Annotated in this window: 61 protein-coding genes and 1 tRNA gene (2 of these 62 running past the window's edge); 28 read left to right on the top strand and 34 right to left on the bottom strand. The window is 67.7% G+C overall.

Features of this window, described 5'->3' with window-relative positions; all coding sequences use genetic code 11:
* On the top strand, positions 1 to 154 hold the 3' portion of the coding sequence (locus BN4346_RS44410; protein ID WP_067976653.1) for a YbaB/EbfC family nucleoid-associated protein. The gene continues 182 nt to the left of window position 1, outside the view; only the last 154 of its 336 coding nucleotides appear in the window; its start codon lies beyond the left edge, outside the window; its stop codon occupies positions 152 to 154.
* A complete protein-coding gene (gene recR, locus BN4346_RS44405; RefSeq protein ID WP_067976651.1) occupies positions 155 to 766 on the top strand; it encodes a recombination mediator RecR in 612 nt (203 codons plus the stop codon).
* 85 nt (positions 767 to 851) lie between these two features.
* Here recR and BN4346_RS44400 read toward each other — a convergent pair whose 3' ends face one another.
* From BN4346_RS44400 to BN4346_RS44370, 7 genes are all read right to left on the bottom strand, one after another.
* Positions 852 to 2,024 (bottom strand): NAD(P)/FAD-dependent oxidoreductase, encoded by a 1,173-nt coding sequence (locus BN4346_RS44400; protein ID WP_078058840.1) that lies wholly within the window; start codon positions 2,022 to 2,024, stop codon positions 852 to 854.
* On the bottom strand, positions 2,021 to 2,203 hold the full coding sequence (locus tag BN4346_RS44395) for a rubredoxin (protein WP_067976648.1): 183 nt from the start codon (positions 2,201 to 2,203) through the stop codon (positions 2,021 to 2,023). Before BN4346_RS44395 ends, BN4346_RS44400 begins: the two co-directional genes overlap by 4 nt.
* Entirely contained in the window at positions 2,203 to 2,373 is a 171-nt protein-coding gene (locus tag BN4346_RS44390) for a rubredoxin (RefSeq protein WP_067976646.1), read from the bottom strand. The genes BN4346_RS44395 and BN4346_RS44390 overlap by 1 nt, the downstream gene beginning before the upstream one ends.
* Positions 2,373 to 3,608, bottom strand: coding sequence for an alkane 1-monooxygenase (locus BN4346_RS44385; RefSeq protein WP_067976644.1), 1,236 nt, complete (start codon positions 3,606 to 3,608; stop codon positions 2,373 to 2,375). Before BN4346_RS44385 ends, BN4346_RS44390 begins: the two co-directional genes overlap by 1 nt.
* 106 nt (positions 3,609 to 3,714) lie before the next feature.
* The gene (locus tag BN4346_RS44380; RefSeq protein WP_067976642.1) at positions 3,715 to 4,977 is read right to left on the bottom strand and encodes a PucR family transcriptional regulator; all 1,263 of its coding nucleotides are present in this window, start codon (positions 4,975 to 4,977) and stop codon (positions 3,715 to 3,717) included.
* Positions 4,978 to 4,991: 14 nt separating this feature from the next.
* Positions 4,992 to 5,699, bottom strand: coding sequence for a type 1 glutamine amidotransferase (locus tag BN4346_RS44375; protein WP_067976640.1), 708 nt, complete (start codon positions 5,697 to 5,699; stop codon positions 4,992 to 4,994).
* Positions 5,696 to 6,817: a Mur ligase family protein gene (locus BN4346_RS44370; protein WP_067976639.1), complete on the bottom strand. Its 1,122-nt coding sequence runs from the start codon at positions 6,815 to 6,817 to the stop codon at positions 5,696 to 5,698. Before BN4346_RS44370 ends, BN4346_RS44375 begins: the two co-directional genes overlap by 4 nt.
* A 73-nt stretch (positions 6,818 to 6,890) precedes the next feature.
* Between BN4346_RS44370 and BN4346_RS44365 the strand changes: the two genes are divergently transcribed.
* Both BN4346_RS44365 and BN4346_RS44360 read left to right on the top strand, forming a co-directional pair.
* Positions 6,891 to 7,889, top strand: coding sequence for a DEDDh family exonuclease (locus BN4346_RS44365; RefSeq protein WP_067976637.1), 999 nt, complete (start codon positions 6,891 to 6,893; stop codon positions 7,887 to 7,889).
* Positions 7,890 to 7,993: 104 nt separating this feature from the next.
* Positions 7,994 to 9,109, top strand: coding sequence for an alpha/beta hydrolase fold domain-containing protein (locus BN4346_RS44360; protein ID WP_067976636.1), 1,116 nt, complete (start codon positions 7,994 to 7,996; stop codon positions 9,107 to 9,109).
* Positions 9,110 to 9,122: 13 nt separating this feature from the next.
* Here the strand turns inward: BN4346_RS44360 and BN4346_RS44355 are convergent, their stop codons facing one another.
* Both BN4346_RS44355 and leuA read right to left on the bottom strand, forming a co-directional pair.
* On the bottom strand, positions 9,123 to 10,943 hold the full coding sequence (locus BN4346_RS44355) for a sigma-54-dependent Fis family transcriptional regulator (RefSeq protein ID WP_067976634.1): 1,821 nt from the start codon (positions 10,941 to 10,943) through the stop codon (positions 9,123 to 9,125).
* A 29-nt stretch (positions 10,944 to 10,972) separates the two neighbouring features.
* Positions 10,973 to 12,790 (bottom strand): 2-isopropylmalate synthase, encoded by a 1,818-nt coding sequence (gene leuA, locus BN4346_RS44350; protein WP_067976632.1) that lies wholly within the window; start codon positions 12,788 to 12,790, stop codon positions 10,973 to 10,975.
* Positions 12,791 to 13,071: 281 nt separating this feature from the next.
* Here leuA and BN4346_RS44345 point away from each other — a divergent pair, with 281 nt between their 5' ends.
* The 3 genes from BN4346_RS44345 to BN4346_RS44335 all read left to right on the top strand — a co-directional run bounded on the left by BN4346_RS44345 (position 13,072) and on the right by BN4346_RS44335 (position 16,582).
* Entirely contained in the window at positions 13,072 to 14,337 is a 1,266-nt protein-coding gene (locus BN4346_RS44345; protein ID WP_067976631.1) for an aspartate kinase, read from the top strand.
* Positions 14,338 to 15,384, top strand: coding sequence for an aspartate-semialdehyde dehydrogenase (locus BN4346_RS44340; protein WP_067976629.1), 1,047 nt, complete (start codon positions 14,338 to 14,340; stop codon positions 15,382 to 15,384). It begins immediately after the preceding gene.
* A 91-nt stretch (positions 15,385 to 15,475) separates the two neighbouring features.
* Positions 15,476 to 16,582 (top strand): DUF4185 domain-containing protein, encoded by a 1,107-nt coding sequence (locus BN4346_RS44335; protein ID WP_067976628.1) that lies wholly within the window; start codon positions 15,476 to 15,478, stop codon positions 16,580 to 16,582.
* Between the two features lie 2 nt (positions 16,583 to 16,584).
* Here BN4346_RS44335 and BN4346_RS48555 read toward each other — a convergent pair whose 3' ends face one another.
* Both BN4346_RS48555 and BN4346_RS49260 read right to left on the bottom strand, forming a co-directional pair.
* Positions 16,585 to 16,947, bottom strand: a complete 363-nt coding sequence (locus tag BN4346_RS48555) for a tyrosine-type recombinase/integrase (RefSeq protein WP_407695156.1) — start codon at positions 16,945 to 16,947, stop codon at positions 16,585 to 16,587.
* Positions 16,901 to 17,470: a tyrosine-type recombinase/integrase gene (locus BN4346_RS49260; RefSeq protein ID WP_235653825.1), complete on the bottom strand. Its 570-nt coding sequence runs from the start codon at positions 17,468 to 17,470 to the stop codon at positions 16,901 to 16,903. Before BN4346_RS49260 ends, BN4346_RS48555 begins: the two co-directional genes overlap by 47 nt.
* Before the next feature lie 513 nt (positions 17,471 to 17,983).
* Between BN4346_RS49260 and BN4346_RS47890 the strand changes: the two genes are divergently transcribed.
* Positions 17,984 to 18,133 (top strand): hypothetical protein, encoded by a 150-nt coding sequence (locus BN4346_RS47890; protein WP_154677674.1) that lies wholly within the window; start codon positions 17,984 to 17,986, stop codon positions 18,131 to 18,133.
* 1 nt (position 18,134) lies between these two features.
* On the opposite strand, the gene BN4346_RS49990 is transcribed toward BN4346_RS47890, so the two are convergent.
* The gene (locus BN4346_RS49990; protein WP_078058839.1) at positions 18,135 to 18,428 is read right to left on the bottom strand and encodes a DUF732 domain-containing protein; all 294 of its coding nucleotides are present in this window, start codon (positions 18,426 to 18,428) and stop codon (positions 18,135 to 18,137) included.
* On the bottom strand, positions 18,425 to 18,730 hold the full coding sequence (locus tag BN4346_RS44315) for a DUF732 domain-containing protein (protein ID WP_067976626.1): 306 nt from the start codon (positions 18,728 to 18,730) through the stop codon (positions 18,425 to 18,427). The genes BN4346_RS49990 and BN4346_RS44315 overlap by 4 nt, the downstream gene beginning before the upstream one ends.
* Before the next feature lie 309 nt (positions 18,731 to 19,039).
* On the opposite strand from BN4346_RS44315, the gene BN4346_RS44310 reads away from it, so the two are divergent.
* On the top strand, positions 19,040 to 19,540 hold the full coding sequence (locus tag BN4346_RS44310) for a hypothetical protein (RefSeq protein ID WP_067976625.1): 501 nt from the start codon (positions 19,040 to 19,042) through the stop codon (positions 19,538 to 19,540).
* Between the two features lie 270 nt (positions 19,541 to 19,810).
* Here the strand turns inward: BN4346_RS44310 and BN4346_RS44305 are convergent, their stop codons facing one another.
* The 4 genes from BN4346_RS44305 to BN4346_RS47885 form a co-directional block, all read right to left on the bottom strand.
* A complete protein-coding gene (locus BN4346_RS44305; RefSeq protein WP_235653790.1) occupies positions 19,811 to 21,304 on the bottom strand; it encodes an ATP-binding protein in 1,494 nt (497 codons plus the stop codon).
* Between the two features lie 170 nt (positions 21,305 to 21,474).
* Positions 21,475 to 21,732: a hypothetical protein gene (locus BN4346_RS44300; protein ID WP_154677673.1), complete on the bottom strand. Its 258-nt coding sequence runs from the start codon at positions 21,730 to 21,732 to the stop codon at positions 21,475 to 21,477.
* Positions 21,733 to 21,936: 204 nt separating this feature from the next.
* Positions 21,937 to 22,479 carry a hypothetical protein gene (locus BN4346_RS44295; protein WP_067976621.1) on the bottom strand — a complete coding sequence of 181 codons (543 nt, stop codon included), beginning with the start codon at positions 22,477 to 22,479 and terminating at the stop codon, positions 21,937 to 21,939.
* Positions 22,480 to 22,490: 11 nt separating this feature from the next.
* Positions 22,491 to 22,727, bottom strand: coding sequence for a hypothetical protein (locus BN4346_RS47885; protein ID WP_167666268.1), 237 nt, complete (start codon positions 22,725 to 22,727; stop codon positions 22,491 to 22,493).
* A 189-nt stretch (positions 22,728 to 22,916) separates the two neighbouring features.
* Between BN4346_RS47885 and BN4346_RS44290 the strand changes: the two genes are divergently transcribed.
* The 8 genes from BN4346_RS44290 to egtE all read left to right on the top strand — a co-directional run bounded on the left by BN4346_RS44290 (position 22,917) and on the right by egtE (position 31,296).
* Entirely contained in the window at positions 22,917 to 23,246 is a 330-nt protein-coding gene (locus BN4346_RS44290) for a hypothetical protein (RefSeq protein ID WP_067976619.1), read from the top strand.
* Positions 23,247 to 23,813: 567 nt separating this feature from the next.
* On the top strand, positions 23,814 to 25,262 hold the full coding sequence (locus BN4346_RS44280) for a catalase (RefSeq protein ID WP_067976617.1): 1,449 nt from the start codon (positions 23,814 to 23,816) through the stop codon (positions 25,260 to 25,262).
* A gap of 22 nt (positions 25,263 to 25,284) precedes the next feature.
* Positions 25,285 to 25,917 (top strand): sensor domain-containing protein, encoded by a 633-nt coding sequence (locus tag BN4346_RS44275; RefSeq protein ID WP_407695162.1) that lies wholly within the window; start codon positions 25,285 to 25,287, stop codon positions 25,915 to 25,917.
* A 64-nt stretch (positions 25,918 to 25,981) separates the two neighbouring features.
* Entirely contained in the window at positions 25,982 to 27,268 is a 1,287-nt protein-coding gene (gene egtA / locus BN4346_RS44270; RefSeq protein WP_067976613.1) for an ergothioneine biosynthesis glutamate--cysteine ligase EgtA, read from the top strand.
* The gene (gene egtB, locus BN4346_RS44265; RefSeq protein WP_067976611.1) at positions 27,265 to 28,554 is read left to right on the top strand and encodes an ergothioneine biosynthesis protein EgtB; all 1,290 of its coding nucleotides are present in this window, start codon (positions 27,265 to 27,267) and stop codon (positions 28,552 to 28,554) included. The genes egtA and egtB overlap by 4 nt, the downstream gene beginning before the upstream one ends.
* Entirely contained in the window at positions 28,554 to 29,255 is a 702-nt protein-coding gene (egtC, locus tag BN4346_RS44260) for an ergothioneine biosynthesis protein EgtC (protein WP_067976609.1), read from the top strand. The genes egtB and egtC overlap by 1 nt, the downstream gene beginning before the upstream one ends.
* Positions 29,252 to 30,217: an L-histidine N(alpha)-methyltransferase gene (egtD, locus tag BN4346_RS44255; protein WP_067976608.1), complete on the top strand. Its 966-nt coding sequence runs from the start codon at positions 29,252 to 29,254 to the stop codon at positions 30,215 to 30,217. Before egtC ends, egtD begins: the two co-directional genes overlap by 4 nt.
* The gene (egtE, locus tag BN4346_RS44250; RefSeq protein WP_067976606.1) at positions 30,214 to 31,296 is read left to right on the top strand and encodes an ergothioneine biosynthesis PLP-dependent enzyme EgtE; all 1,083 of its coding nucleotides are present in this window, start codon (positions 30,214 to 30,216) and stop codon (positions 31,294 to 31,296) included. Before egtD ends, egtE begins: the two co-directional genes overlap by 4 nt.
* 20 nt (positions 31,297 to 31,316) lie before the next feature.
* Here egtE and BN4346_RS47445 read toward each other — a convergent pair whose 3' ends face one another.
* Both BN4346_RS47445 and BN4346_RS44240 read right to left on the bottom strand, forming a co-directional pair.
* Positions 31,317 to 31,865 (bottom strand): hypothetical protein, encoded by a 549-nt coding sequence (locus BN4346_RS47445; protein ID WP_067976604.1) that lies wholly within the window; start codon positions 31,863 to 31,865, stop codon positions 31,317 to 31,319.
* Positions 31,831 to 33,156, bottom strand: a complete 1,326-nt coding sequence (locus BN4346_RS44240; protein WP_067976603.1) for a hypothetical protein — start codon at positions 33,154 to 33,156, stop codon at positions 31,831 to 31,833. The genes BN4346_RS47445 and BN4346_RS44240 overlap by 35 nt, the downstream gene beginning before the upstream one ends.
* Positions 33,157 to 33,450: 294 nt before the next feature.
* On the opposite strand from BN4346_RS44240, the gene glpK reads away from it, so the two are divergent.
* Genes glpK through BN4346_RS44230 form a run of 3 tightly spaced genes read left to right on the top strand, consistent with a single transcriptional unit; the run spans position 33,451 to position 35,685 of the window.
* A complete protein-coding gene (glpK, locus tag BN4346_RS44235) occupies positions 33,451 to 34,968 on the top strand; it encodes a glycerol kinase GlpK (protein WP_067976601.1) in 1,518 nt (505 codons plus the stop codon).
* A 2-nt stretch (positions 34,969 to 34,970) separates the two neighbouring features.
* Positions 34,971 to 35,126 (top strand): hypothetical protein, encoded by a 156-nt coding sequence (locus BN4346_RS49255; protein ID WP_235653789.1) that lies wholly within the window; start codon positions 34,971 to 34,973, stop codon positions 35,124 to 35,126.
* Entirely contained in the window at positions 35,104 to 35,685 is a 582-nt protein-coding gene (locus BN4346_RS44230; RefSeq protein ID WP_235653788.1) for an HNH endonuclease family protein, read from the top strand. The genes BN4346_RS49255 and BN4346_RS44230 overlap by 23 nt, the downstream gene beginning before the upstream one ends.
* Before the next feature lie 3 nt (positions 35,686 to 35,688).
* Here BN4346_RS44230 and BN4346_RS44225 read toward each other — a convergent pair whose 3' ends face one another.
* Complete coding sequence (locus tag BN4346_RS44225; RefSeq protein ID WP_067976599.1) at positions 35,689 to 36,495, bottom strand: PadR family transcriptional regulator; 807 nt, start codon at positions 36,493 to 36,495, stop codon at positions 35,689 to 35,691.
* 189 nt (positions 36,496 to 36,684) lie between these two features.
* Here BN4346_RS44225 and BN4346_RS49250 point away from each other — a divergent pair, with 189 nt between their 5' ends.
* A complete protein-coding gene (locus BN4346_RS49250; protein WP_235653787.1) occupies positions 36,685 to 36,900 on the top strand; it encodes a PIN domain-containing protein in 216 nt (71 codons plus the stop codon).
* Here BN4346_RS49250 and BN4346_RS44215 read toward each other — a convergent pair.
* Positions 36,897 to 37,718 (bottom strand): RDD family protein, encoded by an 822-nt coding sequence (locus BN4346_RS44215; RefSeq protein WP_067976597.1) that lies wholly within the window; start codon positions 37,716 to 37,718, stop codon positions 36,897 to 36,899. The genes BN4346_RS49250 and BN4346_RS44215 overlap by 4 nt on opposite strands.
* Before the next feature lie 57 nt (positions 37,719 to 37,775).
* Here BN4346_RS44215 and BN4346_RS44210 point away from each other — a divergent pair, with 57 nt between their 5' ends.
* The gene (locus BN4346_RS44210; RefSeq protein WP_067976596.1) at positions 37,776 to 38,768 is read left to right on the top strand and encodes a stage II sporulation protein M; all 993 of its coding nucleotides are present in this window, start codon (positions 37,776 to 37,778) and stop codon (positions 38,766 to 38,768) included.
* A gap of 15 nt (positions 38,769 to 38,783) precedes the next feature.
* Here the strand turns inward: BN4346_RS44210 and BN4346_RS44205 are convergent, their stop codons facing one another.
* Positions 38,784 to 39,470 (bottom strand): class I SAM-dependent methyltransferase, encoded by a 687-nt coding sequence (locus BN4346_RS44205; RefSeq protein WP_067976592.1) that lies wholly within the window; start codon positions 39,468 to 39,470, stop codon positions 38,784 to 38,786.
* Positions 39,471 to 39,515: 45 nt separating this feature from the next.
* Here BN4346_RS44205 and BN4346_RS44200 point away from each other — a divergent pair, with 45 nt between their 5' ends.
* Complete coding sequence (locus tag BN4346_RS44200) at positions 39,516 to 39,929, top strand: MarR family winged helix-turn-helix transcriptional regulator (RefSeq protein ID WP_067976590.1); 414 nt, start codon at positions 39,516 to 39,518, stop codon at positions 39,927 to 39,929.
* 24 nt (positions 39,930 to 39,953) lie between these two features.
* Here the strand turns inward: BN4346_RS44200 and BN4346_RS44195 are convergent, their stop codons facing one another.
* From BN4346_RS44195 to BN4346_RS44175, 5 genes are read right to left on the bottom strand one after another with little or no spacing between them, the layout of a single operon-like run.
* Positions 39,954 to 41,273: a DUF58 domain-containing protein gene (locus BN4346_RS44195; RefSeq protein WP_067976589.1), complete on the bottom strand. Its 1,320-nt coding sequence runs from the start codon at positions 41,271 to 41,273 to the stop codon at positions 39,954 to 39,956.
* Positions 41,270 to 42,247: an AAA family ATPase gene (locus BN4346_RS44190; RefSeq protein ID WP_067976587.1), complete on the bottom strand. Its 978-nt coding sequence runs from the start codon at positions 42,245 to 42,247 to the stop codon at positions 41,270 to 41,272. Before BN4346_RS44190 ends, BN4346_RS44195 begins: the two co-directional genes overlap by 4 nt.
* Positions 42,244 to 43,353, bottom strand: a complete 1,110-nt coding sequence (locus BN4346_RS44185) for a DUF4350 domain-containing protein (RefSeq protein ID WP_067976586.1) — start codon at positions 43,351 to 43,353, stop codon at positions 42,244 to 42,246. Before BN4346_RS44185 ends, BN4346_RS44190 begins: the two co-directional genes overlap by 4 nt.
* On the bottom strand, positions 43,350 to 43,958 hold the full coding sequence (locus BN4346_RS44180) for a DUF4129 domain-containing protein (protein WP_067976582.1): 609 nt from the start codon (positions 43,956 to 43,958) through the stop codon (positions 43,350 to 43,352). Before BN4346_RS44180 ends, BN4346_RS44185 begins: the two co-directional genes overlap by 4 nt.
* Before the next feature lie 11 nt (positions 43,959 to 43,969).
* Entirely contained in the window at positions 43,970 to 44,962 is a 993-nt protein-coding gene (locus BN4346_RS44175; RefSeq protein ID WP_235653786.1) for a hypothetical protein, read from the bottom strand.
* Between the two features lie 158 nt (positions 44,963 to 45,120).
* Between BN4346_RS44175 and BN4346_RS44170 the strand changes: the two genes are divergently transcribed.
* Positions 45,121 to 45,585, top strand: coding sequence for a GatB/YqeY domain-containing protein (locus BN4346_RS44170; RefSeq protein WP_067976580.1), 465 nt, complete (start codon positions 45,121 to 45,123; stop codon positions 45,583 to 45,585).
* Between the two features lie 5 nt (positions 45,586 to 45,590).
* Here BN4346_RS44170 and BN4346_RS44165 read toward each other — a convergent pair whose 3' ends face one another.
* The 5 genes from BN4346_RS44165 to ponA2 all read right to left on the bottom strand — a co-directional run bounded on the left by BN4346_RS44165 (position 45,591) and on the right by ponA2 (position 51,049).
* Complete coding sequence (locus tag BN4346_RS44165; RefSeq protein WP_067976579.1) at positions 45,591 to 45,992, bottom strand: hypothetical protein; 402 nt, start codon at positions 45,990 to 45,992, stop codon at positions 45,591 to 45,593.
* A gap of 161 nt (positions 45,993 to 46,153) precedes the next feature.
* Positions 46,154 to 46,227 (bottom strand) — tRNA-Pro (locus tag BN4346_RS44160).
* A 294-nt stretch (positions 46,228 to 46,521) separates the two neighbouring features.
* The gene (gene cds1, locus BN4346_RS44155; RefSeq protein WP_067976577.1) at positions 46,522 to 47,628 is read right to left on the bottom strand and encodes an L-cysteine desulfhydrase Cds1; all 1,107 of its coding nucleotides are present in this window, start codon (positions 47,626 to 47,628) and stop codon (positions 46,522 to 46,524) included.
* A complete protein-coding gene (locus BN4346_RS44150) occupies positions 47,625 to 48,590 on the bottom strand; it encodes a metallophosphoesterase (protein WP_067976575.1) in 966 nt (321 codons plus the stop codon). The genes cds1 and BN4346_RS44150 overlap by 4 nt, the downstream gene beginning before the upstream one ends.
* A gap of 38 nt (positions 48,591 to 48,628) precedes the next feature.
* On the bottom strand, positions 48,629 to 51,049 hold the full coding sequence (gene ponA2 / locus BN4346_RS44145) for a transglycosylase/D,D-transpeptidase PonA2 (protein WP_067976572.1): 2,421 nt from the start codon (positions 51,047 to 51,049) through the stop codon (positions 48,629 to 48,631).
* Between the two features lie 302 nt (positions 51,050 to 51,351).
* Between ponA2 and BN4346_RS44140 the strand changes: the two genes are divergently transcribed.
* Positions 51,352 to 51,678: a WhiB family transcriptional regulator gene (locus tag BN4346_RS44140; protein WP_067976571.1), complete on the top strand. Its 327-nt coding sequence runs from the start codon at positions 51,352 to 51,354 to the stop codon at positions 51,676 to 51,678.
* 31 nt (positions 51,679 to 51,709) lie between these two features.
* Here BN4346_RS44140 and BN4346_RS44135 read toward each other — a convergent pair whose 3' ends face one another.
* Positions 51,710 to 52,867, bottom strand: a complete 1,158-nt coding sequence (locus tag BN4346_RS44135; RefSeq protein WP_067976569.1) for an ArsA family ATPase — start codon at positions 52,865 to 52,867, stop codon at positions 51,710 to 51,712.
* The gene (locus BN4346_RS44130; protein ID WP_067976567.1) at positions 52,864 to 53,886 is read right to left on the bottom strand and encodes an ArsA-related P-loop ATPase; all 1,023 of its coding nucleotides are present in this window, start codon (positions 53,884 to 53,886) and stop codon (positions 52,864 to 52,866) included. The genes BN4346_RS44135 and BN4346_RS44130 overlap by 4 nt, the downstream gene beginning before the upstream one ends.
* A 47-nt stretch (positions 53,887 to 53,933) precedes the next feature.
* Between BN4346_RS44130 and BN4346_RS44125 the strand changes: the two genes are divergently transcribed.
* The 3 genes in view from BN4346_RS44125 to BN4346_RS44115 are tightly spaced (at most 6 nt apart) and all read left to right on the top strand, a layout consistent with a single transcriptional unit that may run on beyond the window.
* Positions 53,934 to 54,095, top strand: coding sequence for a DUF4177 domain-containing protein (locus tag BN4346_RS44125; RefSeq protein ID WP_096867737.1), 162 nt, complete (start codon positions 53,934 to 53,936; stop codon positions 54,093 to 54,095).
* Positions 54,092 to 54,559 (top strand): RidA family protein, encoded by a 468-nt coding sequence (locus BN4346_RS44120; RefSeq protein ID WP_067976565.1) that lies wholly within the window; start codon positions 54,092 to 54,094, stop codon positions 54,557 to 54,559. The genes BN4346_RS44125 and BN4346_RS44120 overlap by 4 nt, the downstream gene beginning before the upstream one ends.
* 6 nt (positions 54,560 to 54,565) lie before the next feature.
* A protein-coding gene (locus BN4346_RS44115) for an MBL fold metallo-hydrolase (RefSeq protein WP_067976564.1) crosses the window boundary here: on the top strand, positions 54,566 to 55,063 show its 5' portion. It continues 279 nt past the right edge of the window; only the first 498 of its 777 coding nucleotides appear in the window; its start codon is at positions 54,566 to 54,568; its stop codon lies beyond the right edge, outside the window.

The following is a 55,063-nucleotide window of genomic DNA, read 5'->3' as shown; positions in this document are numbered from 1 at the left end:
GAAGGTCGTCGACCCATCCGACATCGAGACCCTGCAGGACCTGCTCGTGGGAGCGCTCGCGGACGCCTCGAAGAAGGCGCACACGCTGGCCCAGCAGCGGCTGTCGCCGCTGGCCGGCGGCATGGGCGGCGCGCTCGGCATGCCGGGAGCCTAGGTGTTTGAGGGTCCGGTTCAGGACCTGATCGACGAGCTGGGCAAGCTGCCGGGTATCGGCCCCAAGAGCGCCCAGCGGATCGCGTTTCATTTGCTGTCGGTGGAGCCGCCGGAGATCGACCGGCTCACCGCGGTGCTCACCAAGGTCCGCGATGGGGTGCGGTTCTGCGAGGTGTGCGGCAACGTCTCCGACGCGCAGCGCTGCCGGATCTGCGGTGATGCGCGCCGCGACTTCGCCCAGATCTGTGTTGTCGAGGAGCCCAAGGACGTCGCGGCCATCGAGCGCACCCGGGAGTTCCACGGCCGCTACCACGTGCTCGGTGGCGCGCTGGATCCGCTGTCGGGGATCGGCCCCGAGCAACTGCGGGTGCGTGAGCTGCTGAATCGGGTCGGGGAGCGGATCGATGGGGTTGACGTCAGTGAGGTGATCATCGCCACCGACCCCAACACCGAGGGTGAGGCCACCGCCACCTACTTGGTGCGGGTGCTGCGCGACATTCCCGGGCTCAGCGTCACGCGCCTGGCGTCCGGTTTGCCGATGGGCGGTGACCTGGAATTCGCCGACGAGCTGACGTTAGGCCGGGCCTTTACCGGCCGCCGCGCCATGGCCTGATTTCTTTCCCCGCGAGATCGCACTCACGCAGGTGTCTTCTCGAACTTTTCCTGCGTGAATGCAATCTCGCGGCACACCGCTGCCCCTAGACCGGTTGCAGCACCTCGGCGATCGCCACCCCGGCGGCGATCCCGGCACGGGCCGTCCGCACCTTTTCCGGGATGCCCGCGCCCACCACGCCGACCAGGACCCCGTCACGCTCGTAGTAGGCCAGGAACCGGCGGCCGTCATCCTCGACCAGGTGCACGGTGTCGCCGGCCCGCGGCCGGCCTAGGCACTGAATCTTGACGTCGTACTGGTCGCTCCAGAAATAGGGCACGCCCGGGCTCGCCACCGCCTCCAGGTTCAGCATCGCCGCCACCAGGGTCTTCGCCTGATCGGCAACGTTGCTCCAGTGCTCGACCCGGATCTGGGCCCCGCCGCCGTCGCGCCAGGACGCCACATCGCCGATCGCCCACACATCGGGGGCGCTGGTACGTCCGACCGCGTCGCAGACGACGCCGTCTGCCACGTCGATGTCGCTGCCGGTCAGCCAGTCGCTGGCCGGGCGCGACCCGATCCCAACCACCACGAGGTCGGCCTCGATGACCGACCCGTCGGACAGCGTCACCGACTCGACGCATTCGCCGCCGGAGACCGAGTCCACCGTCACGCCGGTGCGCACGTCGACGTCCTCATCGCGGTGCAGCCGGGCGATCAAGACCCCGGCCTGCTCGCCCAGCACGCCGGCCAGGGGTGCGGTCTGCGGCTCCACCAGCACCACCTGCACGCCCATGCCGCGCAGACTGGCGGTGACCTCGCAGCCGATGAAACCGGCGCCGATCACCACCGCGCGGCGTGCGGTCGCCGCCCGATCGCGAAGGGCCACACAGTCGTCGAGCGAGCGCAGCACGCAGATGCCGTCCAGGTCACCGAACGCCGCGATGCGATTGGGCACCAGGCCGGTGGCGATCACCAGCTGGTCGTAGCCGAGCACCTGTCCGTCGGCCAACTCCACACGGTGGCCCGCCACATCGACGGTGCGGGCGGGGCAGCCGAGGCGCAAGATGATCTGGTTGTCCTCGTAGAACCCGGCCGGCTTGAGTGCCACGCTCTCGACCTCACCGCGCAGCATCTGCTTGGACAGCGGCGGGCGATCGTAGGGCGGGTGCGCTTCGGCGCCGACGACGGTGATCGGATCGGTGTAGCCGTTGCGGCGGAGCTGTTCGGCGGTGCGCACCGCGGCCAGGCCCGCCCCGACGATGAGCACTCCGCTCACGGCCGGACCACTTCCACCATCTCGAAGTCGGCTTTCGCGGCGCCGCAGTCCGGGCAGCTCCAGTCCTCACCGATGTCGGCCCAGCGGGTGCCGGGCTCGATGCCGTCCTCCGGCCAACCCAGCGCCTCGTCGTATTCGAAGCCGCACTGCAGGCACCGGAACAGTTTGTAGTCGTTCATCAGTTCGCTCCTGTCGGTTGAAAATCCAGCTTTTCGCGGACCGCACAGTCCGGGCAGGTCCAGTCGTCGGGGATCTGCTGCCAGAGGGTGCCGGCGCTGAACCCCTCTCGGGGCTCCCCGGTGGCCTCGTCGTAGACGTACCCGCAGCCCGGGCACCCGTACCCGGCCATCAGGCCGCCGCCTGGTAGCGGGCCAGGATCTTCTCCCGGCGGCGCGGCGAGATGTTGGCCCGGGTGATGTCACCGGCGTAGTGCTCGAGCACCCGGTGGTCCATCAGCTTGCGCCACACCGTCGGGAAGTAGGTCACCCCGATCAGGGCGCCGTAGCCGGCCGGCAGGTTCGGCGAGTCCTCGAAGCTGCGCAGCGTCTGGTAGCGCCGGGTGGGGTTGGCGTGGTGGTCGCTGTGCCGCTGCAGGTGGTAGAGGAACAGGTTGGTGACCATGTGGTCGGAGTTCCAGCTGTGCTGCGGTGTGCAGCGCTCGTAGCGGCCTTGCGAACCCTCACCGCCCTGCTTCTGGCGGACCAGCCCGTAGTGCTCCAGGTAGTTCACCGACTCCAGCAGCGACGATCCGTAGATGGCGTTGATCAACACGTAGGGCAGCAGCGCGACCCCGAACACCGCGATCATCACGCCCCAGAACAACACCGACATCGCCAACGCGTTGACCACGTCGTTGTCCGCCCACGTCCGCGGGTTCCACGGGCTCTTGCCGGTCCGGCGGACCCGCTGGGACTCCAGCTCCCACGCCGATCGGATACCGCCGAAAGTGCTGCGCGGCAGGAACTCCCAGAACGTCTCGCCGAAGCGGGCCGACGCCGGGTCCTCGGGGGTGGCCACCCGGACGTGGTGGCCGCGGTTGTGCTCGACGTAGAAGTGGCCGTAGCAGACCTGGGCCAGGGTGATCTTGGCCAGCCACCGCTCCAGCGACTCCCGCTTGTGGCCCAGCTCGTGGGCGGTGTTGATGCCGACCCCGGCCACGGTCGCGGTGGTCAGTGCCACCCCGATCTTGCCCAGCCAGCCCAGCGAACCGTCGAACCCGAGCCAGCCCAGGTCCGAGGCGGTGAACAGGTAGGCGCCGAAAATCGCGCTGGCGTACTGGAAGGGAATGTAGGCGTAGGTGGCGTAGCGGTAGTACTTGTCGTTCTCCAGTGCCGCCATCACCTCATCCGGCGGGTTCTGCCCGTCGGCGCCGATCCAGAGGTCCAGTGCCGGCAGCAGCACGTAGAGCAGGATCGGCCCGATGTACAGCGGCAGTTGCGCCGCGGTGTGCAGTTCGGCCTTGTTCAGTGCCCAGACCAGCGGCAGTACCAGGAACAGCATGGTGGGCACGATCAGGCCCAGCAGCCATAGGTGACGTTTCTTGTCCTGCCAGAGTTTCGGTTCGCTGGCCATCTCGGTGCTCATTGCATTTAACCCCTCGTCTTGGTCACACCATGTGTTTTCGGATGTGCCTGACGTTAGGGAGCGCCGCGGCCTCGCCGCTCGTCCCGCGCGGCCGGAATTCGGCCGGCTATTCGTCCTGCGAAGACAACACGGCAGCGCCGTACCACTGACACAGCAGCAGGGCGATCTCCACGTCCAGGCGATCGTCGGCGATCGGGCGGCCGCGGCGTTCGATCGCCCGCTGCACCCGGTACTTCATCGTGTTGACGTGAAAGTGCAGTTGCTCGCCGGCCGCCTTGAAGCTCGATCCGGTCCGCAGGAACACCCGCAGGGTGTCGCGCAGCCGGCCGTCGCTGTCGGTCGCGCAGGCCAGTGGGCCGAGCACCTCGGCGACCCAGGTCCGCGCGGCGGACAGGTTCTCGGCGCCGAGCAGTGCCGCCGCCGACAGGCCGGGGTCGCTGGCCGCGCTGACCCGCACCGAGCCGGAGGCGACCGCCAGGGTGTGCGCCGCCAGCGCCTGCTGATGCGATCGGCGGAAGCCCTCGACGCCGGGGAGCGGATCACCGATCGCCACCCACGGCTTGTCGTCCGCGGTGAGCGCGCAGGCTCGGATCTGTTCCACCACATCGTCCCCGGCGCCCGAGGGCAGCGGAAGCCACGCCCACCCGGTGGTGCTGTCGGCCGGGACGAACAGTGGCGCCCCGTGCACCGGCAGCGTCTCGGCGAGCTGCTTGACGAAACCTTCCGCGGCGGCCAGCCGGTCGCCGGCCGAATCGGGATACCACACCACGATCCCGGCGTGGGTTCGCCGCAGCGGGTAGCGGATCGCGGTCGTCATCGCGTCGACGTCCAGGCTCTCGTCGGCAAGGATGTCGCGGACCCGCAACGCGCGCACCGCATTTCGACTTTCCAGCCAGCGTTCCCGCTCGGCCTGGTAGACGGTCGACACCTGCTGCGACATCTCGTCGATATAGCCGAACATGAGTTCCGACATGGTGCCGAGCACGCGCAGGGCCAGGTCGGGTTCCAGCTGCGCCGAACGGATCTCCGCCAGCACCAGCTGCAGCGCCACCGAGTGGCCCAGCCGGTAGCCGCGCACCAATGCGTTGACCGGCACCCCGCGCTGCGCCAGCCGGCGGGCATGTTCCAGGGCGACCGGCGGTGCGGCGATGTCAGCCACCGGAATGTTGTGGCGGATCGCCGAGAAGTACGTCTCGACGTTCGCCGACACGGTCTCGTGCAGCAGCTGCAGCAGCGACGAATCGCTGGTCAGGTCCGGCGATTCCTTGGCGACCAGATCCTCGATGACCCCGATGGTCTCGGCCAGGCGATCGTAGAGCCGTTGCGAGATCCCGATCGCGGCTTGGGCAACGTCGCTCTGATCGGTCATGGTCGCAAACGTAGTCAGACTCGCCGGGGCGCAGCCAGTCTTTCGCGGCGCAACATATCCACTTCCGGCAACTCCAGGGGCGCCAGGTCGCCGACCACCTTCGACAGCAGCAGATCGGCCAGCTCCGGGTTGCGGGCCAGGCACGGCCCGTGCAGATAGGTGGCGACGACGCTGCCCTGCACCGCGCCGTCGAACCCGTCGCCGGCCTTGTTGCCGGCGCCCTGGGTGACCGCGCTCAGCGGCGCGGCATCCGGTCCCAGCACGGTGCCGCCGCGGTGGTTCTCGAAGCCCGTCAGCGGCGCCGACAGCCCCGCCAGCAGCGGCGTGGCGACCACCTCGCCGATGGTGCGCGACTCCTGCGGCGAGGTCGTCACGTCCAGCAACCCGACCCCCTCGACGCGCTCGCCGGCGGAGGTCTCATACCACTGCCCGAGCACCTGGATGGCCGCGCAGATCGCCAGCACGGGGGCTCCGCGCTCGGCCGCGCGCTGCAAACCCGGGTGGGTGATCAGGTGCCGGGTGGCCAGTCGCTGGGCGTAGTCCTCGGCGCCGCCCAGGGTGTAGAGGTCCAAGGACTCGGGCACCGGTTCGGCCAGGGTGATCTCGACGATCTCGGCGGCAATCCCGCGCAGCAGCAGTCGCTGCCGCAGCACCACCGCGTTGCCGCCGTCACCATAGGTGCCCATCACGTCGGGCAGCACCAGCCCGATCCGTACGGTCATGCCAACCTCCGCTGCAGCGCCAGGAACGCGGTGTAGTTGGCGACCACCTCGACCCGCCCGGGCGGGCAGGACCCGATCGCCTCCAGGGTGTCGTGCACCAGGGTGTGCTCGACGCCGGCGTAGCCCAGCCGCACCGCCAGGTCGGTGCCGCGCTCGCCGGCGGCCACCACGGCGGTGTCCTCGAAATGCTCGAAGCGCACGTCCCACAGCCAGGACAGGTCTTCGCCGTCGGGCACCTGCCCGTTGACGGCGATCACCACGCCTGCGGCGTGCTTGTCGACCATCGACAGTGCTTCCTGCCAGCCGGCCGGGTTCTTGGCCAGCAGCATCCGCACCGTGTGATCGCCCACCTGCACGCTGGTGCCGCGGTTGACGGTGCCGGGCAGTGCCAGCTGCATCGGCAGCACCAGACCGTCCGGCCCGTACAGCGCGTCGTCGTCGAACCACCACTGCGGGGCGGGCCGGCTGAACTCGCTACCGGTGGAGCGCCAGTGGCCCTCGTGGCGGTCGATCACCTCGCCGCTGCGCGGGCAACTGACCGAGTCGCCCGACCAGCCGCCGCCGGCGGCCACCCAGACCACGTTGGGACAGTCGTAGGCGGCCGAGGTCATCAGTACGTCGTCGCAGTTGGCGACCACCACGGTCTGCGGATGACGGGCCAGGCCGGTGCGCAGCGCGCGCTCCACGGCATTGATTTCGCCGACCCGGTCCAGCTGGTCCCGGGACAGGTTGAGCAGCACCACCACGGCCGGCGATACCGCATCGGCGACGTGCGGGACATGCATCTCGTCGACTTCCAGGGCCGCCAACCCGGCGGTCCGGTCGGCGGCCAGCGCCGCCACCAGCCCGGCGTCCATGTTGGCGCCCTCGGAGTTGGTGGCCACCGCGCCCAGGTCGTGCAGCGCGGCCGCGAGCATGCGGGTGGTGGTCGATTTGCCGTTGGTGCCCGTGACGATGGCGGTGCGCCGTCCCGCGCCGAGCTGACGCAGGATGGATCTGTCGAGGGTCATCGCGATCAGACCGCCGATCATCGCGCCGGCGCCGCGGCCGGTCACCCGCGAAGCCCACCGGGCACTGGCACCGGCGGCCAGCGCCAGGCGTCCACGGGCGGTGATCATGGCGTGAGTTTAAGTTGACGACACGGCTGGGCGGCGTCCGGAGTTCGTCGGCGGCGCGTGCCATCCTCGTCACATGAGTGCTCGGTGGGGCCGCCCGGCCCGCGAACCCGGCGACGGCTGGGTCGTGGTCGATGTGGAGACGTCGGGGTTTCGGCCCGGGCAGGCGCGGGTGCTCAGCGTCGCCGCGCTGGCACTCGACTCCGATGGTCGGGTAGAGCAGTCGGTGTCGCACCTGGTCAACCCGGGCACCGACCCGGGCCCCACTCATGTGCACGGGCTCACCGCCGAGATGCTGGCCGGACAACCGCAGTTCGCCGATGTCGTCGACGAGGTTGTCGCACTGTTGCCGGGGCGCACCCTGGTGGCCCACAACGTGGCGTTCGATTACACGTTCCTGGCCGCCGAAGCGGAGATGGCCGGTGCCGTGCTGCCCGTCGATTCGGTGATGTGCACCCTGGAACTTGCGCGACGGTTGGACCTGGGCCTGCCCAACCTGCGGTTGCAGACGCTGGCCGCGCATTGGGGCGTCGTTCAGACTCGGGCGCACGACGCACTCGATGACGCTCGGGTGCTGGCCGGGGTGCTGCAGCCTGCCCTGCAGCGGGCCCGGGAGCGTGACGTGTGGTTGCCGGTGCGGCCGGTGACCCGGCGCCGCTGGCCCAACGGCCGGATCACCCACGAGGAACTACGGCCGCTGAAGGCGCTGGCGTCGCGGATGCCGTGCGCCTACCTCAATCCGGGCCGCTACATGCGGGGACGTCCGTTGGTGCAGGGCATGCGGGTGGCGCTGTCGGCAGAGTGCACCCGCACCCATGAAGAGCTCGTCGAACGCATCCTGCACGCCGGACTGGCCTACAGTGACGTCGTCGACACCAACACCTCGCTGGTGATCTGCAATGCGGACCGCCCCGAGCAGGGCAAGGGCTACCTGGCTCGCGAGCTGGGTGTGCCGACGGTCTCCGACCATGACTTCATGGCGTGCGTTGACCGGGTGGGCGGGGTCGTCGGAGGCACCGACATCGAGGAGTTCGTCGACACCGCGTCGGCCGGCGAGCAGATCTCGCTGTTTTAACGCGTCGCCGCGACGCGGAATGTCCCAATTTGGGACACGGACAGGTGAACGGAAGCCGTCATGCTGTTAACCGTGACGAAACATTTGGGGTCGGCGGGACAGCGATGACCACCGCTGTGCGCGAAGACCGGACACCCGCCGAAGTGACCCCGCTGGCAGGGCGGGCTCGCCGGAGCGCGTCGAACCCCGCTCACCGGCGGGATTCCGCGATGCTTGACGAGGTTGTGGAGAACGGACCAAGCCTCGCCGGCCAACTTGCCGGGCTCGCTGCCCGGCTCAGCATTCGCCCCATCCTGGCGATCGGCAGTCAGCTGCCGAAGGCGCCGTGGCCATGGGGCCTGGTGGACCACGCTGCCCGGGTCGTCCCCTCCGCCCCGGGCAGCGTTCACCGCACGGTTCGGTTGCCGCGCTGCACGGCACGGTTGGTCCGCGCCGCCGGTGTGCTGCCCGCGGACGGCACCCGGCGCGTCGTGTTGTACCTGCACGGCGGCGCTTTCTTGATGGGTGGAGCCAACACCCATGACCGGCTGGTCACCACGCTGTCGAAGTACGCGGACAGCCCGGCATTGGTGGTCAATTACCGGACGATCCCGAAACACTCGGTCGGCGCCGCGATCGACGACTGCTACGACGGATACCAGTGGCTGCGTGGCCAGGGGTATGCGCCGGACCAGATCGTGCTGGCCGGTGACTCCGCCGGAGGTTACCTGGCGCTGGCGCTGGCGGTACGGCTCCTTGATGAAGCGGAACAGCCCGCGGCCCTGGTCTGCATGTCGCCGCTGACCCAGATCGCCAAGGCATCTCGGGGTACGCACTCCAACAGCGGCACTGATGCGATGTTCCCGGCCAAGGCCTTCGACGCGCTGGTCGAGCTGATCACTCACGCCGCCGAGCGCCGCAGCGCCGACGGCGTCCCGGAGGAGGTCTTCGAACCACTGGACCACATCGAATCCGGGATGTGTCCCACCCTGATCCACGTCTCCGGCGCCGAGGCCATGTTGCAGGACGCCAAGCTGGTTGCGCATAGCCTGGCCGGTGTCGGCGTTCCGGTCCAGCTGCGGGTGTGGCCAGGCCAGATGCACGTGTTCCAGATCGCCGGCCCGGTGGTGCCGGAGGCCACCCGCTCGCTGCGCCAGATCGGCGCGTACATCCGTGAAGTGACTGATTGGGTGACCGTCCCCGGCGCAGTCGAGAACCTCGTGGTGGAACTTCCGCTATGACCGTCTCGGAGAGTTAGGTGGTGATGCCGTAGGTCTTCAACTTCCGGTACAGGCTTGAACGCGACATACCAAGGTGCGCCGCGGCCGCTACCCGGCTGCCGTCCGCCTGGTTCAGTGCCGCGACAATGGCGTCGCGTTCGATGACTTCGAGCTGGGTCAGGGCGCGGCGGGCGACGCTTTGGCAGTACCCGGGCAGGTCGGTGTCGGTGATCTCACCGATCTGGCGTTGACGAAGGGCATGCACCAGGGCTTCCCGCAGTTGAGCGATGTTGCCCGGCCACGAATATCGGCCGATGAGCCGGTGCGCCGCCGGACTGAGCCGCACCTTGCGTTCGGGTGCGATCCCGCGCAGCAGTGCGGCGGTGATGCCCGGCAGATCATCGGTGCGATATCGCAGCGGCGGCACCGTGATCGCGGTATCAAAATGGCCCAGCAGCTCACCGAACTCCGGTGTCGAGCCGGACGGGTCCTGCGCCACCGTGGCGACCATCCATCCGGGCGAATCGAGTGATTCTGCCGCGGTGAAATATGCGTTCAGCGCTGCGATGCCGGCCGGGCCGGCCTGATCCAGGTCACGCGCGATATGCAGAGTGGGTTCGCCCGGACCGCTGGGCACCGGGCTCGCCGTGCCGAGCGCCGCGAGTTGTTCGGCGTCGACCGTGACGCTGCGAGCGCCGGGATAGGCCGACTGAAAAAGCTGCGTCGCGAGGGTGAACTTGCCCGCTCCGGGCTCGCCGGCCAGGAGCACCGGCGTGTTGTTCTCCAGCGCCTCCCGCAGTTCGTCGCATGCTCGCACCCACGCCGGCGCGCGCCCGCCGGCCAGCGATTCGTGCGAGCCAAAGACTGCGGTCACCCCGAGCGGCAGCAACCCCGGCTCGGCGGATTCCCCAGCGGATCCGGCGCTCCGAGATGTCGCCGGTTCGGCGATCACCAGCATGCCGGCGACCTCCGCGCCCGCGAAGACACGGGTTCCGCGGATCCGCACGAGGCGTTGGCTGCCCGGCAGTACGAGGGTGTCGCTGGCGCGTTCTTTACGGGCCAACAGGAAGGTCGCGTGGTCGCGGAGTACCTGTTGTTCCCCGGCGTCGAACAATTGCTGGGCGGCGGGGCTGGCGATCAACAGCGCGGCACCGAAGGCGAAGACCGCCGCCCGGGCCGACCGGGCGGTGACGCGTAGATAGGCGTCGAAGACGGCCTGTTGGGTCTGGCTGCGGTCGAGCAGCAGGTTGCGGCTGATCTCCTTCGCGGCGTTCTTGACCAGGACGTGCATGACCGGGTTCCACCCTTGGGCGAGTGAGGCGATTGCGACGACGCCCTCGACCCGCCCGGTCACCGAGTCGAGGATCGGAGCGCCGCTCGCGGCGAAGATCTCCAGGCTTTCGCTGAAATGCTCAGGCCCGACGATGCTGGCGGCTTGGCCCGACTCGAAGACGGTTCCGGCGCCGTTGGTGCCCACGGCCGCCTCCGAGAAGTCGAATCCGGGCGCGTACTGGACTCGGTCGAACAGTCGAGTGGCCGCGGATGAGGAGTCGATCCGTTGGACCACGCGCACCCGGCGGTCGGTCAATCCGATGGCCAGCGGCGGGTCGGCCATGGCGGTGTCGTTCCCCAACTGTTCCAGCACCGGCCGCGCGCAGCGCGCCAACAGCGAATCGGTGTCGATCTCATCGGTGAACGTGCTGATGGGTCGGACGAGATCGACGCCGGCATCCCGGCTGCGCTCCCACGAAGCGACAACCAGGTCGGACACCCCCGCGACGCTTGACCTGCCGTGTTCCAGGAATGCCATGCGGGCGGCGGCAGCCCTCAGCAGGGGGTTGTCATCCCCGGACATCGCCTCATACCTGCCCCCCTAGGTCGGGTCTAGCCGAGCCGGGCCGCCCGATTCGCCGCGGAGACCACGGCCCGCAACGACGCGGTGGTGATCGACGGCGCGATCCCGACGCCCCACACAGTCCGGTCGCCCACCTGTGCCTCCACGTACGCCGCCGCCTGAGCTTCCTCGCCCGCACTCATCGCGTGTTCGGAGTAGTCCAGCACATGGACCTGTACACCGACCTGGCTCAGTGCGTCGACGAACGCGGCCAGCGGGCCGTTGCCGGCCCCGGTGATCTCGGTCTCCACGCCGTCGACCTTGACGACGGCCTCGATGCGGTCGGTGCCGTCGTCGGTCTCGGCAGCCAGCAGCTTCTGATGCATCCGCTCCAGCGGACGGATCGGGTTCAGGTACTCCTCGGCGAAGGCGTCCCACATCTCCTTGGGGGTGACCTCGCCGCCCTCCCCGTCGGTCAGTTGCTGGATCACCCGCGAGAACTCGATCTGCAGCCGGCGCGGCAGCACCAGGCCGTGATCGGTCTTCATCACATACGCCACGCCGCCCTTGCCGGACTGCGAGTTGACCCGGATCACCGCCTCGTAGGTACGGCCCACATCGCGCGGGTCGATCGGCAGGTAGGGCACCTGCCACAGCATGTCGTCGACGTCGCAGTCGGCCGCGTCCGCGTCGATTTTCATCTGGTCCAGGCCCTTGTTGATGGCGTCTTGGTGACTGCCGGAGAACGCGGTGTAGACCAGGTCGCCGCCGTAGGGGTGACGCTCGGGAACGCCCAGTTGGTTGCAGTACTCGACGGTGCGGCGGATCTCATCGATGTTGGAAAAGTCGATCTGCGGGTCCACCCCGCGCGAGAACAGGTTCAGGCCCAGCGTCACCAGGCAGACGTTGCCGGTGCGCTCACCGTTGCCGAACAGGCAGCCTTCGATCCGGTCGGCCCCGGCCTGATAGCCCAGCTCCGCGGCGGCCACCGCGGAGCCGCGGTCGTTGTGCGGGTGCAGGCTCAGGATCACCGAGTCGCGGCGCTTGAGGTTGCGGCTCATCCACTCGATCGAGTCGGCGTAGACGTTCGGGGTCGCCATCTCCACGGTGGCCGGCAGGTTGAAGATGATCGGGTTGTCCGGCGTCGGCGCGATCACATCGCCGACCGCGTCGCAGACCGCCTTGGCGTAGTCCAGTTCGGTTCCGGTGTAGGACTCCGGCGAGTACTGGTAGCGCCACCGGGTGCCCGGGTACTTGGCCTGCTCTTCCAGGCACTTGCGCGCCCCGGCGACCGCGATGGCCTGCACCGCCGCCTGGTCGGCGCGGAACACCACCCGGCGCTGCAGGATCGACGTGGAGTTGTAGAAGTGCACGATCACGTTCTTGGCGCCCGCGCAGGCTTCGAAGGTGCGCTCGATCAGCTCGTCGCGGCATTGGGTCAGCACCTGCAGGGTGACGTCGTCGGGCACGGCGCCGTCGGTGATGATCTCGCGAACGAAGTCGAAGTCGGTCTGGCTGGCCGACGGGAAGCCGACCTCGATCTCCTTGTAGCCCATCGCCACCAGCAGGTCGAACATCCGCCGTTTGCGGGCCGGGCTCATCGGGTCGATCAGCGCCTGGTTGCCGTCGCGCAGATCCACTGCACACCACAGCGGGGCGCGTTCGATGACGCGGTCCGGCCAGGTGCGGTCGGGCAGCGCGACGTTCTCGACCTCATCGGCGAAGCTGCGGTATCGGTTGGCCGGCATTGCCGAGCCGCGCTGGGGGTTCCAGGCGGGCTGGCCGGGATTGGGCGGCCCGGCGGGTGTGGTGATGGCACGGGTGGACGTGAAGGCGTCCGGGCTAGAAGGCTGGGAATAGGTGGTCACGATTTTCGCTCCGGCTTGTCAGGGACTTGTCCAGTGGACTCAAGAACCGGCGCATCGGCGAAACCCGCGACGGGGAGCCGGTCCTGGTCAGACCCCGTCGCGGCGTCCGAGCAGGAGCGCGCGCTGCACGTGGAGAAGCTTACACGCCGATCCTGCGGTCAAAGCGGGACGTCCTGGCACGTTGCCGCCCTGGAGGCCGAGTGAACCGGCGAAGTCCTTCCCCTATCCTTGTTGAGGTTCTTGTAGAGGCCCAATCAGACGTATCGGCGGAAAGGACGACCGTGGCGCTCGTCGTGCAGAAATACGGCGGATCGTCGGTGGCCGACGCCGACCGGGTCCGCCGGGTCGCCGAGCGCATCGTCGAGACCAAAAGAGCTGGTAACGAGGTCGTGGTGGTCTGCTCCGCGATGGGCGACACCACCGATGATCTTCTGGACCTGGCGCAGCAGGTCTGTTCTGCTCCGCCGGCCCGCGAACTGGACATGTTGCTGACCGCCGGGGAGCGGATCTCCAATGCCCTGGTCGCGATGGCCGTCGAGGAGTTGGGCTGTAACGCCCGCTCGTTCACCGGATCGCAGGCCGGTGTCATCACCACCGGTGCGCACGGCAAGGCCAAGATCATCGACGTCACCCCGGGTCGGCTGCAGGCCGCACTCGGCGAAGACCAGGTGGTGCTGGTGGCCGGCTTCCAGGGCGTCAGCCAGGACACCAAGGACGTCACCACCTTGGGCCGCGGCGGCTCGGACACCACCGCGGTCGCACTGGCCGCGGCGCTGAAAGCCGACGTCTGCGAGATCTACACCGACGTCGACGGCATCTTCAGTGCCGACCCGCGCATCGTGCCCAACGCCAAGCGCCTGGACACCGTCACCTTCGAAGAGATGCTCGAACTGGCCGCATGCGGCGCCAAGGTGCTCATGCTGCGCTGCGTCGAGTATGCCCGCCGCTACCACCTGCCCATCCATGTCCGGTCCTCCTACTCGGACAAGCCCGGCACCATCGTTTCCGGATCGATCAAGGACATCCCCATGGAAGACGCCATCCTGACCGGAGTCGCGCACGACCGCAGCGAAGCCAAGGTGACTGTGGTCGGTATCCCCGACCTGCCCGGCTACGCGGCCAAGATCTTCCGTGCGGTCGCCGACGCCGACATCAACATCGACATGGTGTTGCAGAACGTGTCGAAGGTCGAAGACGGCAAGACCGACATCACCTTCACTTGCCCGCGGGACAACGGCCAGGCCGCGGTGGCCAAGCTGGAATCGCTGCGCGGCGAGATCGGCTTTGTCGAGGTGCTCTACGACGCCAAGGTGGGCAAGGTGTCGCTGATCGGCGCCGGCATGCGCAGCCACCCGGGTGTGACGGCCACGTTCTGCGAGACGCTGGCCGACAACGGGGTCAACATCGACCTGATCTCCACCTCCGAGATCCGGATCTCGGTGCTGTGCGCCGAAGATGATCTGGACAAGGCCGTCGTTTCGCTGCACGAGGCCTTCGGTCTCGGCACCGACGAGGCGGCCACGGTCTACGGCGGGACGGGGCGCTAAATGGTTTCCATCGGTGTGGTCGGTGCCACCGGCCAGGTCGGCCAAGTGATGCGCGCCCTGTTGGAGGAGCGCAACTTCCCCGCCGACGAGGTGCGGTTCTTCGCTTCGGCGCGCTCGGCCGGACGCAAGCTGGGATTCCGCGGTGCCGAGATCGAGGTCGAGGACGCCGAGACCGCCGACCCGTCCGGTCTGGACATCGCGGTGTTCTCCGCCGGGGCGACGATGTCGCGGGTGCAGGCGCCGCGGTTCGCCGCCGCCGGGGTCACCGTGATCGACAACTCGTCGGCGTGGCGCAAGGACCCCGATGTCCCGCTGGTGGTCTCGGAGGTGAACTTCGACCGCGACGTGCGCGGGAAGCGTTTGGCCAAGGGCATCATCGCGAACCCGAACTGCACCACGATGGCGGCGATGCCGGTGCTCAAGCCGCTGCACGACGAGGCCGGCCTGACCCGGCTGATCGTCTCGACCTACCAGGCGGTCTCGGGTAGTGGGCTGGCCGGCGTGCAGGAGTTGGCGACGCAGGTCCGTGCGGTCGTCGACGGCGCCGAGCAACTGGTGCACGACGGCGGCGCGGTCGAGTTCCCGGCGCCGGACAAGTACGTCGCACCCATTGCGTTCAACGTGATCGCGCTGGCGGGCTCGCTGGTCGACGACGGCTCGGGCGAGACCGACGAAGACCAGAAGCTGCGCTTCGAGAGCCGCAAGATCCTCGGCATCCCAGAGCTTTTGGTGAGCGGCACGTGCGTTCGGGTGCCGGTGTTCACCGGGCACTCGCTGTCGATCAACGCCGAGTTCGCCCGACCGCTGTCTCCGCAGCGGGCCGCCGAGCTGCTGGCCGACGCGCCGGGCGTGACGCTGACCGACGTGCCGACCCCGTTGGCCGCCGCCGGCGCCGACGATTCGCTGGTGGGTCGAATCCGGGTTGACCCGGGCGCTCCTGACGGGCGCGGCCTGGCACTGTTCGTCTCCGGGGACAACCTGCGTAAAGGCGCGGCGCTCAACACGATTCAGATCGCCGAGCTGCTGGCCGGATCTTCCGGGTCCTGACCCCCGACTGCTCCGGGCGCCGAACGTGCACTCAGCGCGAAAATTACCGCGATTTCTCGGGCTGAGTACACGCTCGGCGGGGTCGGCGTTGATGGCACTGCTGTTGGCGCTACCCTGGCCGGCTCGCGCCGAGCCGCCCGCGCCCATCCCACGGCCAATCCTGTGGCCGCTGGCCGAAGGCCAAGTGGTGCGGATCGGCCCCAGTGCCGGAACCGGAACGCCCACCGGCGATTACGGTATCGGCGCCACTGACCTGTGCGAGTTCATGGAGTTCCCCAGCGCGGTGCTGCAGATCTGCGGGGACAGCTTCGCCGGCCAGGGCGTGGGGTATGGCGGCTGGCATTCGCCGATCGCGTTGCGCCTGGACCCCGATTCGGTCGATGACTCCGACGGGGTGCGTTACACCGGGGTGCTCGGAGTGGGCAAGCCCTTGCTGGCCGACCCGGCCCCGGCGGGCGGTACGCAGCTGCCGGCCGGGATCGTCTCGATCAACCGGACCAACTATCTGATGGTGACCACCGCCAAGATGCTGGTGCCTCAGACCTCGCGGTTGGTGAAAGCCGATCCGGCGCAACCGGGTTGGCAGACGGTACCGGGATCGGTACGGCCTGCCTCCTACCAGGACCATGGCCAGTCCCAGATCAGCGGTTACTACGACCCGATTCCGACCCCGGAGTCGGCCTCGGGCTGGGTGTACCTGGTGGCCAACAACTTTGACCGCAGCGCACCGGTGACGCTATATCGGGTCGCCCCAGGTAAGTTCACCGACCGATCGGCCTGGCAGGGCTGGTCGGCCAGCGCGGGCTGGGGACATGCGCCCACGCCGCTGTGGAACGACCAGATCGGTGAGCTCAGCCTGCGCCAGATCGACGGCAGGCCGGTGCTGTCTTACTTCAACGGCACCACCGGGAACATGGAAGTGCGGGTGGCCTACGAACCGACTGGGTTGGGGACCGCCCCGGTGACCACGGTGGTGCAGCACACCGAGTGGCCGGATCCGCCGGTGCCCGTCGAGACCCTGCCCTCGCCGTTCGACAACGGGCTGGCTCAGCCCTACGGCGGCTACATCTCACCGGGATCGACCCTCGACGAGCTGCGCGTGTTCGTCAGCCAGTGGAACACCCAGCCGCGCGACCGCGCGCCCTATCGGGTCATCCAGTTCGCGGTGAACCCGTTCAAGCCCTGGTCAGAGGACTAGTTTCAGGCATCCGTCCGCAGAGCGTCCGCAGTAACTCTAAGCGCCTGCTCAACATTCCGGGTCCGGTCGTTGGCGTCCGGCCACAGGTGCCCGTATGTGTCCAAGGTGACCGATGCCGAGCTATGTCCGAGCGCCCGCTGGACGGTCACCACGTCGCAGCCGGCCGCGATCAACCCGGACGCGAAGAAATGCCGCAGATCATGCAGCCGGTAGTCGATGTTGACCTCCTGGCGGACGATCCGCCACCAGCGCCCAACCGTGGCAGCGTGCGCCGGTAGAGCCTTGTCGCGGGCGCTGGGGAACAACCACCTGTCAGGGTCATCTCCACCCCGGTACAGCCGGACGTGCTCGGCGAGGATCGTCACCAGACCCTCCGGCGCGAAGATCGTGCGCTCCGATCCGTACTTCGGGCCCGCGGATCTCCATCCGGCCGTCATCGGTCCACTGCACCTGCCGCTGCACATGGATCTCCCGGCGCATGAAATCGACATCGGAGACCTTCAGCGCCGAGGCCTCCCCGCGGCGCAGGCCGGCGAACGCGCACACAGCAATGAACGCCCCGTACGTCGGCTCGATATCGGTGGTAGCCCGGATCGCCGCGCCGACCTCCTTGGCAGTCGGGATACTCATCGCCGCCGCACTCTTGCGGACCCTGGGCAGCTTCACCCCGGCGGTCACATCACGCGGCGCCACCCGATCCTGCACCGCGGCCCGAATGACACTGCGCACGTTGGAGAACCGGGTGCGGATCGTCGTGGCCTCCAGACCGCGGTCCTGCATCCGCTTTACCCACTCTTCGATCTGGGACACCCGCGGGTCGCCGAGGGCGACGTTGCTGAAGGTCACGTTGTTGGCGGCGAGGTCCATCGCGTGCTGGGTGCCCGACACCCAGACCTGGCGGGCCGACCATGCCTTGTAGAAGGAGGCGAAGGTGATCTTGCCGCGCTGCGGGTCTATGTGGGTGCCGGTGGTGAACGCCGCGGTGATCTCATCGAGCCAGTCCTGCGCATCGGTCTTGCGCGTGAAGCTCTTGGCGTGCTCCTTGCTGTCGTCATCGACATACCTTGCCCGCCAACGCGTCCCAACGCCGGCCTATCAGTCCGAGTTCGACAACATGCTGTGGGCGTTCATGCGCTACACCGACCCGCTACGCGAAATCTCCAGCGGCGACATGGGCTACCTGGAGTACTTCACCCAAGAGGGCGGCGGAACCGCCTACACCATCTCCAGTGCACTCACCACCCGCACCAGGGGCATTGGAAGACCCGCCCGTATCAGTCGTTCAAGGTGTCGATCTGGAACCGCCGGCCCTACCAGGTCTTCTACGACTTCGACTTGGGCACCCGCTGACTGTTCGAGATCGACGGCCTGCTCTACACCGATCAAGTCAACGCAGTGCGGATGCACTACGACGAAGACACACCCAAGACCTTCGACATCACCATCGGCACCGGATCAGACATGGAAGACCCACTCGGCCAAGCAGTTCGCACCCTGCAAACCATGTGGAGTGCTGTCGGAACATTGTTCGGCAGCAACGACCTGTTCTGACCTACTTGAGGGTTTCTGGGCAGAGGTTGTTTTGTGCGGCGTTGACCCATCTCCAGCCGTCTTCGAACGTGTACGAGGCCGCGATCACGGGTGGTGGCGTACCGGTCTTGATCATCGTGCAGACCTGATACCCAGCGGCTATTCGCCCAGCATCAGTTCGGAATGGATTCCCGTCGCCAAGTTGCTGAAGAAAGCCCTGATCGTCCGCCGATGCCGTTCCCGCGGCTCCGATCAGTAGCCCAATTGCGATAGCGCCGATCCCCGCTGCGCGCCTCACGGTCGGGATGGCCCTCATGCCGCACCCCCGAGGGTGTCAGGGCACAACTCCCGCTGCGCGCCCTCGATCAAGTAGTCGGGCGTGATCGAGTTGGAGATCGGGTTGAACCCGGCGCGGGCGTCGCCGCTGTAACGGATGTTGTTGCAGACCAGATTGCCTTGAAGCAGGGCGGTGGATGGTGTGCCGGTAAGCGGCCCGTAGGTGTACCCGTTGGCAGCTAACCAGTCGAGGTAACCCCTGTCGTCCGCAGTCGCCGTCCCCTCTGCTCCGAGTGTTAGCCCCAGCGATACCGCGGCCAGCGCCGCCAAGCGCCCCATCATCACAGTCCCTTTCGACGACGAACCCGCACACTAACCGCAACGGTCGACAAACCGCAGCGATTCAGCCGAGACCCCTGGGGTAGGTACCCCGACCTGGGGGTCTACCGCTACTGGTGGCTTAGGCATGAATCTCTCCCCGTTTGGAAAAAAATGAATGGGGGGTATGTGCCTAAGCCACGAGTGGGCGTTGTGGCGGGTCGAGGGGTCACCCCCCGGGGTGTCCAACTTGGACACAGCCCGGAGTTCTCCATCTCAGCCAGTGAGTACGTCTTCACCAGGGCAGTGGTCGATGGGGCTAAGGTCGTCGCCATGAGCGAAAGGTCGAACCCGATCAAAGCCATCTTGGATGCGATTCAGCGGTCCGTTGATCTTGACGGACCTCTGTCAGATGCCCAACATCTTGCGATCGTGCATGCGCTCGCAGCGGTGATCGACGGTGCGCAGGAAGCTCTTTTCGGCATTAGGAGTGCCCATTGCTCGGTCGGTGACGTTCTCTATACGTTCTATTGGGTCAAAGCCGGGGCTTTCGGCCAAGCCGAGGTTCTACGACCTGGCGACCAGGAATCGAGCGCACCGACTACGACTTGCTGGATTCGGCCGCTGTCGGACATTCGGAAGGTCGACGTCGAAGTCGACGTGACCAATCCGCCAGTAGTGAAGACGGATTACACGGTGAAGCTGAAGGCCACCGCACACTGGGACGATGAATCAGTGGTCCTCGACGCGACCGGCAGCATGTCGAGCTACGCACGCCCCGAGCTCGAGAAGCTTATCGACTTGGTTGTGTCGAGCGTCGGCGCGAAGACGTAACGCGCGAGTAGCTCGTCACTGGGCGCCGGAAGGCTGGGGTTGGGATCGCCTGGACGCGACCTGCCGGATTCATCCCCTGGTCAGCGCCACTCTGGGCCTGTACGCCAGCTCGGAGAGCCCACGCGCTCCCGCAGCACGACAGGTGGAGCAGCGTTCGCGTAACGCCCCGACTCCCTTATTTAGCATCTATCTTGCAATTCTGGAGAAAACCAGGACTGACCTGCTGGTTTCTTTTTCAGATCTATCTTGTTTGCGAGTCGCAGTGCACGGTCACAGCGGAGACTCAATGGCTTTCGCCCACGCAGGAACGTACTGCATGAACTTCCTGCCTGCGTCGGGGTCGTGGGCCACGATCCAGCCAGCCTCCTGGGCTTCACGGATGTATGCGCTCGCTGTCGATGACTCGCTGTCTTTCAGGCCGAACCGCTGCCTGACGGATGTGTTGGTAGTCCGCTCCCCAGATACGTACTTCAAGCATGTGTGCACGTAGACCGCCCGAATGCGGTCTTCCTTGTCCATGCTGCGCAGCGGCTTGTGTTCGTACATGACGACACTGGTGTGGTTTCCAGTCACGCGAACCAGAGGCGCTGGAAGCTGATGCACCTCGATCTCGACGGCAACTCGATCCCAGCCGCTTCCACGTTCCTCACACAGGTGACATCTGCGCATCATGGTGGCCAGCTTTTCGTTGCGTGACAGCGGCGGAGTATCGATAAATCTGGTGGCATCCACCAGCGGAGTCCCTGGATTGGTGATTTCGATGCGACCGTCGTAGATCTCGATTAAGGGGGCAGCGCCCGTGACCGCTAGATCCTGATGGATCAACGCGTTGGCCACCAGCTCGCGGATAGCGATCTCGGGGTACATCGGCACCACCTCGCGCAGGGCTTTTCCGATTACCTCGTTGCGCGGAACCAATGCGCCAATGTATCCAATCAAGCCCTGGAAGCCGCTCGCGTAGCCCTTCGTCCCCTCTTGCTCACGCTCTGCAACCGCCTTGTTGTTGCCCCTGTACTTAATGACGCGTGCCGCTTTGCGCTCCAAGGAGGGGAAGTCTGCGAGGCTCTTGGCGAACAGGAGCGCACCAAGGTTGGTGATGGCAACCCGGCCAGACTCGTGACGCACGAGCACTCGGTCAGCGAGTAGGGCGTCGAGGATCGGCTCCGAGTCTGGAGGGACATTCTTGTGCTGCAGTTCGAAGTACGAGGTGTAGTCGATGAGATTCAGTGCGTCAGTGGCGCTTAGGCCATCTTTCGCGAGGCGATGCTCGAACGGAGTCTCATCAAGGTTCTTCCACAGCTGTCGCTCAAGCGTGCCGTAGTCCTTGAGTCTTTTCTTGTAACTCCCGACGCGGATGAATTCCTCGCCTTTGAACTGCACAGGCTGGTGTACAGCAGCATGAATCTCGAGGATGACGATGCGATTGCCATTGATCTCACCCGTGTGAACCGTCATCTCGGGCTGCGGCGTGAGGTAGCGACAGAGCCAAGGGATGTAGTCCTCATTTCCGCGCGCCTTGTCCTTCATTGGATCGAATGTTGTTCCGACCGCCTCATGAGTTGAGTTTTGGACTCCCCAAACGATGTAGGCGCGCTCTTGTCCAACTAATGCCGCTGCGTTGGCTAGCGCCGAAACGTACTCACCGACCTCCACCGCGTCGGTGTTGTTCTCCTTGAACTCCAGCCATCCACACTCAGTCGTCTGCTCCGCCAGTGCGCCCACCAACTGCTCAAACTCGGGTTGGCCCATCGTCGACAAATGCACATCTCAGACTCTGCCATCGATGAACCGGCCGTCCAAAATGCGATGAACTACTGGCCCCGTCCACAGTGTGTGCGGATTAGCCCTCTACAAGTTCATGGAGTGGCCGGCCCGCTGAATCCCGGCGCGCGAATGCTTCCGAAAGGTCAGCCCCGAATCGACAGGGGGCCGGGCTAGCTCAGGGCGGCTATCGTCGCCAGGTCTTCTCGGATCGCTGCGATGTCGTCAGGATCGAGTGCTGGATCGTCGGCGAACTCAGCGACCGCGTCCGAGAGGCTCTGGGGAAGAGGAATGGATCGCAGGGCGGCCTGCTCAACTAGGCCGATGATGGCTGCGACATCCTCGCCGGCCGCCATCGCGCCCTCGAGAACCCGGCACCCGCCAGGGAACACCACGGCAAGCAGCTCAGCAGCAAGCTCATGGTCAGTCATCACAAGTATTCAGGCTACGTCCGTGGACTGACAGGAGCGACTGGCGATCTGCCCGTCCCGTCCGCAGAGCGTCCGCAGTAGTTTCAGCGCACCCCGTTTGCTACCAACACCACTGAACTGCATGGATGGCGTCGTGCAAGCAGTATCAACGTTGCCAAACGCGCAGGAACGGGTTCGCGGTGAACCCCTTCAAGCCCTGGTCGGTCAGCTGAACAGCTGCCACAGGTCGGCCCAGAAGTCAGTGCCGTCGCTGGAGTCGGGAACCGGGGTGACGACGTAGGTGTGATCCCCGATGGCACTCGCCACATTGTTGCTGCTGCCGTCATAGCTGGCCCAGGCAAAGGCTTGAAGACCTTCGGCGGTAGCTGTGTTGGAATCGCCGCTGGGAACATCCTCCGACCCGATCCCGTTGGGGACGCCCGCGAAGGCGTGGGCGTAGTCGCCGGTCGTGGTGGCTACGTTGCCGTTGCCACCGCTGGCGCCCAGAGCCGCTTCGGCGGCGCTGTGGCTGCCCACTGCGGTTGCAGAGTTGAACATTCCGGTGGTTTCGTTGCCTCTGGCGTAGGCGAGACTGCTGTCGCCGTCGGCGGAGGCATAGTTGAACAAGCCGTGCCACGCTAAGGCATAGGACTGGTCGCCGTGGGCGATCACGAGGTTGCCGAAGGTCGACGCTGCTGTCGCGGTACCGGACTGGTACAGCGGGATCCCGCTGAACGAGATGGCGAAGTTCGCGTAGTCGTCGGGCACGGTCGCCAGTGTTATCGCGCCTGCCGCCCCGATCCCGGGCTTTGCCGCAGCGGCCAGCGCAGCGGCAAAGCCCAGCGCGCCGGCGTCGCCGTCGCCGGAAGTGTTCCGGCGACGGCGACGCCGGGCGTGGTTGCCAGCGCGGCCCCGACCCCTAGTCCCAGCGCCAGCACGCTAAGGCTGGCCACACGTTGCAGATCCCCCATGATTTGCGCCCTTCCCTGCTGTTCTCCGCCCTGGTGGCTGGTCATCAGACCGATGTTAGGAGCGATAGGCATGGTGGGGATACAGGGTTTTCCCTGGACTTTCTGACGTTATTTATAGGATTACCTCGGCTTCTCCAGGTCCGCGGGCTGCCGCCCATCGGGCGCGCGGGTTCATAGCTGACGCATAGCCAAGACCTAGCGGTCCCTGGAGTTCGCCCCGGCAAGATGCCTTACATGAGCGAAACACCTAACACCACAACCACCCCACCCGCACCGCCGGGTGAGCCCAAGCCCTACTGGCTCTACCGGCTCGCGGCCTGGGTCGCCATCGTCGCCGGAATCGTCTTCATCGTCTCGTCGATCTTCTTTGCCGGCGTCTGGCTCAGCGGGGGCGGCCCGGGTGGACACCACTGCCACCACGGACACCACGGCCACCACGCCATGTTCCACAAGGTCCACCACCACGGCCCGGGGCCGATGGAGTTCGGACCGGACAGTCGGGGGCCCGGTGAACTGCCACCCTCGGTCACCACCCAAGCCCCACCATCCCCAGCCGGCCGGTAACCCGGTCCGGCCACGAACAACCGGCCGCCGCCCCTCCCGAAGGGCGGCGGCCGGGGGCGTTCTGGGCCGGACCGGGTTACCTGTCTCGTGGGCTCGGAGATGGGTATAGGAGACGGGCCGCGGCCTGGGTGGTGATCATCGCCGGAACGGTCTTCGTCGCCGCGGTCATCTTCGGCACCGGTGTCTACCTCAGCGACGGTGGTTGGTACGGGCATCATCACCATGGGCCGTGCATGATGCATCACGGTCCGCCGATGGGCCCCGGCTTCGGGCCCGGCGGCCCTGGGTTCGGACCCGCAGGCCCTGGTGAGGAACCGGAGTGGCCGGGTTTCCGACCGGCCGGCCCGGGTAACGGGCCCGGCGGGCCCGGCGGCCCCGGTGGTCCGCCCGCGTCGCCACCACCAGCTCCGCCGTCGGCACCACCGCACCGCTGATCCTTCGAAAGCCGCCGAGTGTGCGGTTTCCTCGGCGACTTGTCATGTCGGGCCGGGGAAACCGCACACTCGCCGGCGGTTTGAGTCAGACGCGTTGAGTCAATAGCTCTTGAAAACAAGAGGAGACAAGCAGATGACCGAGCATCACACCACTACCGATGCCGGAATCCCGGCGCCCAGCGACGGCGAATCGCTGACGATCGGCCCGGACGGCCCCCTCCTGTTGCAAGACCATTACCTGATCGAGCAGATGGCGATGTTCAACCGGGAGCGCACCCCGGAACGTCAGCCGCACGCCAAGGGCGGTGGGGCGTTCGGGCACTTCGAGGTCACCGCGGACGTCACCAAATACACCAGGGCCGCGGTGTTTGCGCCGGGCGCCAAGACCGAGACACTGACCAGGTTCTCCACCGTCGCCGGCGAGCGGGGCAGCCCCGACACCTGGCGGGACCCCCGCGGTTTCGCGACGAAGTTCTACACCTCTGAGGGCAACTTCGACCTGGTCGGCAACAACACCCCGGTCTTCTTCATGCGTGACCCGCTGAAGTTCCAGCACTTCATCCGCTCCCAGAAGCGTCGCGCGGCCAGCAACCTGCGCGACCACAATATGCAGTGGGACTTCTGGAGTCTCACGCCGGAGTCGGCGCACCAGGTCACCTGGCTGATGGGGGACCGGGGCATTCCGAAGAACTGGCGTCACATGAACGGCTACTCCAGTCACACCTATAGCTGGATCAACGCCGCCGGGGAGATCTTCTGGGTCAAGTACCACTTCATCAGCGACCAGGGCGTGGAGTTTCTTGCTCAGGAGGAGGCCGACCGGTTGGCCGGCGTCGATGCCGACTATCACCAGCGGGACCTGTACGAGGCGATCGAGCGCGGGGAATATCCGAGTTGGACGCTGAAGATGCAGATCATGCCGTTTGAGGAAGCAAAGACCTACCGCTACAACCCGTTTGATCTCACCAAGGTATGGCCGCACGCCGACTATCCGCTGATCGACGTCGGCAGGTTGACCCTGGATCGCAATGTCAGCGACTATCACAGTGAGATCGAGCAGGCCGCGTTCCAGCCCAACAACATGGTGCCCGGTACCGGTTTGAGTCCGGACAAGATGCTGCTGGCGCGGGGCTTCTCCTACGCCGACGCGCACCGGGCCCGGATCGGGACCAACTACAGCCAATTGCCGGTCAACGCACCGAAATCCGACGTGCGCAGCTATTCCAAGGATGGTGCCATGCGGTTCGTCAACGCGACGGACCCGGTGTATGCGCCGAACTCGATGGGCGGTCCCAAGGCCGATCCGGCCCGTTCCGCCGAAGTTCGCTGGCACGCCGACGGGGACATGGTGCGCGCCGCCTACACACTGCGCTCCGACGACGACGACTTCAGTCAGGCCCGGACCCTGGTTCGCGATGTCCTCGATGACGACGCGCGGAAACGGTTGGCCGCCAACATTGTTGGACATGTGTCGGCCGGCGTCACCGAACCGGTGCTGTCCCGGGTGTTCGAATACTGGCACAACGTCGACCCTGATCTGGGTCGCGCGGTGGAGGCCGGGGTGCGGGCCAACATTGCCTGACGGCCGGCGGGCCGCCGCAACCCTGTTGGCGGGACTGGGATTGGCTGCTGCCGGCGCAGCGGTCGCTCCGCTCGCCGCCGCTGGACCGTCCGAACCGGGCGTGGTCTCCTACGCGGTGCTGCCAAAGGGCTCGGTCGGCAACATCGTCGGGGCCCCGATGGGCTTCGAAGCGGTCTCCGGTGTGCCGTTTCAGGCCTTCTGGGTCGACGATCCGGCCTGCAACAACTGGGCCGACATCGGCCTGCCCGAGGTCTACAACGATCCCGACCTGGCGTCGTTCAACAGCGCCGTCACCCAGACCTCAGCCACCGATCAGGGCCACTTCGTCAAGCAGGCGGTGGGGGTGTTCGCCACCAACGATGCTGCCGCCGCGGCGTTCCACCGTGTCGTCGACCGGACCGGTGGCTGCCCGGGCCGCACCACCGCGATGCATCTGGATAACGGAGCCACCCAGGTCTGGGAGTTCAGCGGCGGGCCGGCCACGGCTACGGACGCGGCCTGGACGAAGCAGGAGGCCGGCACCGACCGGCGCTGCTTCAACCAGACCCGGCTGCGGGCGAACGTGGTGTTGCAAGCCAAGGTCTGCCAGTCCGGTAACGCCGGCCCGGCGGTGAACGTGCTGGCAGGGGCGATGCAGAACTCCCTAGGTCAGTAATCAGCGGTTCACTTGTCGGTGGTCTCCGGTAGCGTCGGGAAGATCGACGGGCGGAGGGGTTGATATGGGATTCGCCGCGGCGACGCAATTGTCCCGCGGAGATGAAGCTTGCCTGGGCGGCCCCGAGCTGGCCGGTGCCGCCGACGCCGCCGACTACATCACCCAACGTTGCCTCACTGATGCCCCGCACGGCCGGGTGGGTTTGGAGGTCGAGGCGCACTGCTTCGACCCGACCGACCCGCACCGCCGGCCGGGCTGGGCGGAGATCGGTGACGTGCTGCAGTCCCTGCCGGCCTTGCCGGGCGGCGGTGTCGTCACGGTCGAACCCGGCGGCGCTGTGGAGCTCTCCGGCCCGCCGCTGACCGACGCACTTTCCGCGATCGAAGCGATGGTGGCCGACCAGGCGGTGTTGCGGGCGGCTTTCGCCGCCGCCGGGCTGGGTCTGGTGCAGCTGGGCGCCGACCCGCTGCGGCCCACGGAGCGGGTCAACCCCGGCGAGCGCTACGCGGCGATGGAGCAGTTCTTCGCCGCCAGCCACACCGGTTCGGCCGGTGCGGCGATGATGACGTCGACGGCGTCGGTCCAGCTCAATCTGGATGCCGGTCCGCGTTCCGGTTGGGCAGACCGAGTCCGGTTGGCTCACGCGCTGGGCCCGACGATGGTCGCCATCGCCGCGAACTCTCCGCTGCTGGCCGGGGAGTTCTCCGGCTGGCTTTCCACCCGGCAGCGGGTGTGGAGCCGACTGGACTCGGCGCGCTGCGGCCCCATCCTCGGCCTTGACGGCACCGACCCCGTCACCGACTGGGCGCGGTACGCGCTCAAAGCGCCCGTCATGCTGGTGCACACGCCCGAAGCGATTCCGGTCAGCCGCTACGTGCCGTTCGCCGCCTGGGCCGACGGACGGGTGCTGCTCGGCGATCGCCGCGCCGGCATTAAAGATCTTGATTACCACCTGACCACACTGTTTCCTCCGGTGCGCCCGCGCGGATGGCTGGAGATCCGCTACCTCGACAGCGTCGACGACACCCTCTGGCCGGCACTGGTATTCACCCTGGCCACCCTGCTCGACGACCCGCTCGCCGCCGACAGCGCTGCCGATGCCGTCGCACCCGTCGCTACCGCCTGGGACGTCGCCGCCCGGATCGGCCTGGCCGACCCGCGGCTGCATGCGGCCGCCCGGCACTGCATTGGGCTGGTCGCCGACCGGGCCCCGGCATCCCTGCGCGACGGGATCGATCGGCTGGCCGGCATGGTCGAACGCGGCCGCTGCCCGGCCGACGATGTCACCGACGAGGTGACCCGGGCCGGCACCGCGGCGATGGTGACCCGAATGGCGCGCCGCCAGTCATGACCACGTCCGAAATATTGGCCCGCAATCTGACCCGGGCGCGGCAGCGCACGCTGGCGCTCGTCGATTTCGACGACGCCGAGCTGCACCGCCAGTACGACCCGCTGATGAGCCCGCTGGTGTGGGACCTGGCCCATATCGGTCAGCAGGAGGAGCTGTGGCTGCTGCGCGACGGGGACCCGGCGCGCCCAGGCATGCTGTCCGCGGATGTCGAGGGCCTCTACGACGCCTTCACCCACCCACGGGCCAGCCGCGTCGCCCTACCGTTGTTGGCGCCCGAACAGGCCCGGAAGTATTGCGCCACCGTGCGTTCCAAGGTTTTCGACAAGCTGGGGTCCCTGCCGGGTGACGCAGGGGATCGCACGGACGGATTCGTGTTCGGCCTGGTGCTCAGCCATGAACACCAGCACGACGAGACCATGCTGCAGGCGCTGAACCTACGTGCCGGCCCGCCGCTGCTCGGTGCCGGTGACCGCCTGCCCGCCGGGCAGCCCGACCTGGCAGGAACCTCGGTGTTGGTACCGGGCGGTGAATTCATGCTGGGCGTCGACGCAACCGACGAGCCCTTCTCGCTGGACAACGAGCGCCCCGCGCACCGCGTCGATGTGGCGGCGTTCCGGATCGGCCGGGTGCCGGTGACCAACCGCGAATGGCGGGAGTTCATCGACGACGGCGGCTACCGGCAGCCTCAGTGGTGGAGCGAACGGGGTTGGCGCCACTGCGTGCAAGCCGGGTTGACGGCGCCGGAGTTCTGGGGCCCCGACCATCGATCTCGAATCCGGTTCGGCCACGTCGAGGCCCTTCCCGGCGACGAGCCGGTGCAGCACGTCAGCTACTTCGAGGCGCAGGCCTACGCGACATGGGCCGGGGCCCGGCTGCCCACCGAGATCGAATGGGAGAAGGCCTGCGCCTGGGATCCGGCCGCCGGCGCGCGACGCCGCTACCCCTGGGGCGGCGCCGACCCGTCGGCCGAAGTGGCTAACCTCGACGGTGTGGCGCTGCGACCGGCGCCGGTCGGGGCCTACCCGGACGGGGCATCGGCCTATGGCGCGCAACAACTTCTCGGCGATGTCTGGGAGTGGACCAGTTCGCCCCTGCAACCGTGGCCGGGCTTTTCTCCGATGATCTACCAACGCTATTCGGAGCCGTTCTTCGGTGGCGACTACCGGGTGCTGCGCGGCGGGTCGTGGGCGGTTGCCCGGGAGATCCTGCGGCCGAGCTTCCGCAACTGGGACCACCCGTACCGGCGGCAGATCTTTGCCGGCGTCCGACTGGCCTGGGACGCCTGATGTGCCGACACCTGGGCTGGCTGGGCAAGCCGCGGTCATTGGCCCAGTTGATGCTGGAGCCGCCGCAGGGCCTGCTGGTGCAGTCCTATGCCCCGCGCCGACAGCAGCACGGGTTGCTCAACGCCGACGGTTGGGGCGCAGGGTTTTTCGATGCCTCCCAGGGCGACGCGCCGCGACGGTGGCGCAGTGCGGCACCACTGTGGAGCGATGGGTCGTTCGCCTCGGTCGCCCCGGTACTCGCCAGCCACTGCGTGGTGGCCGCGGTGCGTTCGGCGACTGTCGGGATGCCTATCGAGGCCAGCGCCACCGCGCCGTTCACTGACGGCAGTTGGCTGCTGTCGCACAACGGCGTGGTGAACCGTGAGGTTCTGACCGCCATCGATCGTGCCGAATCGGTCTGTGACAGTGCCGTCCTGGCCGCAGCGATCTTCGCCCGCGGGGTGGAATCGTTGGGCGAGGTGATCGCCGAGATCGGTGCGGCCGATCCGCAAGCCCGGCTGAACATATTGGCCGCCAACGGTTCCCGTATGTTGGCGACGACCTGGGGAGACACTTTGTCGATGTTGCACGGTGCCGATGGTGTGGTGCTGGCCAGTGAGCCCTACGACGACGACCCGCGCTGGGTGGATATTCCAGACAAGCACCTGGTGGAAACGCACGATGGCGAGGTGTACGTCACGGCCCTGGGTGACCTCCGATGACGGTATCTATTGCCAATCACCTGGCCGCCGACGCGGCTCGATCCGCACTGCGGGCCGACGTCCGCCACGGGCTGGCCCAGCATCCGAAGTCTTTACCGCCCAAGTGGTTCTACGACGACACTGGCAGTGAGCTGTTCGACCAGATCACCCGGCTGCCCGAGTACTACCCGACCCGCGCCGAGGCGCAGATCCTGCGCACGCACTCCGCCGAGGTGGCGGCGCTGTCGGGCGCGGACACCCTGGTCGAACTGGGCAGCGGCACCTCGGAGAAGACCCGGATGCTGCTGGACGCACTGCAGGACGCTGGGTTGTTGCGCCGATTCATCCCCTTTGACGTCGACGCCGGAGTGCTGGAGACGGCGGGGGAGGCGATCGCCCGGGACTATCCCGGCGTGCAAGTGCAGGCCGTCTGCGGCGATTTCGAGCACCACCTGGCGCAGATCCCCGACGGTGGCAGACGACTGTTCGTGTTTCTGGGATCGACCATTGGCAACCTGACGCCGGGCCCGCGTGCGGACTTCCTGGCCGACCTCGCCGCGGTCATGCACGACGGTGACGGCCTGCTGTTGGGCACCGATCTGGTCAAGGACACCGGCAGGCTGGTGCGCGCCTACGACGACGCGGCCGGGGTGACCGCGGCGTTCAACCGCAACGTGCTCGCGGTGGTCAACCGTGAGCTTGATGCTGACTTCGACCTGGACGCGTTCGCCCATGTGGCGCGGTGGAATTCGGCGGAGCAGCGCATGGAGATGTGGTTGCGCGCCCGCAGCCGTCAGCACGTCACAGTGGGGGCCTTGGACCTGGCTGTCGACTTCGCGGCCGGAGAGGAGATGCTGACCGAGGTGTCCTGCAAATTCCGGGCCGAGCAGGTGGCCGGCGAGCTGGCCGCCGCGGGACTGCGCCGCCGACGGTGGTGGACCGACGCGGCAGGCGATTTCGGCGTGTCGCTCGCCATCAAATGAGCCTCGCCGACAGCTGGCGCGCTGCGCGCCCCCCGGTCGCGGGGCTGCACCTGGACAGCGCAGCCTGCTCACGGCAGAGCCATGCGGCGCTAGATGCCGCAGCCTGCCATGCCCGTCACGAAGCCGAGGTCGGTGGCTACGTTGCCGCCGAGGCGGCCGCACCGGTGCTCGACGCCGGCCGGGCGGCCTTCGCCGTATTGACCGGCATGGCCGATGCCGACGTGGTGTTTACTACCGGCTCGCGAAATGCACTGGACCTCCTGCTGTCCCGATGGCCGGGCGCGCAGCGCACCCTGGCCTGCCTGCCCGGTGAATACGGCCCGAATCTGGCGGTGATGGCGGTGCACGGGTTCAGCCGGCGGGCGCTGCCGGTGGACCACACCGGCCGCTTGGTGCTCGACGAGGCGGCGAGCGCACTCGCCGCCGACCCGCCGAGCCTGGTGCACCTGACCCCGGTCGGCAGTCACCGCGGCCTGGTGCAGCCCTTGGCGCAGATGGCGGACATCTGCCGCGCGTTCGATGTCCCGATGGTGGTCGACGCGGCGCAGGCACTGGGCCAGATCGACTGCGCGGTGGGCGCCGCCGCCGTCTATTCCTCATCGCGCAAGTGGCTTGCCGGGCCGCGCGGTGTCGGGGCGCTGGCAGTACGGCCGGCCTTGGCGGAACTGGCGTCCTCGGGACCGGCGGCCGGTGACGTGAATGTGGCTGCCCAGGTAGGCTTCTCCGTGGCGCTGGGGGAACATCTGGCGGCCAGGCCGGCAGCGGTTCGGGCCGCGCTGGCCGGCGTGGGTGCCCGGAGCCGGCGGGTGCTGGCTCGGCTACCCGGCTGGCGGGTGGTCGAACCGCTCGACGAGCCGAGCGCCATCACCACCTTGGCCCCGCCGGCCGGCATCGATCCGGTGGTCGTGCGGGCGTGGCTGATCGCCGAGCACGGGATCGTCACCACCGCAGCCGGAGTCGAACGCGCGCCGTTGGAGCTGACCGTGCCGGTGCTGCGGATCTCACCGCACGTCGACACCACCGAAGCAGATTTGGACGTGCTCGCTGCGGCGTTGGCCGATGCGCCGCGCGGTGGATAAAAGGGTGTCCTCGGCAAACGCTAGTGGCCGAACAAGCCGCCGCCGAACAGGCCACCGCCGAATAGGCCGCCCCCGCCGCCGAAGAGTCCACCGCCGCGGGATCCTCCGCCGCCGAACAGTCCACCACCGGGGTTGCCTCCGCCGCCGAAGATTCCGCCGGGCTTGCCGCCCCCGAACATGCCACCACCCAGGTTGGGCATGGAGGGCGCGCTCGGTGCCGGCAGCGAGGGCAGCGACGGCGCCTGGGGCGCGGTGAACGAGGGCAGCGACGGCGCCTGGGGTGCGGTGAATGACGGCAGCGACGGTGCCTGGGGAGCCGGAAGTCCGGCCGGCGGGCCCGAATTCGGTAGCTGGATTGGCAGACTCGGCAGTTGGATGCCCGGGTTGGGGTTGACGGCGGGTGCATCGGGAACCTTGACCGGCAGCTCAGGCAGCTGAATGCCCGGGTTGGGGTTGACGGCGGGAAGGTCCGGGACCTGCACCGGTGGATCCGGCAGTTTCACCACCGGGGGGTTCGGGTTGATCACCGGGACCTCAGGCTTGACGACCGGTGGGTTCGGGTTGACCACTGGAGGATTGGGCTTGATCACCGGGATTTCGGGTGGCAGGCAGCGGCGGACCGAAGATCGGTGCGGGAACAAACAGCGGGCCGCTGCTTGCCCCGGCCGCCACCGGCAGTGGTGCCGGCAGACCGGGCGCCGGGGCGCTCACCGGCACCGCGGCCGGCAAGTCGGGCGCCGACGGGAAGTTCAACGACGGAAGTGGTGTGGAGTCCGCTGGGGTCTGCCCCATCACCGGCGGTTCCCCCCCGAACGGCTCCGTGGCGGGCACCTGAAGGTTCGGGGCCAGGTGCGGAATGGTCAGCGCTCGGCCCAGATCCGGCCGCAACGCGACCAGGTTGGGCGTGATGTCCAGCGTCATGGAGACCATCAGTGCCGAGGCTGCGGCGAATGCGGCAGACGCCAATGCCGCACTGGCAACCAACAGCGGACGGCGCGGTGGGTGCCCTACCGGTTCGAAGATTTCGGTAGGCGCTGCGGCGTCTTCGTCGGCGACGGCACTGTAGGCGAGATCGTCGGCGTCAAAACCGGGGATGTCGTAGTAGCAGGGTCCGAGCGCACCAGACGTGGGTTCTTGCGTGTAGGCCAGCGCGGGCGATTCCGCGTCGACGCCTACCAGGCGGGCAGACGCCAGTGCCGCTCCGCGGGCCAGGGCGGCGCGCGGTTCGGCGGGCTCACACACCTCGTGGTCTACCGTCGCCTCCAGTTGCGGCCGGAGCGCGGTTGAATCGCCCTCGGCGCAGATCAGGAACAGGCCGTCCGGAGCGGTGTCGGCGGCGTTGAGCCGTTCGGCGACCGTGTCGACTGCGACGGTGGCGTAGCCGTCATCGAGGGCTTGCCGAAAGATCCGGGTGATGGTGCCGTCGGTGCAGTCGACCATGGCCAGTGTCGCCGTCGCCGCCTCCACGGACAGCAGTCCCATCTGGTCGCAGCCAACCGTTTGGCCCAGATTGTGGGCCAGGCTTGCCGCCGCCAGCACCGGCGACACCAGGGCTACGTTCGCCATCCCTTCGAGGGCGCCGCTGGAGAGTCGCGAACTCAGCGCTGCCGCGTCGAGCGGATCGGTCACCGTCACGCCGGTCGAGATCAGTTGCAGGCCAGCAGAATCCGCAGCGTCGCGGGCCCGCAGGATCGCCGCGATCAACGCGTCGACGGCGGCGAATTCGACGGAGTCGTCGGTGGGCACGTCAATGCTGAGCTCCTCCAGCGTGACGCCGTCGCCGCGTTCTCCGCAGACCAGCACGGTGTGGATGGTGGTGGGTGCGCTCGACGCAAGTGCCACACCGAGGACGACGTCCATTGCTCCTCCGATTCAGTTCTGACCTGCACGCGGTCGGCCGCGGCGGCTTGCGGGGGCACAGACATCGGCGGCGTTCCGACACCGTTTGTTCACCATTACGACATCTACTCGCAATACATCGAAATATGCGTCGGAGTGAATAAATGCCGTCTGATGGGTTCGTGAAGAATGTCTAATTTTGTGGACTGACCCATCCAAGGCGTCGCGATCCTGTCGGGTAGCGCCACCCGATCGGACCAGGTAGGCCATGATGGACGCGGCACCGACCGGCACCGGTATGGACAGGAGTCAGACTTGGCCGATTTCGTCGCGTCGATCGACCAGGGCACCACCAGCACTCGCTGCATCATCTTCGACCATGACGGTGCGGAGGTGGGCCGTCATCAGCTCGAACACGAACAGATCCTGCCGCGAGCCGGCTGGGTGGAACACGATCCGTTCGAATTGTGGAACCACACCGCGGCGGTGCTGGTCTCGGCGCTCAACACCACCAAGCTGCACGCTTCGGACCTGGCGGCGCTGGGTATCGCCAACCAGCGCGAAACGACGGTGGTGTGGAACCGCAAGACCGGTCAGCCCTACCACAACGCGATCGTCTGGCAGGACACCCGAACCGACGCCATCGCGGCGGCCCTGGAGCGCGACGGCCACGGTGAGGTGATCCGGCGCAAGGCGGGCCTGCCGCCGGCCACCTATTTCTCCGGCGGCAAGCTGCAGTGGATTCTGGACAACGTCGCGGGGGTGCGGGCCGATGCCGAACGTGGCGACGCACTGTTCGGCACCTGCGACAGCTGGGTGCTGTGGAACCTGACCGGGGGGCCGCGCGGCGGTGTGCACCTGACCGACGTCACCAACGCCAGCCGCACCATGCTGATGGACCTCGAGACCCTGGACTGGGACGACGAACTGCTGGCCCTGTTCTCGATCCCGCGGACCATGTTGCCGCGCATCACGGCGTCGTCGACACGACGCCGGCACGCGGTCACCGCGAGCACCGGGCCGTTGCGCGGCGAGGTGCCGATCGCCGGCATTCTGGGCGACCAGCAGAGCGCCATGGTCGGCCAGGTGTGTTTGTCGGCGGGCGAAGCGAAGAACACCTACGGCACCGGAAACTTCTTGCTGCTCAACACCGGTGAGCAGATCGTCCGCTCCAACAACGGATTGTTGACCACGGTCTGCTACCAGTTCGGCGACGCCAAACCCGTGTATGCGCTGGAGGGCTCGATCGCGGTCACCGGTTCGGCGGTGCAGTGGTTGCGCGACCAGCTGGGCATCATCAGCGGAGCCACGCAGGTCGAGAGCCTTGCCCGCCAGGTCTCCGACAACGGCGGGATGTACTTCGTGCCGGCGTTTTCCGGATTGTTCGCGCCGTACTGGCGTTCGGATGCCCGCGGCGCGATCGTGGGGTTGTCCCGCTTCAACACCAACGCACATCTGGCCCGGGCCACGTTGGAGGCGATCTGCTACCAGAGCCGGGATGTGGCCGAGGCGATGGAAGCCGATTCCGGTGTGCACCTTGGTGTTTTGAAGGTGGACGGCGGTATCACCGCCAACGACCTGTGTATGCAGATCCAGGCCGACGTGCTCGGGGTCGACGTGGTCAAGCCGGTCGTGCCCGAAACCACCGCGCTCGGCGCGGCCTATGCGGCCGGACTGGGCGTCGGGTTCTGGAAGGGGCCCGACGAACTTCGCGCCAATTGGCGCGAGGACAGACGCTGGACCCCGAACTGGTCAGATGAGCAGCGTGCCGAAGGCCATGCCGGGTGGCGAAAAGCCGTGCAGCGCACGCTGGACTGGGTCGAGCTGCCCTGAGCATGGCCGCACGCAAGCGGGTGCTGCCCGGCGCGCTGGTCGCGCTGGTCGTGGTGGCCGCCGTCGGTTGGGCGTGGTGGCAGCAGGCCGGGTGGGGGCCCCTCGCCGCCCTGGCCCCCGCCGACGTCGAGCGCCGTGCCGTTGGATCCTGGCTATGACGACGCCCGCCGCATGCTCGAAGCGCTGCCGGTCAAGGGCTGGGATCGCGAGAAGGACTTCAAGCGCTACCGGTTCGGCGAGCGGTGGAGCGACGATGTCGACGTCGAATTCGGCCACAACGGCTGCAATACCCGCGACGACATCCTGCGCCGCGACCTGGACCAGGTCGAACTGCGACGGGGCACCTGCCTGGTGCAGCGCGGCGTCCTGCACGACCCGTACTCCGGAGAGACCATCGCCTTTGTGCGTGGCCCGGAGACGTCCGAGGCCGTGCAGGTCGACCACCTCGTGTCGTTGGCCGACGCCTGGTACAAGGGGGCGCGGACCTGGGACGAGCGGCGCCGCCGCGATTTCGCCAACGACCCGCGCAACCTGCTCGCGGTCAGCGCCCAAGCCAACTTCGACAAAGCATTCCGCGACGCCGCCGGCTGGCTGCCGGCGAACGCCGCGTTCGAATGCGAATTCGTAGCCCGTCAGATCGCGGTCAAAACCGCTTACGGACTGTGGGTTTCATCCAACGAGAAGACCGCGATGCATCGGGTCCTTCGCCACTGTTGACACTTACTCGGTTTCCCCAAGTATCCCGTAGATCTCCTTGCGGGCGCCGTTGACGATGTCGACGATGCGCTGCTGCTGCTCGGGCGTGGCCGCCTGGCCGGCCTGCGCAACGGCACCGAACAGTTGGCCGGCCGCGGTGCGCAGGTTGATCTGCCCCGGGTCGGCGCCGTCGGCGATCTGCTCCCACGGTGGGGTCTCCACCGTCTCGGCGACCCCGCGACCTTCTTCGGTCAGCTCGAAAAGCCGCTTCTTGCCGTCGGTTTCGCTGCCGCTGATCAGACCCTCATCGACCAGCATCTGCAAGGTCGGGTAGACCGATCCGGGGCTGGGGCGCCACAGCCCTTGGCTGCGTTCGGCGATCTGCTGAATGATCTCGTAGCCGTGCATCGGGCCCTCGGCGAGCAAGGCCAGGATGGCGAGCCGCACGTCGCCGCGCCGGCCACGATTGCCACGCCGGTGTCCACGGTGCCCGCCCGGACCGAAGCCGAAGCCGGGACCGCCCGGGCCGAAGCCGAAGCCGGGACCGAAGCCAGGTCCGAAGCCAGGTCCGAAGCCCGAACCGAATCCGCGCCGGAAATCGGGACCGAACTCGGGGCCGCCGCCCTCATGGCCGGGACCGAAGCCTAACGGCCCGCAGTGGTCGGCGACGGCCTGATCGCGCAGCTGCCGGCGAAACTCGCGCCGGGCCTGCCGGCGCGCGATGTGTACGGCGCGGCGCTGATGCGGCGTCGCGGGGCCGAAGCCGAAACCGACGTGGTGTTCGGCATCGTCTGAGAAGGGTCCGCCGGGCGGACCAAAGGGGTTGTTCATTCGCCACCTCATTGCTCTGGAAACGGAAGCGACCATCACTTCCGATACGTTGACGATATATCGGGAACTATCGTCACGCAAGGGGGTTGTCTGCTGATCGCCGGCCATAGGCACCACGAGCAGGTTGCCGCGTGGGCACGCGACCGGACGTGATGCCTGACCGCGCACAGCCTGGCGGAAACGTATGCGGTGCTGACCCGTCAGCCCGGTGACGCGCGGCTATCCGCAGCAGACGCCGTGCTCTCGATCGATGAGAACTTCACCCAACCGCTGGCGCTTTCGGCTCGCGCGGCCCGCACGTTTTCTCGGGAGCACATGGCCCCGCTGGCCACCAGGGATGCGCGGGCGCGTTCCACGTACGAGGCGATGGGCGTCGTGGTCGAACAACTGTCAGTGCAGCCCTAGCCCGGCGGGGCGAAACCACCGGTCGGCCACGGCGCCGGCGGCGGCGGGAAATAGGGGCCGGGCGGCGCGACCTGAAACCGCGCCAGCTCGCGCTGATGCCGTTCGGCCAGCACCGCGGCCAACACCAACTCGGGCGGGGCATCCGGCGGCGGTGGCGGCGAGATGTGCGCCAGCACGTCGCCGGAGATCCGGTAGGCCATCATCTGCCGGGTATGCGGGTCGAGCTGTGCGGCCCGACCGAGGAATTGCCTTGCCAGCTCAGCCGATTCGGCGCGCAGTCCGGACAATTGCAACGTCGACGCCCACCAGGCCAGCCCCGGCGGCATCATGGGCGGCGGCGTCGAAGCCGGCGCGCGTTCGCTGATCACCACCGTGCCGGCGAAGATGTCGCCCAGGCGTTTTCCGCGCGGTGACAGCAGACTGCAGATCACCGCCGGGCTGCCGGTCAAGGCCCAGATCTCGATAACGGAGGCCAGCGCCCGAAAGAGCGCCTGCCGGAAGCGTTCCGGGCCGCCGTCGTCGGAAACCACCCGCAGTCCCATTGCCATCTTGCCCAGCGACCGGCCCCGGGTAACGGTCTCCATGGTGACCGGGTAACCGACCAGGAGCAGCACGGCGAAGATGATCATGATTGCCGTGGTCAACGCGTCGTCGAACCGGCCCAGGGTGGTGGCCCACAGCACAACCGCGCACAGGTAACCCACCATCACGACGGTGATGTCGATCAGCGCGCTGACCGCGCGCACCGGCAGCTGCGCGATCGCGATGTCGAGGACGACGGCGTCGCCGGTCACCAGCTCGGGGCTGCGGTTCGACATAGCTCAGACGCTACTCGCCGGACCGGTGTCAGCGAGGCGCTCGCTAGGCTCGGCAACGTGGATGTCGACGCCTTCGTGCTGATCCATCGACCGACCTGGGATCGGCTGGAGTCGCTGGCCAAGAACCGGCGGCGGCTCACCGGTGCAGAGCTCGACGAACTGGTCGACCTCTACCAGCGGGTGTCCACCCATCTTTCGGTGGTGCGCTCGTCCTCCTCGGATGCCGCGCTCATCGGCCGACTTTCCGCCCTGGTAGCGCGGGCGCGTGCCGCCGTCACCGGTGCGCACGCACCGTTGGCCTCGGAGTTCGTCCGGTTCGTGACGGTGTCGTTTCCGGTGGTCGCCTACCGCGCCTGGCGGTGGTGGCTGGGCACCGCCCTGGTGTTCCTGGCGGTCTCGGCGGTGATCGCCTGCTGGGTGGCCGGCAATCCCGACGTGCAGGCGGTGATCGGCACCCCGACGGAGATCGACCGGTTGGTCAACCACGACTTCGCCGCCTACTACAGCGATCACCCGGCCGGGTCCTTTGCGCTGCAGGTCTGGGTGAACAACGCCTGGGTGGCCGCCCGCGCCATCGCGTTCTCGGTGCTGCTGGGCCTGCCGATTCCGGCGCTGTTGCTTTCCAACGCGGCCAACGTCGGATTGGGGCTCGGGCTGATGTTCCACGCCGGGCGGGGCGGTTTCATGCTGGGATTGCTTGCCCCGCACGGACTGCTGGAGCTGACGGCGGTGTTCCTGGCCGGCGCGGCGGGGATGCGCCTGGGCTGGACGGTGATAGCACCGGGCGATCGACCCCGCGGACAGGTGCTCGCCGAGCAGGGCCGGGCCGTCGTCGCGGTCGCGGTGGGGTTGGTCGCGGTGTTCGCCGTTGCCGGGCTGATCGAGGCGGTGGTGACTCCGTCATCGCTGCCGACGTGGCTGCGGATCGGCGTCGGTGTGGTGGTGGAGGCGGCGTTTCTGGCCTATGTGGTGCACTTCGGGCGCAAGGCGGTGGCCGCCGACGAGACCGGCGACATCGCCGATGCCCCCGACATCGTCCCCACCGGCTAGATGTGGGAGGGGTGATTACCGCGGGCGGTGAGCCGAGAGCAGCCAGGCGGCAACGGACTTCAGTCCATCGGGTTCGTCTCGGAAGTCGATCGAGGCGAAGTGTGCGGGAAGCGTTTCGGGCAATCGGCAGTGATGGCGAGCGGGCCTGACATCGTCGATGGCCCAGCTTTGGGCGACGGTCTCCGCGAGTTCGTCGGCGCTGACTGGAGCAACCGAGTCTCGGGGAGCATCTGGCATAGCGCTGCGATCGAAGGCGAGCACGTAGAAGCGTGCCCCCGGTGCGGCGGCCCTGGCCATCGATGCGACGTAGCCTTCGCGGCGGGAGATGGGCATCGAATGGAACAGGGCACTGTCGACGATGGTGTCGAAGCGCCCGTCGTAGCCGTGCAGTGTGGTGATGTCGGCGACGGCGAACTGAGCGGTCGTCAGGCCACGTGCGTGAGCCTGGCTGATGGCGAGATCGATAGCGGTTGACGACAAGTCGATGCCCACGGTGCGGTAGCCGCGGGCGGCCAGTTCGAGGGACAACGCGGCTTCACCGCACCCGGCGTCGAGGACCTCGCCGACCACTGCGCCAGCGTCGATGAGTGCAGTGATTTCGGGTTGCGGCTTGTCGAGGCTCCAACCGGGTCGGCCCTCGCCGAATTCGGTCACCTCGCCGCGATATATCGGGTCAAAGTCAAAGTTCCGCGCATCCGTCATAGACTGGTTATATCAGGAATCCGAATATATGGGAACCTGATATACGTGACGAACGACCTCGAGCTTCTCGGCCCATTGCTCTACCGGGTGAGCGCCAAACTCAGGGCTGCGATGGCTACCGCGCTCAAACCGTTCGACCTGACGCTGAGCGAGTTCGTGTGTCTGAAGCTCCTGCGAGATACACCAGGACTGTCAAATGCCGACCTCGCGCGATTGTTCGAAGTCAGCCCGCAAACGATGAACGCCACGATCAAGGACCTTCAATCGTCACAGCTGGTCAAACGGCCTGCATCAGCTACCCAGGGACGCACGCTTCCGACAGAGATCACTACTGCTGGGCGGAGACTTCTCGACGCCATCGAGCCGGCTGCCCGCCACGCCGAGGCAACGGTGTTGGCTGCCCTCCCCGCCGCTGATCGCCAGCGCTTCAAACGCATGCTAGATGCCATCGCCGGGTAGCGAGGTTTCCCAGCGAGAGCCCCATCAGAGCTGTCCGGCGGCCTTCATCGCCAGGTAGGCATCGGCCAACGCCGGTGCCAGATCCTCGGGTGGGGCATCGATGACCTGCACACCGCTGCTTCGCAGCCGGGCCGCCATCGCGCGGCGGTCATTGCGGGCCCGCTCGGCGGCGCCTGCGTCGTATACCGCGGCCGCGTCGCCGCGTCCGTCAGCCAGCCGTTCCACTCGCGGATCGGCGACTGCCGCGAGGATCACCTGGTGTGCCGCGGTCAGTGTCGGCAACACCGGCAGCAGGCCTTCCTCCAGAGCAGAGGGGTTGAGATCGGTCAACAGCACCACCAGGTTGCCTCGGCGCGCCCGCCGGGACAAGGTAGCCAGCATCGCCGCCGCATCGGATTCGACCAGAGCCGGCTGCAGCGGCGCCATCGCGTCGACCAATTGGGAGAAGAGCCGGGTTCTGGACGCCCCGAACACCCCGGCCCGAGTCACCTGATCGTGGGCCAGCAGATCGACGTGGTCGCCGGCGCGTAATGCCAACGCCGCCAGCAACAGTGCGGCGTCCATCGACCAATCAAGCCGCGGCCAGCCCGCGGGATCACGGGCGGTCGGGTCCACCCCGATCCGGCCGGCCGCCGTCCGGCCGGTGTCGAGCACGATGACCACCCGCCGGTCACGTTCGGGCCGCCAGGTGCGCACCACCACCTCCGAGCGCCGTGCGGTGGCCCGCCAGTCGATCGAGCGCACATCGTCGCCGACGACGTATTCGCGCAGCGAGTCGAACTCACTGCCCTGACCGCGCACCAGCGCCGGCAGATTCCCGTCGACCTCCCGCAAGCGGGCCAGCCGCGCCGGTAGATGCCGGCGGGACAAGAAGGGCGGGAGCACCCGCACCTGCCCCGGCACCTGCCGAGAGCGCTGCCGCCCGGCCAGTCCCAGCGGCCCGATGGAGCGCACTGTCACCCGGGCGGCCTGCTGGTCGCCGCGGCGGATCGGCCGTAGTTCGGTGAGCACGCGGGAGAGCTGACCGGCCCCCAGCTGCAGCGGATGGGCACGCGGAGTGGCGCAGGCGCTGGGCGGCCAGGCGTCGCGCAGTTGCCCGCGGAATCGGCTGCCGCCGTTGACGATCCACAACGTGGACGTGATCGTCTGGCCGAGTCGTACTGTGTTGTCCATGGACCGCTCGATGTGGAGCGTGGCGGGATCTGTGGTCAACGCGACGTCGAGCAGCACTGCCGCGGTGAGCCCAGCTAGCAGTACGCCGAACGCGGCCGCCGGCCAGGGCGCCAGCGTGATCGGCACGGCGCTAAGCAGTGCGATCAGCGCGGCGCGACCCGTCAGAATCACCAGCGCGGCACCGGAACCGAGGCCAGAATGCTGTCGAGAACGCCGTCGGCGGTAGCGCCTTCGAGCTCGGCTTCCGGGCGCAGCATCACCCGGTGCCGTAGCGTGGAGCGGGCCATCGCCTTGACGTCGTCGGGGGTCACGTAGTTGCGCCCGGACAGCCATGCCCAGGACCGCGATGTGGCCAGCAGCGCGGTCGCGCCGCGGGGTGAGACGCCCAGTTGCAGGGCCGGGGAGCGCCGGGTCGCCGCGACCACATCGACGATGTAACCCAGCACCTGGTCGGCCACCAGCACCTGGCGCACCGCGGCGCGACCGGCCGCCAGCTCCGGCGCGCCGGCCACCTGGGCCGCCGCGGACAGGTCGTGCGGGTCGAAGCCCTGCGCATGCCGAGCCAAGATGTCGATCTCGGCTTCGCGCACCGGAAGCGGCACGGTCAACTTGAGCAGGAACCGGTCGAGCTGGGCCTCCGGCAGCCGGTAGGTGCCCTCGTACTCGATGGGGTTGGCGGTGGCGGCGACGATGAACGGGTCGGGCAGCGGCTTGGCCGCGCCGTCGACGCTGACCTGCCCTTCCTCCATCGCTTCCAGCAGTGCCGCCTGAGTCTTGGGCGGGGTGCGGTTGATCTCGTCGGCCAGCAGCAGGTTGGTGAAGACCGGGCCGGACCGGAATACGAACTCCGCGGTGTGGGTGTCGTAGACCAGCGAGCCGGTGATATCTCCGGGCATCAGGTCCGGGGTGAACTGGACCCGTTTGAAGTCCAGCCGCATCGCGGCGCTCAGAGTACGGACCAGCAGTGTTTTTGCCACGCCCGGAACACCTTCGAGCAGCACATGGCCGCGGCACAACAGTGCGATCACCAGGCCGCTGACCACGGCGTCCTGGCCGACCACTACCTTGGCGACTTCGCTGCGCAACGCCAGCAACGCCTCACGGGCTGCGGCAGCAGCCGGATCCTCTACGGGGGTGTGAGTCACGAGTGGGTGACCTGCCTTTCGATGTCGTCGAGTGCGTGGGCCAGCGCGACCAGGGCATCGTCGGAGTCCGGCGGCGGACCGAACAGTAAGTGCCACAACCAGTCCGGGTGCGCCCCAATCCGCGCCGACACCGCCGCGACCACCGCGGGCGGCTCCGGTCCCGGGCCCAATCCCAGGCGTGGAGCCAGGCGCCGCAGGGCCGCGGTGCGCAGCGCGGCTGCGGCTCGATCGCGGGCCCGATGCGAACGGTAGAGCCGGCCGAGCCCCTCGACGGTCTCCGATGCCCGGACGACGACCGGCAAGTGCTCGGCGACCAGGGGGCCGAGCCGGCGACCCTTCCACAGCGCGGCCACGGCCAGTGCCACACACAGCTGCCAGAACAGCCATCGGACATTCGGCGGGATCAGGTCGGCAATCGCGGCCTTTCCTGATTTGGCTCCTTGAATATGTTGGGGCGCATACCAGATCAGGCGATCCGAGGTGCCGGCAAGATTCATCGCCAATGCGGCATTGCCCGCTCGGGCCAGGTCGGTGTTGGTCATGAAGGTCTCGCTGCCGACCACGGTGATAGTCCGCTGGCCGTCGCGATAGCGCACCAGTGCGCCGTCGTAGCAGCTGTCCACCGACTGGCCTTGAGCGGCAACGTAGGTCGCAGTGGTGCCTAGGTCGACGTCGCCGGCCCGTTGCGCCTCGCGCAGGTCACAATTGGGCTGGTGGGTGAACGCTCGGGCGGGTCCGGACCGGATGCCGGGCGCCAGGGCCTTGCGGGCCAGGGCATCCGGTGCCAGCAGCAGCAGGTCGCCGGGCAGACCCGCCAGCCGGTTCATCAGTTCACCACCGGCGATGTGTGGGGTCTGGGCCACCAATACCAACGTGCCGGGACGCGCGTCGCGGACGACGTCATCGACGGTTCCGGCCGGCACGACCTCGACCCCGCGGTGACGCAGCAACGCCACCAGCGCGTGCGCGCCGTCGGGCCCGGTGGCTTGGGGATCCATTCGGCCGCCCGGCCGTGGTGTGGTCAGATAGGAGCCCACCGCCGAAATCGCCACGATCACAGCCAAAGCCGCCGCGACCCACAGCCACGTCCGCCGTCTGGTGGTCACCGGTACTGCCGAGCCTGTGTCGTGGCCTGCACCCGCTCGTCGAGTTCCGCGACGATCCCATATCGTTCCGGGGTCGCGGGCAGCTCGCCGTAGCTGACGTCGTTGAACGTCTCGGCCGCCCTGAACAATTCACCGGCCAGGCCGGGTAGCGCCGCACCGGCGTCGCGGGCCAGTTCGCTGGCGGTACGGCCCGTGGCGGGATGCAGGACCCCGGTCTCCTCGAGTTCGCGAGCCACCGCTCGCAGTCGATGTCGGATCGCCGCGGCCCAATCGCCCGATGCGGCATGCTGTTGCGCGGCGGCACGGTGTTCGGTGGCGCTGAGCTGGGTTGCGCCGTACAACGGGTCGCCGCGGTGGCCGTCGTGCAGCATCCGACGGCTGATTCCGATGGCGGCCACCACGGCCGCCGCAAGGACGATCAGCAACACGCTGATGGTGAACCATCCGCCGGGCAACTCGGCACCTTTGAGCACCAATCGCCGTACCAGCGCCTCGATGAAGTCGAGGAACTGTTGTTTGGGCGACGGCCGCGGGTACATCGGTTTGGCCAGCTCGCGTTCGGCCGCCTCGCGGGCGGTTTCGCGGTCGATGTCGACGGTGGGCACCCGGTCGGTCCTTACCCCGGGGGCCGGGTCAGCCAGAGGTTGTCGGTCCACCCGGGGACGTACGGCCCACCGACCGCGCCGGTTCGCAGCACTAGGTCGAACGCCTCGCCCCGGATGCGGCGGTCGGTGTACAGCAGTACCGACACACCGGCGGTGAAGGGCAGCACGATGATCTCACCGATGGTGGTTCCGATCCGGGAGAACAGGCTCAACTGCGCACCGCCGGTCAGGGTGTCAGTGCCGTGGGCGATGACCATCCCGAAGATGTTGAATGGAAATGCGACCGCGCTGCTGATCAGCGAGACGATCAGGGCGGTCAAGGCCATGATGCCCAGCACCCGCCAGAAACTGTTGCGCACCAAGTAGAACGACCGGCGCATCGCCTCGAACACCGGTTGCCGCTCCAGCACGATCACCGTGGGCGCGAAGGCCAGCACCGTATAGCCATAGATCAGCGCCGCGACGAGTGCCGGCATCAGCGGCACGGCGATCAACACCGCCGCACCGGTGCCGCCCGCTGCGCCGGCGAAGGCGATGATGGCCGCCGCGAAGCCGCACAGCACAATCGCGGCCAGGCCGATCAGGGCGGCCAGGCCGATCAGCGATGCAAAGCGGTCGCGCACGATAGCCCAGGCTTCGCCGATGCTGATCGGCGACCCGAACACCGCACGCCCGACGACGACGGTCAGCAGGCCGGTCAACACGATGGTGCCCAGGGCGGTCACGATGGCCGCGCCGGCAGAACCGGTCAGCCACGCCGCCACGTCGCCGCCGGAAGGTTCCGACGATGACCTACCCGGACCCGACGGGCCGAGCGTCGACAGCAGGCCGAACAGGGCTATCCCGCTGATGATCTGAGTGGCCACCACGACCACGGCGGTGAGCCCGAGCACGGTCTTCGGGTTGGCCCGGATGTAGCCGACGGCGCCGTTGTAGATGTCGGTCAGGCTCAATGGGCGCAGCGGAATGATGCCGGGCTTGGCCGTAGCTGGGCGGTGGGCCATAGCCCGGCGGTGGTGGGCCGTAGCCGGGTGGTGGGCCATAGCCCGGAGGTGGCGGGCCATAGCCCGGAGGAGGTCCGTAGCCAGGAGGCGGAAAACCAAATCCGGGATAGCCGGGCGGCGGCGGATTCACCATGTGGCTGAGCGTAGCGTTATGCGGCATGGCGGAACTTAAATCCCAGTTGCGGGCCGATCTGACCACGGCGATGAAGGCACAAGACAAGTTGCGCACCGCAACCCTGCGGATGCTGTTGGCCGCGATTCAGGCCGAAGAGGTCTCCGGCAAGCAGTCCCGCGAGCTGACCGACGCTGAGGTACTCAAGGTGCTGGCCCGGGAGGCCCGCAAGCGTGCGGAGTCCGCCGAGATCTACACCGAGAACGGCCGCGGTGAACTCGCTGCCGAGGAACACGCCGAGGCCCGGATCATCGACGAGTACCTGCCCGCACCGCTCAGCGACGCCGAACTGGCCGACGTCGTCGACACCGCGCTGGCGCAGGTGGCCGAGGACATCGGGGAGCGGCCGCACATGAAGCACATGGGGCAGGTGATGAAGGCCGCCACCGCGATCGCCGCGGGCAAAGCCGACGGATCGAGGCTGTCGGCCGCGGTCCGCGAACGGCTCTAGAAAGACTAGGAACCGGTCGCCGGCAACTGCCGGCCCGTCAGCGCGGCGATGAGGCCGTCGGGGTCGGTAACGCTGACGTAGAGGCTGCGGACCGGCCGGTTGAACCAGCCTGCCGTCGGCGCTTTGCTCGGTTTGACGGCGTGGGTCAGCCGTATCTGGACCACGCCGTGCCGGGATCCGTTGACCAGCCAGCCATTACACGCCTGATGGACCCCCCAGCCCCACATGCGTTCCGGTGCTGGCCGGGCGGATTCGATGTTGTTCAACGCGACGTCCATGGCGAAGGCCCACCCGCTGCGGACCTGCAGGAAACCGCCGGCCACTTGGATGCTCGCCCGCCCGGGCCCCAGGCCCAACACGGTGGCCAGTGGTCGGTACCACCGGTCATAGCGCATCGGGAAGTCCACGGGAGACAGTGTCTACCGCCGAGGTGGCTGGTGGACCGGTTTCGATCCAACCAGATCACAGCCATTGCCTGCCCCCCGACGACGAGGTGGGTGGTTCGGCTCTGAAGACGAAGAAACCCGCCCTGGTCCCGTTTTACCGGTTCAGAGCGGGTTTTCCATTGTCGGGGTGGCGGGATTCGAACCCACGACCTCTTCGTCCCGAACGAAGCACGCTACCAAGCTGCGCCACACCCCGTGTGAAGCCACGACAGCGTATCGCACCTGCCCGCCGGTCACCCAAACGGCTGGTTACGGACTCAGTGGGAACCCCGTCGAGGCCCAGCTCACTCGCCCCCGAGAGCATGAAACGCCCCACATTCCGGCGTGTGGAGCTCGCAAACATAGGCGGAGTTAGGCAGACTGACTAATAAGGTTTAGTGCAAAGGGAGTCAATCATGACGCTGTTAGGCGGAGCGGTGTATGCCGGTTTCTTCGCTCTGGCTGCGGTGTGGCTTGCAGCCACCAACCCCGACGCAGCCGACGAGCGGGCTCAGGCGAACGCGAACCGGCAGGACCTTTCGAACTCGGCCAAGACTGCGGTTGCGCCCGTCGGGTCGAGCCCGTGCTGCGCCAGCCAGTCGTCGTTGTAGTAGGTGTCGGCGTAGCGATCACCGCTGTCGGCCAGCACGGTGACCACCGATCCATTGCGCCCGTCGGCAACCATCTCGGCCAGTAGGGCAAACGCCCCCCAGATATTGGTGCCGGTCGAGGCGCCCACCCGACGGCCCAACACCGCGCTGACGTGCCGTGCAGCGGCCACCGAGGCGGCATCGGGCACCGTGACCATCCGGTCCACCACGTCGGGCAGGAACGACGGTTCCACCCGCGGCCGGCCGATGCCTTCGATCCGCGACGATTCCTCGATCACCACGTCGTAGCGGCATTGCGAGTAGGCCGGGTAGAAGGCCGAATTCTCGGGGTCGACCACGCACAACCGGGTCGCGTGCCGGCGATACCGGATGTAGCGGCCGATCGTCGCGCTGGTGCCGCCGGTACCGGCTCCCACCACGATCCAATCCGGAATCGGATGGGCCTCGTCGCGCATCTGGGAGAACATCGACTCCGCGATGTTGTTGTTGCCGCGCCAGTCGGTGGCCCGCTCGGCGTTGGTGAACTGGTCCAGGTAGTGCCCGCCGGTGTCGGCGGCGATCCGCTCCGCTTCGGCGTAGACATCGGCCGAATGCGCCACGAAATGACAGCGCCCGCCCTGCGCCTCGATCAGCGCCACTTTGGACGCACTGGTCGAGGACGGCATCACCGCGACGAACGGCAGGCCCAGCAGGGCCGCGAAATAGGCCTCAGAGACCGCGGTGGACCCCGACGACGCCTCGACCACCGTGGTGCCCTCGGCGATCCAGCCGTTGCACAGCGCGTAGAGGAACAGCGAGCGGGCCAGCCGGTGCTTGAGGCTGCCGGTGATGTGGGTGGTCTCGTCTTTGAGGTACAGCGCCACGTCGGCCTCGGCGGCCCATGCCAAGGGCAGCGGGTAACGCAGCAGATGGGTGTCGGCGCTGCGCCGTGCGTCGGCTTCGATCAGCCGGATCGCGTTGTCGGCCCAGCGCCGTGGATGCCCGTGGTCGGCGATCCGTGGGGTCAACGGGCCGACACGGAGGGCTGGGTCGAGCCGCGGGTGAGCTGCGAGTCGTCACCGCCGGTCGGCGCCGCCACCAGGGTCAGCAGGCTGGCCTCGGGACGGCAGGCAAACCGCACCGGCGCGAACGGCGAGGTGCCGATCCCCGCCGAGACGTGCAGGCGCATGTGCGCACCCCACTGCGAGGGCCCCTTGACCCGGGAGCGATCCAGCCCGCAGTTGGTCACCAGAGCGCCGTAGAACGGCACGCACAGCTGGCCGCCGTGGGTGTGGCCAGCCATCACCAGCTGGTAGCCGTCGGCGGCGAAACGGTCCAGCACTCGTGGCTCCGGCGAATGGGTCAGCCCCAGGCGCAGATCGGAGGTCAGGTCGGCCGGACCGGCGATGGTGTCGTAGCGGTCCCGCTCGATGTGCGGGTCGTCGACGCCGGCCGCGGCGATCCGATGGCCGGCTACGTCGAATTCGCGGCGGTTGTGGGTCAGATCCAGCCAGCCCCGCTCGGTGAACGCCGCACGCAGGTCCTGCCACGGCAACGGAACGCCGTGGATGCGATGCGTCGGCTTGGTCAGGTACTTCGCCGGATTCTTCAGTCGCGGCCCGAAGTAGTCGTTGCTGCCGAACACGAACACTCCCGGCACCGACAGCAGATCACCCAGGGCCTGCACCACCGCCGGCACCGCCTTCGGATGCGCGAGGTTGTCGCCGGTGTTGACTACCAGGTCCGGCTCCAAGCGCACCAGCTCCCGCAGCCAGGCCTGCTTGCGGTGCTGCCCGGGGCGCATGTGGATGTCGCTGATGTGCAGCACCCGCAGCGGTGCGGAGCCGGGAGCCAGCACCGGCATCGTCGCCTCGCGCACCACGAACGCGTTGCGTTCGATGATCGCGCCGTAGCCGATAGCGAGAGCCGCCGGACCGAGCGCCGCCGAAGCGGCGGCGACGGATCGGGTCAGGGCAGGTGAAGGAGCCATGGCGTTCAGACTACTGCGCCCCGACCGCGCCACCGCGGCTACGGCGGCGGCGCAGGGGGCGGCAGCAGCGGAATGGTGATCGGCGGCAACCCCGGAATCTCCACCACCGTCGATCCCACCGGCCCGAGCGGCGGCAGACCGTCCGGCGGCGGCGGTGGTGGCGGCGGGATGCCGTTGCTGACCTCGATGGTGATGATCGAACCGGGAATGGTCTGACCACTCGGTGAGGTGCCGACGACCGCCCCGGAACGGGCGCTGCTGTTGACCCAGTTCGGCTGGTCGGCGACCTGGAATCCGACTTCCTTGAGCCGCGCCCGGGCGACGTCGACGTCCAGGCCGACCACGCTGGGCACCCGTGAGTTGGGTCCGCCGTCGACGTATCGCGGCTCGGTCGGCGGCATGATGACGTCGCCGAAGTCGGTGGCGATCGGTTTCATCGCCGCGAACCAGGTGCGGGCCGGCTCGTTGCCGCCGTAGAGGTCGCCGTCCCCGCAGTGCCGTAGCGGGAACGAGCACAGGTCCGACGGTGAGCTGGAGTCGTCGAAGATGTAGTTGGCTGCCGCGTAGCGGTTGGTGAAGCCCAGAAAGCCCGCCGAGCGGTGCGCCTCGGTGGTGCCGGTCTTGCCCGCCATCGGCAGATCCCAACCCACCGAACCGGCGGCCGGCGCCGCGGTGCCGCCGCCTTGGATGTCCTTGCTCAAGGCGTTGGCCATGGTGTTCGCCAGACCTTCGGGAACCACGCGCTCACAGGTCTCGGTGGTGACGGCCACCTCGTTGCCGTTGCGGTCGAAGACCTTGTCGATCGGGTTCGGCGGGCACCAGATGCCACCGGAGGCCAAGGTGGCGGCAACGTTGGACAACTCCAGCGCGTTGACCTCGATCGGGCCCAGCGTGAACGAGCCCAGGTTCTGCCGTTTGACGAAGTCGGCCAGGCTCTCGTTGCTATCCGGGTCATAGTCGCGGGCGGTGCCCGGATCGGCGTAGGAACGCAAGCCCAGCTTGATTGCCATGTCCACGGTGCGGCCGACCCCGACTTGGGAGATCAGCTTGGCGAACGCGGTGTTGGGCGAGGTCGCCAGCGCGGTGGAGACGTTCATCGGCGACCGGTAGGGGGCGACGTTGACCACGCACCAGGTCTCCTTGGGGCAGCCCTTGGCGCCGCCTGAGCCCATGCCCTTGGTCTGGAACCGGCCGGGCACCTCAAGGTCGGCGCTGATACCCATGCCCATCTCCAGCGCCGCGGCCACGGTAAATGTCTTGAAGATCGACCCGGCACCGTCACCGACCAAGGAGAACGGTTGCGGCCGCATGGTTTCGCCGAGGTCGGCGTTGAGCCCGTAGGTGCGGTTGCTGGCCATCGCCAACACCGGGTGTGCGTCACTGCCGGGCTTGATCACGCTCATCACGCTGGCGATGCCCTGCACGTTGGGGTTGGCGAAGCTGTCGATCGCCTCTTTGATCGGAGCCTGCACGTCGGGATCCAGCGTGGTGTGGATGACGTAGCCGCCGCGGGCCACCTGTTCCTTGCTGATCCCTGCCCTGGTCAGGTACTCCTGCACGTAGTCGCAGAAGAAGGCCCGGTCGCCGGCCGCGATGCAGCCCCGTGGCAACTCGTTGGGCTGCGGCAGGATGCCCAGCGGTTCCGCCTTGGCCGCTCGCAGCGCGTCGGCCTCCCCGGGCAGGTTTTCGATCATGGTGTCCAACACCAGGTTCCGTCGAGCCAGTGCGCCCTCGGGGTTGGTGTAGGGGTTCAGGGTGCTGGTCGACTGCACCATTCCGGCAAGCAGGGCCGCCTGCTGCCAGTTCAGGTCGGCGGCGTTCACACCGAAGTAGGTCTGGGCCGCATCCTGGACGCCGAACGAGTTGTTGCCGAACGAGACCAGGTTCAGGTAGCGGGTCAGGATTTGCGGCTTGGTGAAGGTCCGGTCCAGCGTGAGCGCCATCCGGATCTCCCGGAGCTTGCGCGCCGGAGTGGTCTCGATCGCGGCGCGCTTCTCGGCGTCGGTCTGCGCCAGCACCAGCAGTTGGTAGTTCTTGATGTACTGCTGTTCCAGCGTCGAGCCGCCGCGGGTGTCGATGTCCCCGGAGGCGTAGCCGGCCAGCCCGGTCAGCGTCCCCTTCCAGTCCACCCCGCTGTGCTCGGCGAACCGCTTGTCCTCGATGGAGACGATCGCCAGCTTCATCGTGTCGGCGATCTTGTCGCTGGGCACCTCGAACCGGCGTTGCGAGTACAACCACGCGATCGTGTTGCCCTTGGCATCGACCATCGTCGACACCGCGGGCACATCACCGCTGACGAGCTGGGCCGACCCATTGGCCACCACGTCCGAGGCGCGGTTGGACATCAGGCCGATGCCGCCGGCGACGGGAAACAGCAACGCCGCGAGCAGAACGGCGGCGAGCAGACAACACCCGGCCAGTTTGAGCACAGTAGGGCCGGTCGGGGGGCGCTCCGACATGGCTAACACAGTAGCCCCGGTATCAGATGGTGCTCGCCGAAGACCCCGAACACCGCCGCTTGGGAGCCCAGATCATGATCGGACGGCACGGTTGTCCCAAAAAAGTGCCGATCAACCTGTTGCGCAGACAGCACCTGACCACCTAACTTGGACATCAAGTGCGATTCAGGTAACACTGATGACACGATGTGGCGTAGATCGCAGTGTCGGTCGGCCTCGATGTTGAATAGGTGGCTGCCGGGCGCGGCCGGGACGGAGGATCGTCAGTGTCTGTTGCAGGGACAGCGGTTCACAACACCAGCATGCCAATCACATCAACCCCCCGAACCGTTCTGCGCGGAGTGCAGGACGAGGGCCGGATCGCCTGGGTTTCCAAGGCCGTGTGCCGCGGTGCGGACCCCGACGAACTCTTCGTACGCGGTGCGGCACAACGCAAAGCCGCGGTGATCTGTCGGCACTGCCCGGTCGTGCTCGACTGTCTGGCCGACGCCCTGGACAACCGGGTCGAGTTCGGTGTGTGGGGCGGCATGACCGAGCGGCAACGCCGGGCGCTGCTCAAGCAGCACCCCGAAGTGACCTCCTGGCGCGAGTACTTCGCCGCCCAGCGCAAGCAGCGTGACGCCGGCTAACGCCCGGCTGAGTCCCTCTTCGCTTCTACTTCTATTTCTTCGCCGTCAGCTGGTCGGCGATCGCGCCGAGCGCCTCCAAATCGGAGACGTCGAACGGCAGTGACGGCACCCCCACGATAGGAACTCGCGGGTTGGCCCGGGTGAACCGCGACAGCAGTCGGATTTCACGCTTGGCGGTAGCGCCGCGTTCGGCGTGAATCTGGAGCGCCGCTGTGGTGAGGGCTTTCGTCCCATCGGGCAGCGACGCGCTGATCTCGGGCTCCCGCAGGGTCTCGATGGCGTCGATAGCCCGCTCAATGGCCAGGTCGCACAACATCGGATGGGTGCGGTTGAGAATCAGCCCCGCCAGCGGCATGTGCTCGCCTGCGAGTCGGTCGACGAAGAACGACGCCTCCCGCAACGCGTCGGGCTCGGCCGCCGACACCACCACGAACTGGGTGCCCCGGCGCTTGAGCAGGTCGTAGGTGCGGTCCGCCTTCTCCCGGAAGCCGCCGAAAGTGGCATCGAGGGACTGCACGAAATTCGCTGCATCGGAAAGCATTTGCGAACCCAGCACCGTCGACAGGGCTTTCATCGCCAGGCCGAGCGCGCCGGCGACCAGTTTGCCGATGCCTCGACCGGGGCCCAGCAGCAATTTCCACAGCCGGCTGTCCATGAAGCTGCCCAGCCGCTTCGGTGCGTCCAGGAAGTCCAGGGCGTTGCGCGACGGTGGGGTGTCGACGACCACCAGGTCCCAGCGGTCCTCGGCAAGCAACTGGCCCAGCTTCTCCATCGCCATGTACTCCTGCGTGCCGGAGAGCGAGGTGGCGACCGTTTGGTAGAACTGGTTGCTCAGGATCGCCTCGGCTCGCTCCGGTCCGGAGTACTGCGTCACCATCTCGTCGAAGGTGCGGCGCATGTCGAGCATCATGGCGTGCAGCTGACCCGGTACCTCCGCAGGCAGCGGCACCCGCTGCGGGTGATTGCCTAGGTCGTCGATGCCCAGCGCCTGGGCCAGCCGACGGGCCGGGTCGATGGTCAACACCACTACGGTGCGGCCGTATTCGGCGGCCCGCAGCGCCATCGACGCGGCGGTGGTGGTCTTGCCGACCCCGCCGGCGCCGCAACAGACCACCACGCGGTTGGAGGTATCGGCCAGGATCGCCGCCAAGTCCAGCGCCAGCGGCTTACCGGTCGGATCGGGTGTCATCGAACCCCCTGTTGGCCGAGAATTTCGGAGAGCTCATAGAGGCTGCCGAGGTCGACCCCGTCGGTGATCGTCGGCAGATGCAGGCGCGGCACGTCCAACTGCTCCAACTGCTCGGCCGTTTCCGTCCGGGCGCTGATGCGCGTGGCGTGCTGGATGGTTTCGGTCAGCAGACCGGCGAAGTCGTCGTCGCTCAGCGTGATTCCCGCCGCGGCCAGGCCGGCCCGGACCGCGTCGGCGTCGACGACGCCTTCGGCGGCCTTGGCCAGGTCGGCCGGATCCAGGTGGGCGGGGATGTCGCGGTTGACGATCACGCTGCCGATCGGCAGGTCCAGCGCCCGCAGCTCGTCGATGGCCTCCAGGGTCTCCTGCATCGGCAGGGCCTCCAGCAGTGTCACCAGATGGATGGCCGTCTGATCGGAATGCAGCAGCTTCACCACGCCGTCGGCCTGCGAGTGCACCGGGCCGCCCTTGGCCAGTTGCGAGACCGCCTTGGTGACGTCGAGGAACCGGGCGATCCGGCCGGTCGGCGGCGCATCCACCACGACCGCGTCGTAGATCGGCTTGTTGTTCTTGTCGGTCTGGATCACGTGGTACTTGATCTTGCCGGTGAGGATGACGTCGCGCAGGCCGGGCGCGATGGTGGTGGCGAACTCGACCGCCCCGACGCGTCGCATCGCCCGCCCGGCGATACCCAGGTTGTAGAACAGGTCGAGGTATTCCAGGAATGCGGCCTCGATGTCCATCGCCAGCGCATCGACCTGCCCGCCGTCTTCGGCGGTCGCGACCTTGAGTGGAGCAATAGGTAGTGGCGGAACGTCGAAGAGTTGCGCAATACCTTGGCGCTCTTCGACTTCCACCAGCAGGACCCGGCGTCCGCCGGCGGCGAGTGACAATGCCAGGGCGGCCGCCACCGTCGTTTTGCCGGTACCGCCCTTGCCGGTCACGAAATGCAGCCGGGCCTTCGTCAATCGCGAAGGCCAGCCGAGTGCGGGCTCGCTGCTGGATGTGGCTGTCACCACTGCATGCTAACCAAGTGCTTGGGCGTCCTAGCGATAAGCTCGCTGCCATGAGTCAACGCACGGTCTGGGAGTACGCCACTGTCCCCTTGATCACGCACGCCACCAAGCAGATTCTCGACCAATGGGGTGAAGACGGCTGGGAGCTGGTCACGGTGCTGCCGGGGCCGTCCGGTGAGCAGCTCATCGCCTTCCTGAAGCGGCCGCAATGAGCTGGCGGGCCCGGCTGACCGAACTCGGGATCGAGCTGCCCGAGGTGGTGGCACCGCTGGCGGCCTACGTGCCGGCGGTGCGCACCGGCAACCTGGTCTACACCTCCGGTCAGCTGCCGATGACGGCAGGCGAATTGCCGCACACCGGCAAGCTGGGCGCGCAGGTCAGCCCGGAGCAGGGCCACGCGCTGGCCCGGATCTGCGCTCTGAACGCGCTGGCCGCGGTGGACGCCCTGGTCGGTCTCGACGCCGTGGCCCGGGTGGTCAAGGTGGTCGGGTTCGTCGCGTCGGCGCCGAACTTCAACGGGCAGCCCGCCGTGGTCAATGGCGCCTCCGAGCTGTTGGGTGAGGTGTTCGGCGATGCCGGCAAACACGCCCGCTCCGCGGTCGGGGTCTCCGAGCTGCCGCTGGATGCGCCGGTGGAGGTCGAGTTGATCGTCGAGCTGAAGGCCGCGGCGGAGTAGTCAGCGGTGTCGGCCAGTCATCCCGCGTACGGCCGGCTGCGGCCGGTCACCGAGACCGCGTCGGTGCTGCTGGCCGACAATCCCGGGCTGATGACCTTGGAGGGCACCAACACCTGGGTGCTGCGTGCCCCCGGTAGCGACGAGGTGGTGATCGTCGACCCGGGGCCCGACGACCAGGAGCACATCGGACGGCTCGCCGAGGTCGGCCGGATCGCCCTGGTGCTGATCAGTCACCGGCACTTCGATCACACCGAGGGCATCGACAAGCTGGTGGACGCCGTCGGGGCACCGGTGTACTCCGCAGGTAGCGGATTTCAGCGTCGGCTCGGTGGCGGCCTGACCGACGGGCAAGTGATCGATGCGGCCGGGCTGCGAATTACCGTGTTCGCAACTCCGGGGCACACCGCTGACTCGCTGTCGTTCGTGTTGGACGACGCCGTCCTGACGGCCGACACCGTATTGGGCCGGGGCACCACTGTCATCGACTCCGAGGACGGCGACCTA

The organism is Mycolicibacter icosiumassiliensis (assembly GCF_900078685.2).
Classification (GTDB): domain Bacteria; phylum Actinomycetota; class Actinomycetes; order Mycobacteriales; family Mycobacteriaceae; genus Mycobacterium; species Mycobacterium icosiumassiliensis.
Note: the sequence above shows the minus strand (reverse complement) of the source record. Positions and strands in the feature narration are given on the sequence as shown.

Bases quoted from the DNA above. Each gene is read 5' to 3' on its own strand.
- BN4346_RS44335 (WP_067976628.1), top strand. From the start codon at position 15,476: ATGGCACTGCTGTTGGCGCTACCCTGGCCGGCTCGCGCCGAGCCGCCC.
- BN4346_RS44315 (WP_067976626.1), bottom strand. From the start codon at position 18,730: ATGATGGGGCGCTTGGCGGCGCTGGCCGCGGTATCGCTGGGGCTAACA.
- BN4346_RS44340 (WP_067976629.1), top strand. From the start codon at position 14,338: ATGGTTTCCATCGGTGTGGTCGGTGCCACCGGCCAGGTCGGCCAAGTG.
- ponA2 (WP_067976572.1), bottom strand. From the start codon at position 51,049: ATGTCGGAGCGCCCCCCGACCGGCCCTACTGTGCTCAAACTGGCCGGG.
- BN4346_RS44390 (WP_067976646.1), bottom strand. From the start codon at position 2,373: ATGGCCGGGTACGGGTGCCCGGGCTGCGGGTACGTCTACGACGAGGCC.
- egtD (WP_067976608.1), top strand. From the start codon at position 29,252: ATGACGGTATCTATTGCCAATCACCTGGCCGCCGACGCGGCTCGATCC.
- BN4346_RS44365 (WP_067976637.1), top strand. From the start codon at position 6,891: ATGAGTGCTCGGTGGGGCCGCCCGGCCCGCGAACCCGGCGACGGCTGG.
- BN4346_RS49255 (WP_235653789.1), top strand. From the start codon at position 34,971: ATGGCCGCACGCAAGCGGGTGCTGCCCGGCGCGCTGGTCGCGCTGGTC.
- BN4346_RS44375 (WP_067976640.1), bottom strand. From the start codon at position 5,699: ATGACCGTACGGATCGGGCTGGTGCTGCCCGACGTGATGGGCACCTAT.
- BN4346_RS44150 (WP_067976575.1), bottom strand. From the start codon at position 48,590: ATGGCTCCTTCACCTGCCCTGACCCGATCCGTCGCCGCCGCTTCGGCG.
- BN4346_RS47890 (WP_154677674.1), top strand. From the start codon at position 17,984: ATGCACTACGACGAAGACACACCCAAGACCTTCGACATCACCATCGGC.
- BN4346_RS44385 (WP_067976644.1), bottom strand. From the start codon at position 3,608: ATGAGCACCGAGATGGCCAGCGAACCGAAACTCTGGCAGGACAAGAAA.
- BN4346_RS44215 (WP_067976597.1), bottom strand. From the start codon at position 37,718: ATGTCGAACCGCAGCCCCGAGCTGGTGACCGGCGACGCCGTCGTCCTC.
- egtA (WP_067976613.1), top strand. From the start codon at position 25,982: ATGGGATTCGCCGCGGCGACGCAATTGTCCCGCGGAGATGAAGCTTGC.
- BN4346_RS44175 (WP_235653786.1), bottom strand. From the start codon at position 44,962: ATGGCCCACCGCCCAGCTACGGCCAAGCCCGGCATCATTCCGCTGCGC.
- BN4346_RS44240 (WP_067976603.1), bottom strand. From the start codon at position 33,156: ATGGACGTCGTCCTCGGTGTGGCACTTGCGTCGAGCGCACCCACCACC.
- BN4346_RS44290 (WP_067976619.1), top strand. From the start codon at position 22,917: ATGAGCGAAACACCTAACACCACAACCACCCCACCCGCACCGCCGGGT.
- BN4346_RS49990 (WP_078058839.1), bottom strand. From the start codon at position 18,428: ATGAGGGCCATCCCGACCGTGAGGCGCGCAGCGGGGATCGGCGCTATC.
- BN4346_RS44170 (WP_067976580.1), top strand. From the start codon at position 45,121: ATGGCGGAACTTAAATCCCAGTTGCGGGCCGATCTGACCACGGCGATG.
- BN4346_RS44370 (WP_067976639.1), bottom strand. From the start codon at position 6,817: ATGATCACCGCCCGTGGACGCCTGGCGCTGGCCGCCGGTGCCAGTGCC.
- BN4346_RS47885 (WP_167666268.1), bottom strand. From the start codon at position 22,727: ATGACCAGCCACCAGGGCGGAGAACAGCAGGGAAGGGCGCAAATCATG.
- egtC (WP_067976609.1), top strand. From the start codon at position 28,554: ATGTGCCGACACCTGGGCTGGCTGGGCAAGCCGCGGTCATTGGCCCAG.
- BN4346_RS44125 (WP_096867737.1), top strand. From the start codon at position 53,934: ATGAGTCAACGCACGGTCTGGGAGTACGCCACTGTCCCCTTGATCACG.
- BN4346_RS44310 (WP_067976625.1), top strand. From the start codon at position 19,040: ATGAGCGAAAGGTCGAACCCGATCAAAGCCATCTTGGATGCGATTCAG.
- BN4346_RS44135 (WP_067976569.1), bottom strand. From the start codon at position 52,867: ATGACACCCGATCCGACCGGTAAGCCGCTGGCGCTGGACTTGGCGGCG.
- BN4346_RS44205 (WP_067976592.1), bottom strand. From the start codon at position 39,470: ATGACGGATGCGCGGAACTTTGACTTTGACCCGATATATCGCGGCGAG.
- BN4346_RS44380 (WP_067976642.1), bottom strand. From the start codon at position 4,977: ATGACCGATCAGAGCGACGTTGCCCAAGCCGCGATCGGGATCTCGCAA.
- BN4346_RS44140 (WP_067976571.1), top strand. From the start codon at position 51,352: ATGCCAATCACATCAACCCCCCGAACCGTTCTGCGCGGAGTGCAGGAC.
- BN4346_RS44225 (WP_067976599.1), bottom strand. From the start codon at position 36,495: ATGAACAACCCCTTTGGTCCGCCCGGCGGACCCTTCTCAGACGATGCC.
- BN4346_RS44355 (WP_067976634.1), bottom strand. From the start codon at position 10,943: ATGTCCGGGGATGACAACCCCCTGCTGAGGGCTGCCGCCGCCCGCATG.
- egtB (WP_067976611.1), top strand. From the start codon at position 27,265: ATGACCACGTCCGAAATATTGGCCCGCAATCTGACCCGGGCGCGGCAG.
- BN4346_RS44300 (WP_154677673.1), bottom strand. From the start codon at position 21,732: ATGACTGACCATGAGCTTGCTGCTGAGCTGCTTGCCGTGGTGTTCCCT.
- BN4346_RS44395 (WP_067976648.1), bottom strand. From the start codon at position 2,203: ATGAACGACTACAAACTGTTCCGGTGCCTGCAGTGCGGCTTCGAATAC.
- BN4346_RS44280 (WP_067976617.1), top strand. From the start codon at position 23,814: ATGACCGAGCATCACACCACTACCGATGCCGGAATCCCGGCGCCCAGC.
- BN4346_RS44360 (WP_067976636.1), top strand. From the start codon at position 7,994: ATGACCACCGCTGTGCGCGAAGACCGGACACCCGCCGAAGTGACCCCG.
- egtE (WP_067976606.1), top strand. From the start codon at position 30,214: ATGAGCCTCGCCGACAGCTGGCGCGCTGCGCGCCCCCCGGTCGCGGGG.
- BN4346_RS44120 (WP_067976565.1), top strand. From the start codon at position 54,092: ATGAGCTGGCGGGCCCGGCTGACCGAACTCGGGATCGAGCTGCCCGAG.